Below are 56,687 nucleotides of genomic sequence, written 5' to 3'. Positions count from 1 at the left end.
CAGCGCGAAATGGATATTGCACTTGCCGCCACCACCTGGGTTAGCGATCCGCCGATATGCGAGAACACTTTCCCCGAGGTTGAGCTCTTTGAGCCTAGCTTCAAAGGGAACTGCAAGCAGGTGACGATAGTAGCTGAAGATATAGGCGTCGGCGCGAGCCGCGAAGCGAATGGGCCGCTCCTTAACTTTACCCTTCGTGCCCTTTGCGGTGAACTTGGTCCATCGCTGGTGATACAAGATGAACGGATAAAAGGTATGAGCAGCAACTCTCGCAGGGTCCGAAGCAAGCGCACGAGCCTCTGCCTCAGTTAGAAAAGAGTCGAAATGGGGATACATTTTCGGCTTGAAAGCCCAATCGTCCAACGTAGACGAGCGAGAGGGAGCAAGGTGACCATGTGCCCTTATAGTCATAACCTTGCTCCGCACCGTTTAGTATGTAAGGCACTTCTTCGATGTAATCGTCTATATTGTCGGTATGCTATCAAGCATATGGTATCGTCGTCATCACAAGGAAATCCTAATGGATCTCATTATAAATATTCTCGGAAACCTTGACAGTTTCAACTAAAACTCGGACGCCTCCAGTCCGAAGACTATCGCGCCAGATGCGACCCATTTGCGGAGCGCGAGTATATGTAGGGGCTGCAACCTTTTGATTTCAAGGCCCAAGGTTGCAAAAAAAGTGTTTTCCTCAACCTTGCGCTACGAGCGTGAGGCTGGCCTGCCTTCTGGTCTTGCATTGGGTCCCACCTAAGGGCACCGGGGGGAAAGCCCGCTGCAGCTGCTGTGAGATCACCTCTGAAATTCGTGCCCCCGTGTACCTCGGGCATTTCATCGCGCTAGACGACGCTCCCGGGTTAGGAGATATTTGCTGCGTGTGGAGACCAATCAATGAATCTCTTTAAGCTAACACCACTATCCCGCCTCACGATGGCGTTCGAAGCCGAACTGAACCTGGCCGATGATATCGAGTTGGAGAAGTCTTTAGAGGGTAAGTATCTTGCTCGTCTTGATGAGGCGGCCAAGCGCAGAGATAGCACGCTGAAAGGCTTAGTCATTCTTAATGGACTACTCGCAGTCGCTGCCTCAGGTAGAAACATCACAATACCCGGCCTCAATCTCAGCATGGCCGATGTGCCCGCCCTGTTGGAAGTCCTGACAGGTCTTGCCTCCGCTGCCGTCTATATGTGCTCCTTCTCGTTTGCCACATGGCTTTGTTACTCGCAGATACACTCAGTCTTCAGCAACCGAACCGCCCGGAAATTCCAGATCGACCCTGATCTTCTAAGCTTTGCTGAGACGACTTCTGAGCCTACCCTGAAGATTTTCCGCAGCAAGCTGAACATTTGGGGTGCTGATTGGCATCAGCCTGGCAGGGCGTTCAATTGCGTCGCTGTCTGCTACGCGGTGTCGAACAATTTGTTCTTCTTTATGGCCCCATTGCTCCACTGCCTTCTAATTTACTATGCGCTGCGGCAGACTGTGGAACGTTCGGGTTTTGATGCAATCCATAGCGTTTTCTACGCGTGGGTGGCCCTGGCTCATGTGATGGCAGTGTTCACCTGGGTCGCACCATCTATACCGTTTGCTTTCAAGGTCGAGGTGTCAGGCGCTAAGGAAGAGATGATCGTAGTACCCGCCACTACAAATTAGAAAGAGTGCCAAGATTCGCAGATGTCAGATCCCCTCCGCAACCAACATCAAGACCGCAGCCATCGGGCTCTTCGATGTAGTCTCCGATTCCGATAGGTGCTCCTTGACAGCCTGGAAGGAAGATGGAGGACGACCCCTGCTTAGCTAGGCATTCTGCGCGGCCTGAATCCCTCTTTCGACACGTGCAGTGAGAACGAACAGAAAATTACCAAGAGCCTCGGCAAACTCCACGGCCTGTGATGCCTCTTCTGGCGTTGCGTGGGGCTTGGCCGGATCAGCGTGTCTTACGCCATTAGCCTCAAGGCTAACCGAATGTGCCCAGGTGGCCATGCCTTGGGTAAGCACATTGTCAGTAAGCGCTTGATCTATCCGCTGGTACAGCGAGCCACTTGTATATCCCTTCACCTTCAGCATCGCATCGACGGCACTTGCGGCCATTACGGTTGAGCCGTCAGGTGCATGAAGGGTCTCATATGCCTGCTGCAGGAACCTGCGGCAACATCGGGCAGGTCTTCGTGTGCGGACTTCTCTGCGGGGTAGAGAGCGCAAAGCTGGGGGTTTGTCCCTTCACCGCCGGGGCCCGACCAGTCGTTGCGCCTCCACAGACGGAGCAGATAAACACGCCCCAACATTCCGGCTCTCGGCCGTCAGTCCTAGGGGTCGTACCTTCGCTGGCCCAGGCTCAAATCAGGCGGGGAGCTGCTATAGAACAATGCGGGCACCTACTCACCCCCAAGAGCTGCGTGTTCATCTGCCAACCGTGGCTTCCAGCTGTGAATTCGACCTCGGCCAAGCCTTCCTCCTTCTAATCAGTTCGACCCTATGCTTGCGCTTAAGAGCCAAGCGGCAAGAACCGAGAGCGGACGGCGTGACCAGCAGTAACGGGGGTCTGTAACAACCCTTGCCTTCCACTAAAAATAATGCAATAAAATCAATGTGAAGAAGGCCGAAATGCGCAGTCCTCTTCTGGGCACCATTCCCTTACGATCCTATTGAGATCGTTGAATTAGCTGTTATCGCCGATATTTTTTCGCCCGATGTGGAAGCAACGAAACTTGCAGCGGCGGGCTTGTGCTGCCGCTTAGCCACTTGCTCAGCAATTGCCTCGGACCGGCTTAGGCGTGAGCTTGGGGGTGGTTGACGTCCCAGACTGCCCACAGCGATACGGCGCCGATGAGCACGCCCATAACCACGCTGGTCCACATCGCGTTCGCATTGGCCGCAAAACCGAGCAGCCAGGGAGACACAATCAACCAGAGGCCGAGCACCAGGTTTGCCCATTCCTCCCATTCGGCAAAAACCGACAGCGCGGCGATCGTCAACGCACCGAGAGCGATAGCGACGATCCAGGCGTTCCAAGTGGGTACGGTATCAGCTGCAAAGCCGATGACCCATGGTGAGATGAACAAGCATACCGCCAGGACCAGATTAGCCCAATCCTGCTTTCTTTTTCCTTCCATCAGAGTGTTTGGCATGACAATCTCCCAGGTGACTAACCAAACCATCATCTCGCGTGCACCGCACGCAGATGAATATAAGTAATTTCTTAAAAGAAATCGTTCAAGAGCCTTGCCGAACAGTATCTTAGCCTGGTTGGCCGGACATATCAGTCTAACCTTCACCGGGTGGGCTTCTCGGAGCCACCCAGCGACGGCGGGAGGTTCTCCGGTCGAGCCCGAGAGACTGCGGCGCCTCGCGTGACAAGGTCCCCGGCGTCACGAGGCTTGTCCTACATAATGTTAGAATTTTCTCACGATAGTCGAATGTGTTCAAATCAAAGATTTGGCATGAAAGTCACCGCACCGGCTGAAAATGGCCTCTCGCGGGCACGCGCGTACCCTGGCTCACATAACCGTTGCGATCGCACACATAAACAGTCGTGGGCATGCCGCCGGACCGGAAAATCCAATCTCCGTTACGGCGGATGCCGCGCGTTTCCGTGTGGCAGACATATTGCTCCTCATCCTTCTTGTCGGGCTGAGCCTTGACGCCGGGGAGATCGGGATAGGGATAGAGCGCCTGAACGTCGGCCTTGCCTGCACTCTTCCAATCGGTTGCAAGGGAAGGCCCAGCGACCAGACTGCCGGCGATGGAAAGCGCCGCGAATAGAATCTGCAGGGATCGCATATCGGTCGCCTTTCGCTCGCCGGACGGCACCAGTGGCATTCGCGTTGAAATTTAGGAAGCGGCGTGGCAGCCATCAAGCAGCTGACAGGGCGAGCCACGGCAAAGTGATTGTTCAAGCCTCTTTCGGCTGGGGCTCTCTGCGAAAGTACCCCCGGATAACCGGATGAGCAAAGAGGCTTGCGAGGATTGCAAAGGCTGCGCCTGCCGCAAAGCCCGCAAAGAGCCCGCCGATCACGCCCGCCACCAGCAGAACCTTCTTGCCCGGACCATCAGGTTTTGCCGGCGGTTCTGCTTCTGAAATGATGCGGATGTTGTTCTGAGGAAGGTTCTGTTCCTCCGTGGTCTGGCTGGAGCGCTTCAGAACGGTCTCGTAGATCTCGCGCGCAGCCGTTGCCTTGCGCTGCAGCTCGTTGAGTTCGACTTGTTTGTCGGATGTGGTTGCCTGCAGTGCCTTTTGTATATTCAGCTCCTTGGCGATCGCATCTTCGGCTTTCTTCGCCTGGTCGTAGTCGGCACGCGCCGAAGTCACCATGCGTTGCAACTCACCCTTTATCTCGTCGGAGATGCTCTGCAGCGATGAGCGGGCTGCCTGCAATCGCGGATGGCGCGCACCCATCTGGCTCTCGAGGCTACCGACGATCGCGGCCTGGGTAGCATACTGCTGGCGAAGGCTGGCGAGCGAAGAACTCACCGTGCTACCATCCGTCTGGCTGTTGGCGACAACATCCTCGAAGCTCATGTTCGCGGCCGCATCCGCGCGGGCCTTGGCCTGGATCGACTTCTCCTGCGCTGTCAGCAAAAGCGTATTCAATGAGGCGAGGCGCTGGTCGGAGATCAGATTGCCTTCTGTCGCGGCCATATCATTATCGGCACGGAAGGTTTCGACGGCCTGTTCGGCCTCCTGCACCTTCTGGCGCAGATCATTCAGACGTCCATCGAGCGTCGCAGTGGTATTTTCGTACAGCCCCGTCGAGGCGCTGCTTTCCTCCTGGATGAACGAGGAAACGACCTGGTTGGCAAGCTTGGCGGATTTCTCCGGATCGTTTGTCACGGCCGTCAGCGACACGACATAGGTGCTGCTCTGGCGGGTAATCGTGAGCGCCTTTTGCAGGGCGGCGACGACGGCTGCGTCGTCGCTCCGACCGCCGTTGAATGCGGGATCCTGCGCGAGTTTCATGGTGTCGGCGACCCGGCGCAGCACATTGCCTGACATCAGGATCTGCACCTGACTGTCGATCAACGATGAAATCATCTCGGGCGAGATCGTCGATGATTGCGTCGTGGGATCCGCAAGGCCGATCTGGCGCGGATCGAAATAGAGGCTGGTGGTCGCCGTGAATTTCTGCGGCAGCAGCGGCAAGACTGCTCCGCCGGCCAGAGCGCCCAGCGCGGCCAGCCCGAGAACGATCAGCCGCCTGTTCCAGATCGCAAAGATGATCGAGCGGACGTCGAGTAGCGGCGATGACGGGTCGAATACCGGGGCGGCGACAGGGCGTTCCGGCTGCCGCGGTGGAGGCGGCGTCAATTCTCGGATGCGTGTCTCGGCAGCCGGCACCGCTTCCGGCTCTGGTACAGGCTTTGCAAAGTCGCTGGGCCTCAGGACAGGCGTGCGCGCGCCCGAGCTTCCCGGCGCCGCTGGCGCAGGCTCGTAGCTTCGCCAGCTCGGCAGCCGACTGACCCTGTTCCTGTCGAATTGACTCATAGACACACTCGTGACCCGCCGACGCAGACCTTGGCGGAGGTATGCCCGACTTTAGAAATCCTTAGCTAACGGAGCGTTAAGATGCGCCGACTGATATTCGCCCGAACACGTCAGATACGCCCGAAAGCGAGAACGATGAAAGCCGCCTTTTCCCCTTGGCGCCAGATGCTGACGCTCGCCGCGGCAATGCTGCCGTTGTACGCCGGCTTTGCGGAAGCAGCAGCCCCCTGCTTTCGCGGCATCAACCTTTCCGGTGCCGAATTCGGCAAGCCGGATGGCGAGATCTTCAAAGACTACGCCTATCCATCCGAAGAAACCGTCACCTACTTCGCAAGCAAGGGCATGAATATCGTTCGCCTACCATTCCTATGGGAGCGGCTTCAGCCCGAACTCGGGCAGGCGCTGAACGACGAAGAACTCCAGCGCATCAAGGATACGGTGGCGCTTCTGCGCAAACATAAGGTGACCGTCATCCTCGACCCGCATAACTATGCCGAATACAGGCAAACCCAGATCGGCACGCCGCCGGTGACGACGCTTGCATTCGCAGATTTCTGGGCGCGGCTTGCCGTCGAATTCGCCAATCAGGACGATGTCATTCTCGGGCTTATGAACGAGCCACACGATATCGCCAGCGACAAATGGCTGAGCGCTGCCAACGCTGCGATCAGGAGCATTCGGGCGGTCGGCGCCGGCAATCTCATCCTGGTGCCTGGCACCAAATGGACGGGAGCGCACTCCTGGGAATCTGATGGTCCGGGTGGGCCGAACGGCACCGTCATGCTCGGCGTCAAGGATCCGCGCAAGAACTATGCCTATGAGGTTCACCAGTATTTCGACAGCGATTCGTCAGGTACGCATGATGAATGTTCCGGCAACGACAACGCCAGAAACGCCATTGTCCGCGTGTCCGACTGGGCGCGAAAGAACGGCGCGAAGGTGTTGCTTGGCGAATTCGGCGTCTCGCAGGCGCCGGAATGCGTCGCCGGATTGAAGACGGTGCTCGATGCGATGCAGGAAAACGGCGATGTCTGGCTTGGCTGGACCTATTGGGTCGCAGGCGATTGGTGGCCGGAAAGCGAACCGCTCAATGTGCAGCCGCATGAGGGCCGGCAGCGAAAGCAGGTCGAAGCGCTGGAAGCTGCCGCAACAGCGCCTTCTCCTCCAGCGGCCGCGTGCCGGACAATCGGCAGGGAGCGCTAATGGCACGGCGCGACACAGTGACCAAGGAACCAATCGACTATGGCATCCTGGCCGTCGGTGTGCTGTCGGTTACCTATAATTGCATCCTTGCCTTCATCAACCACAACATCACGCCGCTTGCACCGTCACATGTCGCCCTTTGTGAGATTCTGCTGCTGATCTACAGCTTCGGCTACCTGTTGAAGCGGGGACTTTTCCAAGAGGACCTCGCCCCGCTCGCCTACTTGTTGGCGACAATTTTCCTCACCGTTTACGTGATGGCGGTCAACCGGGCGGGCTACATCGACCACCTTCGCAACGTGCTGATCATCTTCGCCTTCGTCATCATGGGTCGATGGACGAACGAACGAACGCTGAAGCTGGTCTTCAAGATCTGCTGCGCCGTCGTGCTGGCGGTCCTGGTCTGCGAGATCGTCTCGGTGCAGGCTTACGTGGCACTGTTTCATCCGGCAGAGTATTTCGAAAACACCCGCGGCGTGCCGCGCGCCACCTATAGCGATCTCGGGCTTTTCCGTGGTGCGCTCGGCTTTCCGTCCCGCTTCTCCTTCGGCATCATCGATCACCGGTCGTCGTCGATCTTTCTGGAACAGGTGTCGCTGGCCAACTTCTGCGGCGTGATCGTCATCTATCTCGTCAGCTTCTCCAATCGCCTGAAACCGTTCGACCGGCTGCTTTTTATCTTCACCGTCGTTTTGATCCTCGTCACCAACGATACGCGGACCATGCTTATCTTCACCGTGGTCTGCCTTGGCGGCTATTTTATCTACCCGTGGGTTCCGAAGATCTGCGATTTCCTGATGATGCCTGGGATCGTCGTCATGGGCTTCATCATTCATTCGTTCCGTCCCGATGCCCATGACGACGATTTCGTCGGCCGCATCAGCGGCACCGTCAGAAACATCATCGCCATGGACATTCCGGCGACGCTGGGCCTTGAACTCGAGAAGGCCACGACATTCGTCGACAGCGGCTATGTTTACATAACCTATGGCGCGACCATCTTCGGCCTCATTCTCTTCTGGCTCTTCGTCTCCTTTTTTCCGGCAGGAGAGACGCCGAACCAGAAGCGCCTTGCCCATTCACTGTCGCTCTTCATGTTCCTCAACCTCATGATCGGCTCGACCGCAATTTTCTCGATGAAGACGGCGGGGCTCGTCTGGCTGCTTGTCGGCTTCCTGAAGGTCGACGAGGGCGCCCGTGGAAAACGTGCCGCCACTCAGACTGCGGCAACGGTCTCGGCCTGAAACGCTGCGCGGCGGGGATATGCGACGGCGCAGGCGGGACGAAATTTTGCGCCAGTTTCCGTAAGCTCGTCCTATGCGGCGTGACCGCTTTGATCTAAGCAGGCCTGCGGCCATTGCCGCGAGAGGGAAGAGGGACATGACGAACTACGTATTGACGGTATCGTGCAAATCGACGCGCGGGATCGTGGCTGCGATTGCGAGTTATCTCGCCGGTCAGGGCTGCAACATTGTTGACAGCTCGCAATTCGACGACCTCGACACCGGCAAGTTCTTTACCCGCGTCAGCTTCATTTCCGAAGAAGGCGTCTTGCTTCCCGCGCTGAAGGAAGGTTTCCAGCCTATCGCCGAGACGTTCGGCATGGATGCGGAAATCCACGACGGAGCCAGCCGCATGAAAGTGCTGCTGATGGTCTCCCGCTTCGGCCATTGTTTGAACGACCTCCTTTACCGCTGGAAGATCGGAGCACTTCCGATCGAGATCGTTGGTGTCGTCTCAAATCACTTCGACTATCAGAAGGTCGTGGTGAACCACGACATCCCTTTCCATCACATCAGGGTCACCAAGGAGAACAAACCGCAGGCGGAAGCGCAGCTGCTCGAACTCGTCGAGCAAACCGGCACGGAACTCATCGTGCTGGCCCGCTACATGCAGGTTCTCTCCGATGCCCTGTGCCGCAAGATGTCCGGCCGGATCATCAATATTCATCACTCCTTCCTGCCGAGCTTCAAGGGCGCGAATCCCTATAAGCAGGCCTATGAGCGCGGCGTGAAACTGATCGGCGCCACCGCCCACTACGTGACGGCTGACCTCGACGAAGGTCCGATCATCGAGCAGGACACCGCGCGTATCACCCATGCGCAGAGCGCCGACGATTACGTCTCGATCGGCCGCGACGTCGAAAGCCAGGTGCTTGCCCGCGCGATCCATGCGCATATCCATCGCCGCGTCTTCCTGAACGGCAATCGGACGATCGTCTTCCCGGCCAGCCCCGGCAGCTACGCCTCCGAACGTATGGGGTGAACCTCATCCCAATGGGCAGCACCGTCGCGCTTGCCCATGACAGGCATGCGATTATCTGCTTAATGTGGAAGATCGAAGCATGCGGGGGATTCCATGACCGATGATGTGCGTGCCGATCGTATGGACCTGCCGCGCCCGGACGTGACGCCGGCGGAAGCGGAAAACATCCTGCAATCCCGCTACGGCCTCCAAGGCACAGTCTCCGAACTCGGCAGCCAGCAGGATCGCAATTTCCGGATCGATACGGGCATCGGCAGCTATGTGCTGAAGATCTGCCACATGGCCTACGACACGCTTGAGCTCGAGGCGCAGAATGCGGCAATCCGGTATCTGACCAGCAAGGAAGGAGCACCGCGCGTCCCCAGGGTCATGAGTTCTACGGATGGCCAGGAGATCATCGCCGTCACGCTTCGCGACCAGACCTACAAAGTGCGCCTGCTCGAATATCTTGAAGGCGAAGGGCTGACGAACCGCAAACACCTGCCGAAAGCCACCGTCGCGGCCCTTGGCGCGCTCAGTGCCCGGCTGGCACAGGCACTCGCCGACTTCGACCATTCGGGTCTCGACCGCAATTTGCAATGGGATCTGCGCCGGGCTGGCCCCGTCGCGGTACAGCTTCTCTCGGCAATCACCGATAGCGCTGCACGCGACCGGATTGCCAAGACCATGGTGCTTGCCGTGCGGCGCATCCAGCCGCTCGCGCCATCGCTGCGTGTCCAGCCCGTGCATCATGACGTAACCGGCGACAATGTCGTTTGCGAGAGCGATGCGAACAGGCATCCGATACCCACCGGCGTCATCGATTTCGGCGACATCATTCGTGGCTGGCTCGTCGGCGATCTTGCCGTCACCTGCGCCTCGCTGCTGCACCAAGCCGACAGCGATCCCTTTTACATCCTGCCCGCCGTGAAGGCCTATCATGAGATCTACCCCCTTTCGGACGAGGAGTTGAAGGCGCTCTGGCCGCTGATTGTGGCCCGCGCCGTCATTCTGGTCGCGAGCAGCGAGCAGCAGATTTCGATAGATCCCGAAAACGACTACGTCCGCAATAATCTCGAGCTTGAACGGCGGATCTTCGACACGGCCATGTCCGTTCCCTTCGAACTGATGGAGGCGGCCATTCTCGGGGCCGCGGGTGTCGGAACGACCTCCATCGATATGTCCGGCTGGCATGCGCTTATGCCGGAGGTCGATTCTGCGAACATCGCCGATGTCGACCTGGGGGTGCAAAGCCCGCATTTTGCGGCTGGAAACTGGCTGAACGCGGAAATGGACTGGCGGCTTCTGGCACGCTCGGCCAATGAAGCCGGCACAGCGGCGACCCGCTATGGCGAATACCGGCTTTCACGCGCCAATCTGCGGAGCGCCAAACAGCCGTCGACCTTCGCGCTGCATAACGATATCTGCCTGCCCGCAGGAAGCACCGTGGCTGCCCCCTTTGAAGGACGCATCGACTCCAAGAACCATCATCTCGTCCTGATCGGCGAGGGCATCAGTCTGCATCTCGATGGCGTGGACCTGTCGGTCGAGGACGGCGTGGAGGTGACGCAGGGACAGATCATGGGAACGGTCTCGGGCGAGCCGTCTTCGCTTGGTGGTTTGCGCGTCCAGCTGTGCACGGTGCCCGGCCTCGAACCGCCGCTCTTTGCCTCGCCATCGCAGGCAGCAGCTTGGTCCGTGCTTTGCCCCTCGCCTGCGCGCCTGCTCGGGCCAGGCGCGAATGCGCCCAAGCCCGAGACGGACGAACTCCTCGCCAGGCGCCAAGCGCATCTCGCAAAGCCTCAGAAGAATTACTACGAGAAGCCCCCCCAGATGGAGCGCGGCTGGAAGGAGCACATGTTCGATGTCGAGGCCCGCGCCTATCTCGACATGGTCAACAACGTCACCATTCTCGGCCACGGGCATCCGCGCTTTTCGGAAGCGATTGGCGAACAATGGTTGAAACTGAACACCAATTCGCGCTTCCACTACGCGGCAATCAGCGAGTTTTCAGAGCGATTGGCTGCGCTGGCGCCCGAAGGGCTGGATCGTGTCTTCCTCGTCAATAGCGGCTCTGAGGCGAACGATCTGGCGATCCGGCTTGCCTGGGCGCATACCGGCGCGCGTAACATGCTCTGCCTACTGGAGGCCTATCACGGCTGGTCGGTGGCGAGTGACGCCGTCTCCACCTCCATTGCGGACAACCCTCAAGCGCTGACCACGCGGCCCGACTGGGTGCATCCGGTCGTTTCACCGAATATCTATCGCGGCGAGTTCCGCGGACCGGACTCCGCCGGCGCCTATATCGAGGCCGTGGCGCCCGTGCTCCAAAAGATCGAAGACCGCGGCGAGGGGCTCGCAGGCTTCATCGCCGAATCGGTCTACGGGAACGCCGGCGGCATCTCCTTGCCGGACGGCTATCTGGCGGAAATCTATGCGCAGGTTCGCGCGCGCGGCGGGGTTTGCATTGCCGATGAGGTGCAGGTTGGCTACGGCAGGCTCGGCCACCACTTCTGGGGCTTCGGACAGCAAGACGTGGTGCCGGATATCATCACTATCGCCAAAGGCATGGGCAATGGCTACCCGCTCGGCGCCGTCATCACCACGCAGGCGATCGCTGACTCGCTTGAGAAGGAAGGCTATTTCTTCTCCTCTTCCGGCGGTAGTCCGGTCAGTTGCGTGGCCGGCATGACGGTGCTTGATATCGTGGCGGACGAAAAGCTGCTGGATAATGCCCGCGAAGTGGGCGACCACCTGAAGGGCCGGCTTGCGGCGCTGATCGACAAGCATCCGCTCGCAGGTGCCGTTCATGGCATGGGGCTTTATCTCGGGCTCGAATTCGTGCGCGACAGAACGACGCTGGAGCCCGCGACGCAGGAGACCGCCGCAATCTGCGAGCGTCTTCTGGAGCTCGGGGTCATCATGCAGCCGACCGGCGATCACCTGAATGTGTTGAAGATCAAGCCGCCGCTTTGCCTGACCATCGAAAGCGCCGATTTCTTCGCGGACATGCTGGATAAGGTGCTTTCCGAGGGCTGGTGAGTGCCTGCTCCAGCATTAATCAATTTGGGCCATTTTCGGGCTTTCGGTTTTTTAATCAAAAGCCCCATTGCCGGAATCAAAACCGGTTCCTATGTCTGTCCCGATGATCGGAAACGGCCCCCGCCGTCATGCAATTTGCACAAAGACTTGGTAAGGTTCTTCCGGCAGATATGATGATGGTGGAATTATTTTTTTCGGATCGTCGATATTTTAACACGTTTCGGAATATGTTTCTGACAGGCTCTCCTCTATTCTCTACCAATAAAGTAGATTATAAAGGCAGTCGTCGCTGGGTTCCGAATGGTTCGAGACCCCTCAAAAGTGCAACGCCAACACAAGGAACGAGACATGATTGATATCAATATTCTCGCCACCCTCCTTGGGCGAATTGCGCTTGGCAATGACCGTCCGGGCGCCCTCTCCCGCCCGAACTGTCGAATGTGACCTTCGTCCTCCCTTTCAACGGTACCAGACAAGTCAATTCGTCATCGCCTCGCAATCCGCGCGGCAGGAGTTCTACGCATGAAAAAGCAAGTAATCGAATATGCAGGCGTTCCCGTCGGGATCGTCATCCCGGATGAAGACCGGCTGAAGTTCATCGCCGTGAAATTTCACGTGCACGACCTCGACGAGCAGCGTTTCAGCTCGCCGGACGAGGTGAAGCTCGCGATCCACGACCTGATGACCCGGCGCCATCCGAAACCAATCCATGCCTGACGACAGGCGGAGATTTCCGCGCTGCGTCACTTTCGAGGATTTATGACCGGTCCCGCCAAGCGGGGCCGGTCTTGTTTTTTGATCCGGCTTGCGATCCTATTCGGCATCCACGAGGGACGACGCGTTTGCTCAATCTCATTACCGATATCGATGGCGTTTCGATCGGCCACGCCACGGATCTCCAACTCGGTTCCGGCGTCACCGTAATCGTCTTCGACGAACCGGCGACGGCTTCGGCGACCGTTCTCGGCGGGGCACCCGGTGGCCGGGACACTGCGTTGCTCGATCCCGCGATGACGGTCGAGAAGGTCGACGCCTTCGTTCTTTCCGGCGGCTCGGCCTTTGGATTGGATGCGGCAGGCGGCGTCCAGGCTGGCCTGAGGGAAGCAGGACGCGGTTTTCAGGTCGGTGCGGTGCGTGTGCCGATCGCACCGCAAGCGATTCTGTTCGATCTGTTGAATGGCGGCGGCAAGGATTGGGGCCTGCATTCGCCCTACCGGGACATGGGCCATGCGGCATTCGAGGCGGCGGCGAAGGGCAGATTTCCGCTCGGAACCGTGGGTGCCGGAACCGGAGCGACCACGGCAACGTTCAAGGGCGGCCTCGGCTCGGCAAGCGCAATCAGCAGCGCGGGGCATCGGATTGCGGCAATCGTCGCGGTCAATGCGCTCGGCTCGGCAACGATCGGCGACGGTCCGCACTTCTGGGCAGCGCCCTTCGAGCGCGATGACGAATTCGGCGGCCTCGGAATGCCGCCTGAGATCGACGATCGCCTGCGGCTGAAGGGCATGATGGCCCCTGCGACCACGATCGGTGCCGTCGTCACCGATGCGGTACTGTCGAAGGCAGAGGCGCATCGTCTATCGATCGGTGCACATGACGGTCTTGCCAGAGCGCTGCTTCCCGCGCACCTGCCGCTCGACGGCGATACCGTGTTTGCTGCCTCGACCGGCGCACGGCCGCTGACGGACATGCGCGCACTGATGGAGCTTTGCCATCTCGCCGGGATAGTCATGGCGCGTGCCATCGCGCGCGGCGTCTATGAAGCGACCGCGCTCCCGCACGAGGGAGCTCAAAGCGCCTGGCGGGACCGCTATCTGGACCGGCGCTGATCGCCTAAATAAAGTCCGCAATCCAAGCCGCGGAGAGAGACGATGCAGATTCGGGCCCTGATGTATTTCGACGAGCTGGTCAGGACCAATTCCATGCGCCAGGCAGCCGAGAACCTGGGCGTTGCGCCAACTGCTGTCAGCCGGCAGATCGAGAATCTCGAAGAGCATTTCGGCACAACGCTGGTCGAGCGCAGCGCCCGGGGCGTGACGCTGACGGCGGCAGGCGAGCTGCTTGCCGCACGGGCGGGGCGGACGCTCCGGGAACTCGAACATGTGCAGCAGCTGATCGAGGATCTGAAGGGACTCGAGTGCGGACGGGTGACCATCTACGCCAACGGTGCGATCGTCACCAGCCTGCTTGCGCCCGCACTCTCGGAGTTCAGCCGCAGCTATCCCAACATCCATTTCGACGTGATGATCACCAGCGCCCGCCAGGCTGTCGAGGCGGTCAATTCCGCGCGGGCGGACATGGCGCTCACCCTCTTTGCACCGCAGATGCCGGATGCAAAGGTCATCGCGCGATCGGAGATCGCTTATGACGTCATTGTCTCAACGCGGCATCCGCTCGCCGGACGCAAGGAAGTGACGCTTCGCGAACTCGCCCGTCACACGCTGGCACTGCCGGAAAAATCCTTCGGCTTCCGGCAGAACTTTGATGCCGCGGCCGAGCGTCAGGGGCTGACGATCGAGCCTGCCTTTACGGTCAGCGCGCTGGAGATGCTGAAGGAACTGGTGCTGAACGACATGGCGGCAACGCTGCTGCCGCGACTTTCCGTTCGCCGCGAGATCGAGGCCGCTTGGCTCGCCGCCATTCCGCTTGCCAGCGAAAGTTCGATCCGTACCCATGCCGAGCTTTCGATCGCCCCCGACCGGCAACTTTCCTTTGCCGCATCAAAGCTCAGCGGTTTCATCGAGGAGTTCATGCGCACAAGCCTCAGGCGCCGCTAACCCCCTTGCGTTTGGAGCCGTTTTAGTGTGTATCGATTTTCGATACACAGCGAACACAAATCGTGTTCATAACGACTGACGGAAAACCATGAGCCGCATTCTCGATTCCGCCCGCCGCATTTCCTTTCTCGCTATATCCTGTGCCACGCTGACAGCCGTGGCCGTGCCTGCACATGCAGCAAAGACCTCGCTCAATCTCGGCATGAGCGTGGAGCCGACAGGGCTCGATCCAACGATCGCTGCACCGGTGGCGATCGGCCAGGTGACCTGGCAGAATGTCTTTGAAGGGCTGGTTTCGATCGATGAGAGCGGCAAAGTTGAGCCGCAGCTAGCCAAGAGTTGGGACATTTCGCCGGACGGCCTAACCTATACATTCAAGCTTCAGACGGGCGTCAAGTTCCACGACGGCGAGGCCTTCGATTCGGCCGCAGCCAAATTCACGCTCGACCGGGCACGCGGCAAGGATTCCGTCAATCCGCAGAAGCGCTTCTTCGCCTCGATCGCCTCGATCGATACGCCGGATCCCGAGACGCTGGTGCTGCATCTCTCCCAGCTGGCGGGAAGCCTGATTTACTGGCTCGGCTGGCCAGCCTCGGTCATGGTCAGCCCGAAGTCGGCGGCGGACGACAAGACGAAGCCGGTCGGCACCGGCCCGTTCAAATTCGTCAACTGGGCAAAAGGCGACAAGGTCGAGCTTGCGAAGAACGAAGCCTATTGGAACAGCCAAGCGTCCGTGAAGCTCGACAAGGTGACCTTCCGCTTCATCGCCGACCCGCAGGCACAGGCGGCCGCGCTGAAGGCCGGCGACGTGGACGCCTTCCCGGAATTCGCGGCACCCGAGCTGATGAGCTCGTTCGAGGGCGATCCGCGGCTGGTGACGAAGATCGGCGACACCGAACTCAAGGTCGTTGCGGGCATGAACAATGCCAAGAAGCCTTTCGATGACAAGCGGGTGCGCCAGGCCCTGATGATGGCGATCGACCGTCAGACGGTGATCGATGGCGCCTGGTCCGGTCTCGGCACGGCAATCGGCAGCCACTACACGCCGAACGATCCAGGCTATGAGGACATGACCGGCGTGCTGCCCTACAATCCCGAAAAAGCCAAAGCGCTGCTTGCAGAAGCCGGCTATCCGAACGGCTTCACCTTCACGATCAAATCGCCTCAGATGGCCTATGCGCCACGCAGCGCCCAGGTGATGCAGGCAATGTTGGCCGAGATCGGCGTCACCATGAACATCGAGCCCACGGAATTTCCGGCAAAATGGGTCCAGGATGTGATGAAGGATCGCGCCTACGAGATGACGATCGTCGCGCATGCCGAGCCGATGGACATCGACATCTATTCGCGCGATCCCTACTATTTCAACTACAAGAACCCGGCTTTCGACGCGCTCATGAGGAAGGTGCAGGAGACAACCGATCCGGCCGTGCAGAACAGGGTCTACGGCGAGGCGCAGAAAGTCCTCGCCGAGGACGTGCCGGCACTCTATCTTTTCGTCATGCCGAAGCTCGGCGTGTGGGACAAAAAGCTGAAGGGCCTGTGGGAAAGCGAGCCGATCCCGTCGAACGTTCTGACGAATGTTTCCTGGGAGGAGTGAGGCTGGGGCGGGATATGCAGAAGGCGTGAATAGGTGACATGATCGCGATTCTTGGCCGTCGCCTCGCCGGGCTTTTCCTGACGCTTGCAGCCGTCTCCCTCCTGATATTCGCGATCATGGATCTTCTGCCCGGCGATCCCGCGTCGATTATGCTCGGCACCTCGGCAACGCCGGAGACGCTGGCCGCCCTTCGCCATACGCTCGGGCTCGATCAGCCCCTGCTGTTTCGCTACGGGCAATGGGTAGCCGGGGTGTTTTCCGGTGATCTCGGGCAGTCCTACACCTATGGCGTTCCAGTTACCGGGCTGATCCTCGAGCGGCTCGCGGTGACACTGCCGCTGGCTGTGCTCGCGATCCTTCTTTCCATCGTCGTCGCCGTGCCACTCGGCACTCTGGCGGCTGCACGGCGAAACGGCATTGCCGACATCGTCGCGACACTCTTTTCGCAGATCAGCATTGCCGTGCCGGCCTTCTGGGTGGCGCTACTGCTCATCATCCTGTTTTCCACCACGCTTCGCCTCATGCCGGCCGGCGGGTTTCCCGGCTGGAGTGCCGGCTTCTGGCCGGCGCTGCACGCACTGCTGATGCCTGCCGTGGCCTTGGCGCTGCCGCAGGCTGGCGTGCTGACGCTCGTCACCCGCTCAGCGGTCCTGGAAACCTTGCATGAGGATTTCACGCGGACGGCGCGCGCGAAGGGGCTTTCGGCGCGCGCGGTCTTGTGGCGGCACGCGGTACCGAACGCGCTGGTACCGATCCTGACTATCCTGGGATTGCAGTTTACATTCCTCGTGGCGGGCGCGGTGCTGGTCGAGAATGTCTTCAACCTGCCGGGCCTCGGGCGACTTGCCTTTCAAGCGCTGTCGCAGCGCGACATCATGGTCATGCAGGACGTCGTGCTGTTCTTTGCCGCGCTTGTCATGCTCATGAATTTCCTGGTCGATATGTCCTATCTCGCCATCGACCCGCGGCTGCGAAAGGACGCATGACGATGGCGCAGATCGCATCCGATGCTTCGAGCAGGCCACGTTCATTTTCCATTAGCCGGCAAATGAAGCTCGTCTCTGGCGCAGCCATCGTGGGACTACTCGTGGCAATCGCCCTGCTGTCGCTCGTCTGGACACCACTACCGCCTGCGAAGATGCAGATCATTCATAAATTGCAGCCGCCCTTCGCTTTTGGCGTGCTCGGCACCGATCAATTCGGCCGCGATATTCTTTCGATGCTGATGACCGGATGCTGGAATTCGCTGTCGATCGCCATCACCGCGGTTGTCATCGGCGGTACGATTGGGTCGATTGCCGGAATTTCGGCCGCGGCGATCCGCGGCGCCTTCGAGACACTGCTGATGCGGGTCTGTGATGTCGTCTTTGCCTTGCCGCCGATCCTCTCGGCGATGATCCTCGGCGCATTTCTTGGGCCTGGCAGGTTTACGGCGATCATCGCAATTGCCGTCTTCATGATCCCGGTCTTCGCACGCGTGACGCTTGCCTCGGCCCTGCAGGCCTGGAGTCGCGATTACGTGTTGGCGGCTCGCGCGCTCGGCAACAGCCGCCTCACCATTTCGGTACGCCATGTTGCGCCAAACATCGTGAACCACGTGATTGTCCAGGCAACGATCCAGCTCGGCCTGGCGACCCTCACCGAAGCAGGATTAAGTTTCCTCGGCCTGGGGCTCGCCCCGCCGGCGCCGACCTGGGGCCGCATGCTTGCCGACTCCCAAACCTATCTCGAACTGGCGCCATGGCTGGCGATCCTGCCCGGCCTTGCCATTGCGCTTGCCGTTCTCGGCTTCAACATGTTGGGCGATGGATTGCGCGACTTCTTCGATCCGCGGCGGATCTGAATCAGACGGGGCGACGGTAGCCGGTCGGCTGGTCGTAAAGCCAGCCGATGCGTTTGATGGCGGCCTCGAAATTCTCGCGCGCAACGGTCATTGTGTGGCCGTTGGCGTGGATGATCGTTTCCGGATCTTCCATGATCGCCACATGACCCTTCCAGAAAACGAGGTCACCGCGGCGAAGCTCGGAGCGATCGATGACCTTACCTAGACCTGCTGCCTGCATGTCGGTGTCGCGCGGCGCGCTTCTGCCGGTCATCTGCAAGGCAAGCTGCACGAGGCCGGAGCAATCAATGCCGAGGCCCGAACGGCCGCCCCACAAATAGGGTGTGTTCATGAAGCGCGATGCGATCTCGACATAGTCGTCGTCCCTGCCCGCGCCGATCGGCTGAACGTGCTTGGCGAAGATCGCGGTGCCGTCTTCCAGCACGACATAGTGATTGCCTCGGGCTTCCGCTTCGCCGGCGACGCGCACGCGGCTGCCCATGGAGAGCACGGATTGATGAGGCTTGCGCAATTCCGGCTCGGGATAGAGGAAAGTGCGCTGCACGGTGACGACATGCGTGGGCTCCGCTTGTCCCTCGGACAGCGTTGCCTCCGGAAGATAGCCGACATAACCGTCGGAACCGGCCTTCACCCAGCACCAGCCGTCCGCGCGATCAAAGACCACCACATCCTCACCGAAGAGCAGCTCCGTATCGATTCCCTTTGAAAGATCAGGCTGCGGGCGAAGCGGTGCAACGGGAACGGCGATCCGCGCTGGCGTGCCGGAAACAAAGCGCAAGGCCTCGACCTTGCCTTCAAGGCTCGCTTCGGCGAGATCCGGCCGATAGGCATGCAGGCGGCGGTCGAGCATCGTCATATTCACTCCGTTTACACCGGCAGGCGGCGTCCCTGGTCACGCACGAGATCGCCGAGCTTCTCCAGATAGAGTGCGCCGCCGACAGTGCGCTTGATGATCACGTTCCGCCGGTCGCTTTCGTCGCGCGCCCGGTCGACCAACCCCATTTCGCCCATCGTATCGAGGGCGCGAGTGATAACCGGCTTCGTAACGTTCAGCGTTGCGGCAAGCCCCCGCACCGTATGAGGCGGCGGCACCAGATAGATATGCAGCAGGATTGCCATCTGGCGCAACGTCAAATCGCGTTCGTCGTGGCGCACCTGATTGAGCGTAACGCCGTGCCAAAGGCCCAGCGCCTGCGAGGCGGTCAGTTCGATCGGCAAAGCCCCTCCGGAAAACCGTTACGCTGTGGTGTATTTTCCGGGAGCAGATGCCTGCATGCAAGAGGCGGCAGAATCTGCCGCCTCGCAAGGTGAATAAAATTTTAACGATCGGCCCTTAGAGCGCGGTCCGGATGTGATGGTAAAGTGCACGGATTGCCTGCGCCTCGCCGCCGCCCGGCGAGTGCGCGCGCTCTGCCGGCGCCCAGCCGTAGATATCGAAATGCGCCCAGCTTTTCGCCTTGCTGACGAAGCGCTTCAGGAACAAGGCCGCCGTGATCGCCCCTGCCATGCCGCCTGCCGGAGCATTGGTGATGTCGGCCATCTTGGCGCGAATATCCTTGTCGTAGCCCATGTAAAGCGGGAGCCGCCACAGCGGGTCATCGGTCTCGAGGCTTGCCTCGGAGAGATCGCGGGCAAGATCCTCGTCATCCGTGAAGAAGGGCGGGAGATCCGGCCCGAGCGCTACGCGGGCCGCGCCCGTCAGCGTCGCCATGTCGATCAAGAGATCCGGCGCTTCTTCATCGGCATAGGCCAGCGCATCGGCGAGGATCAAGCGGCCTTCCGCATCGGTGTTATCGATCTGGACAGTGAGGCCCTTGCGGCTCCTGTAGATGTCTCCCGGCCGGAACGCATTTGCCGAGATCGAATTCTCCACGACCGGGATGATGACGCGGAGGTCGACCTTCAGCTTCGCATCCATGATCATCAGCGCCAGACCCATGACGTTCGCTGCGCCGCCCATGTCTTTCTTCATCAGCAGCATGGAAGAGGCCGGCTTGATATCGAGACCGCCGGTGTCGAAGCAGACGCCCTTGCCGACGAGCGTGACCTTGCGATGGCCTTTCTTGCCCCAACGCAGCTCCAGAAGACGCGGCGCGTCGGCGCTGGCGCGGCCGACAGTGTGGACCAGCGGAAAGTTTTCCTTCAGGAGATCGTCGCCGATGATGACCGACATCTCCGCCTTGTAGTGCTCGGCGAGGGCACGGAAGGCGGCTTCGAGCTGCTCGGGTCCCATGTCGTTGGTCGGCGTGTTGATGAGATCGCGGGCGAGGAAGACACCGGCAAGTTGACGCTTGATGTCCGCGCCGTCAGCATCGCGCGGGATCATCAGCGTGGCGGCTGTCGTCTTTTCCGAGCGGTATCGATCGAAGCGATAGCTGCCGAGGCCGAAACCGAGCGACAGGCGGTTTGCCGTGAGTGGTGCCGTTTCGATGTGCCAGTCGCCGGCAGGTAGCGAGCGGGCCAGCTTGCCGGTGATATAGGGCTGCTCCGACGGATTTGTCCCGAGGCCGAAAAGCGCGCCACCGAGAAGGCCGTCCGCCGTTGGAATGAGCAGCAGCGACCCGCTTTCGGCCTTGTAGCCCGCCTTCCTTGCCCAATCGAGCGCGATGGGATCGATTGTTCCGGTCTCGATATGAGCCGGAGTGACAGCGAAAATCGGCAGTGTCGAGCCGCCCTTCGTGTTGAACGGCGTCGGTCTCTCAATAAACTGATAGGGGGCCATGTTTTTCCTTCGGCGGTGTCCAGGAATCGCTTCTTAACGGTATGTTAGGGTTAACAGACTATTGCTGGAGCGAAGATTGCGTCAAACCTTTCCCTGTTCCGCTTAGAGGTCAGGCGCCAGTTTCTGAATTCAGGAAAGCGCAATGCACCTCACCGCGGCCACCCCGTTCAAGAACCGTATTCTGCAGTGCGCCACGGCGGCGCTCGTGGCCGCCGCGCTCGCGGGTTGCACGACCACCAAGGACAAGATGACGACGGGTTCGGTGCCGCAGCTGTCAAAGCCGATCGAATCCATGGATGCGAACGAGCTTCGCACGGCTACCGAGCGACTCGGCCAGGCTTACGAACGAAATCCCCGCGATCCGGTGAACGGCGTCAACTACGCCAATCTGCTGCGCATGCAGGGACGCGATGCACAGGCACTTGCCGTCATGCAGCAGGTCGCGATTTCCAATCCCAATGACCGCAATGTTCTTGCCGCCTACGGCAAGGCCCAGGCAGCCACCGGTCAGCTTCAACAGGCGCTCGATACAATCGGCCGTGCGCAAACCCCGGATCGGCCCGACTGGAAGCTGATTTCCGCCCAGGGCGCGATCCTCGACCAGCTGGGCAAGCCCGCCGATGCCCGGGCGCGGTATCGCGATGCGCTGGACATCCTGCCGAACGAGCCGTCAGTGCTTTCGAACCTCGGCATGTCCTATCTTCTGACCAGCGATCTCAGGACCGCCGAAACTTATCTCAAGGAGGCAGCGAGCCAGCCTGGTGCCGATAGCCGGGTCCGACAGAACCTCGCTCTTGCCGTCGGCCTACAGGGACGGTTCGCCGAAGCCGAGCAGATCGCCCGGCGCGAGCTTTCGCCGCAACAGGCAGATGCGAATGCTGCCTATCTGCGTTCGATGCTTTCGCAGCAAAATTCATGGCAGAAGCTTGCTGCCAAGGATGGCCAGCCCGCGAGCAGCACGAACTGATCCCGGAGCTACCGAAGAGCCGCGCCGGAGAAGATCAGGCGCAGGCCGAGCCCGCCCATGACGAGACCGGCAGAGCGATCGATCCAGCGCTTGGCCGAGAGATAGACCTGCCGCGGGCGGCGGGCTGAAAACGCCATGGCCACGATCGCGTACCAACCGAACTCGATCGCGAAGATACCGATCGGCAGGCCCACGATGACTGCGAGCGGAATGCTCTTGGGGAGAAACGCCGCAAAGATGCTGGCGTAGACGATGATGGTCTTCGGGTTGCTGAGCTGCGTCAAAAGCGCCGTCGAGAAGCTTCGCCGGATCGACGAACGGCCCTCAACAGTACCCGACACCTCCAAAGGCTCCTTTGCGCCTCGCCAGATGCGGCAGGCGATATAGACGAGATAGGCGCCGCCTGCGAGTTTCAGCACCAGATAGAGCCAGGCGAACTGCGTCAGCAAGGCGGTCAATCCGGCCAGCGCAAGCACGCTGAAGACAATGCCGCCGACACCCATGCCGGCGGCGGCCGCCAGCCCATCCAGGCGCGAACGGGAGATGGCGATCCGGGACACGACGACGAAGCTTGGACCGGGGCTCATTGCGCCGACCAACATGGCTGCAAAGATACTGGCAAGAATAGCGGCTGAAGACATGGGAGCTCCTTGTTGACTGAAGGTGCCCAGGCGAGCGGCGGCTCAACCGCGCTTCCCGATGGTTTTCCATCTCATTCGCCAGTCACGCGGAAGCTATGGCTAGCTGCTTTTCGCCTCGCCCGCAAGCAGGCATCAGAAGCGATCTGCAACCTGTATGCCTGCGGGGCCAAGGATGACGGCAACCAGAACGGGAAGGAAAAACAGGATCATCGGCACGGTCAGCTTGGGCGGCAGGGCGGCCGCCTTCTTCTCTGCCTCGTTCATGCGCTCGTCACGGCCTTCCTGTGCGAGAACGCGCAACGCCTGCGAGATCGGCGTGCCGTAACGATCGGCCTGGATGAGCGCCTGGGTGACCGAACGCACGAGATCGATCTGCGTGCGCGTGCCGAGGTTTTCGAGCGCCTGCCGGCGGTCGGGCAGGAAGGAAAGCTCGGCTGTCGTCAGTACCATTTCTTCGGCAAGCGGCGGTGACTGCTCGCCGAGTTCTTCCGACACGCGGCGCATCGCCGCTTCGATCGAAATGCCGGATTCGACGCAGATCAGCATCAGGTCGAGCGCATCCGGCCAGGCGCGCTTGATCGAGTGCTGCCGCTTCGACATGCGGTTGGAGATAAAGATATTCGGTGCATAGAACCCGAGATAACCCGTTCCGATCGTCGCAAGCAGGCGGATGGGAAGCGGCTTTTCAGCAAGATGTCCGAGACCGAAAATCCAGAAGGCAGCAACGGCCAGGAAGACGAACGGCAGGAGGAAGCGGGCCACGAGGAAGGTGTTCAGCGCGTTTTCCGAGCGATAGCCCGCTGCACGCAGCTTGTTCATCGTGTTTTCATCGACCAGCGCTCTGCGAAGATTGAAGCGCTCGACGATCTGGCGAACGGAGCGATTGTTCTGCGTGCGCAGCGAGGCCTTGTTTGCAACGGCCTCGGAGTTCATGCGGGCGCGCTCGCGCGCCCGGATCTGATCGCGCTCCGTCGAAACGGCCCGCATTCGCTTGTTCAGGTCGCCGCGTTCGAAGAAGGGAATCGCGATGGTGTAGAAGGTCGCAAAGACCGCAATAGCGATCAGGACCGCGAGCAGCATGGCCGGGTCGGTCAATTTCGCTGCAAGATCCGATGACATGGCGCGCGTCTCTCTCCGGTTAGATGTCGAAATTGACCATGTTGCGCATGACGAAGATGCCGATGGACATCCATACGGCGGAAGCACCCATGATCAGGTGTCCGCGCGGATCGGTGAACAGGATGATCATGTATTGCGGCGACGTCAGATAGACGAGGGTCGCCACGATGAAAGGAAGGGCGCCGATAATCACGGCAGAAGCCTTGGCTTCCATCGAAAGTGCTTTGACCTTTGCCTTCATCTTTTTGCGGTCACGGAGAACCTTCGACAGGTTGCCGATCGCTTCGGAAAGGTTGCCGCCCGCCTGCGACTGGATGGCGATAACGATCGCGAAGAAGCTCACTTCCTGCAACGGCATGTAATTGGTCATGCGCGCGCAGGCGTCAGGAACGCTGAGACCGACCTGCTGCGATTCGACGATGCGGCGAAATTCGGTTTTCACCGGGTCACGACCCTCGTTTGCAATCAACCTGATAGCGTCGTTCAGCGGCAAGCCGGATTTGATCGAACGCACGATGACGTCCAGCGCGTTTGGAAATTCATCGAGAAACTTGTTCTGGCGGCGCTTGATCAGGAAACCCAGGACCCAGCGCGGCAGGCCGAGACCGGCGACGACCGGAACTGCAAGAACGACCAGCAAGGGCGCCCCGGCGAGCAAGGCGATGAGCATCAGAAACAGGCCAAACGCAGCGCTGAACATGTAGAATTTGGCAGGCGAGATCATAAAGCCCGCCTGAATCAGCCGGGACTTCAGGGAAAGCTTCCGCTTTGTATTTTCCTGCTGGCGCTTCTCGAGATCCTTGAGGTTGTCCTGCACCGATTTGCGGCGTTTTGACATTTCCTGGACGCGATCGTGCGCGGCCTTGACCTTCACTCGGTCCGTTTCTGCCGAAGTCACGCGGTTCAGGCGGTTGGCAGCCTTCTTCTCAGTCTCCATCCGGCTGAAGAGCAGACCATAGCAAACCGCGCCCGCAGCGACTGCTGCAAGCGTGATGATGGCGAGCACGATCGGATCGAAACCGAACATCAGATTTCCTTTGAATTTGCTTCCATCGCGTCCAGCGCAGACGCGAGGCGCTTCTCCTCGTTGTAGTAGCGCGCGCGATCCCAGAAATGCGGCTTGCCGATGCCCGTCGACATATGACGGCCGATCAGACGGCCGGCTGCGTCTTCGCCTTCGATCTCGTAGCGCATCAGATCCTGCGTGATGATGACGTCGCCTTCCATGCCGATCACCTCCGTGATGGCCGTGATGCGCCGCGACCCGTCGCGGAGGCGCGCGGCTTGGATGATGACGTCGATCGAACCGGCGATGATCTCGCGAACCGTTTTTGCCGGGAGACTGTAGCCGCCCATGGCGATCATCGATTCGATACGGCTCAAGCACTCGCGCGGCGAGTTGGAGTGAATGGTTCCCATCGAGCCATCGTGGCCGGTGTTCATCGCCTGCAGTAGGTCGAAGACCTCCGGTCCGCGCACTTCGCCGACGATGATGCGTTCGGGACGCATGCGAAGGCAGTTCTTGACGAGGTCACGCATGGTGATTTCGCCTTCGCCTTCGATATTCGGCGGCCGCGTTTCCAGGCGCACGACATGCGGCTGTTGCAGCTGTAGTTCCGCGGTGTCCTCGCAGGTGATGACGCGCTCGTCCCTGTCGATGTAGTTCGTCAGGCAGTTCAGGAGCGTCGTCTTGCCCGAGCCGGTGCCGCCGGAGATAACGACGTTGCAACGAACACGGCCGATGATCTGCAGCAACGTCGCGCCTTCCGGGGTGATCGCGCCGAAGCGGACGAGCTGATCGAGCGTCAGCTTGTCCTTCTTGAATTTACGGATGGTAAGCGCCGGACCGTCGATTGCGAGCGGCGGGGCGATGACGTTGACACGCGAGCCGTCGGGAAGGCGGGCGTCGCATATCGGGCTCGATTCATCGACACGGCGGCCGACTTGGCTGACGATGCGCTGGCAGATGGAAAGGAGCTGGCCGTTATCGCGGAAGCGGATTTCCGATTCGATCGTCTTGCCGCCGACTTCGATGAAGGTCTGGCCGGCGCCGTTGACCATGATGTCGGCGATGTCGTCACGCGCGAGCAGCGGCTCCAGCGGGCCGTAGCCGAGAACGTCGTTGCAAATGTCTTCGAGCAGCTCCTCCTGCTCGGAAATCGGCATCGCGAAGTTCTTGATCGTGATGATATCGTTGACGATATCGCGAATTTCCTCGCGTGCGCTTTCGGCATCGAGCTTGGCGAGCTGCGACAGGTCGATCGTGTCGATAAGCGCCGAGAAGACCTGCGCCTTAGTGTCATAATATTCGTCAGTGCGGGTTAGGCGCCTGCGCTGCGGTGTCTGCATCGGCGGTGGCGTCACCTGGTAGCGGCCCGGCTCCTTTGCCGGCTCGACCAGCACGGCGGGTACAGAAGCGGGAGCCGCCGGGGCGGCCGGCAATGGCGGCGCGCTTGTGGCGCCACCCTTTCCGAAGCCTTCGTTTCCACGTTTTCCGAACATGCCACAAAATCCAATCTACTCGTTTTCGTCTCTTACTTGGCGCGCTTCAGCAGCCCCATCAGACCACCGCGCTTCGGCTTCTTCATGGTCACCCGGCCGGTAACGATGTGTGCCAGCTGCGAGAAGGTCTCAGCCGTCGGCGACTTCGGGTCGATTTCCGAGATCATGCGGCCACTATTGGCGGCATTGCCGAAGAGGCCGATATCGAAGGGAATGATCGCGATCGGCTCGATCTCGAGCGGTTCGCAGAAATCGGACGGCGCAATTTCCGGACGCTTCGGCATGCCGACCTGGTTGAGGACGAGATGCGGCGACTTGTCGTTCGGGCGCAGCTTGCGGAGCGCATCGAGCATGTTCTTTGCGTTGCGCAAGTTTGCAAGATCGGGAACGGCGCAGATGACCACCTCGTCCACTGACGCCAGAACCGAACGCGTCCATTCCGACCAGGCATGCGGAACATCGAGCACCGCAACTGGCGCGCTGCGCTGCAGAACCTCAAGAACCGGTTGAAACGCCTGGCCATCAAAGTCATAGGCGCGATCAAGAAGCGACGGCGCGGCGAGCAGTGACAGGTGTTCCGAACATTTCGTCAGAAGGCGGTCGAGAAAGACCTCGTCCAGCCGATCAGGAGCAAAGACGGCTTCGGCGATCCCTTGGGTCGGGTCCTGGTCGAAATCGATGTTTGCGGTACCGTAAGGCAGATCGAGATCGGCAAGGATCGTCTCGGTCGAGAAGAGATTGGAAATGCCGAATGCGCAATTGTGGGCGATCGTCGAGGCACCGGCGCCTCCCTTGGAACCGATGAAGGCAATGCTGCGGCCAAGTGGTTCGGCATCTGGATCGACGAAGATCGCAGCCATCGCCATCATGATGTCAGGCATCGCCACCGGCTGAACCATGTATTCGGAAATGCCGTTGCGGATCAGCTCGCGATAGAGCGCGATGTCATTGTAATAGCCGATGACAATGACCTTGGTGCTCGGATCGCAAACGGCGGCAAGCGGCGCGAGCTCCGAAAGGAGGCTTGCCGCATTCGCCTTCGTCTCAAGAATGAGCAGATTGGGCGTCGGGGCGCTAGAGAACATATTCGCGGCCGCCGCAACGCCGCCACTGGTAATCCGCAGGCTGACCTTCGACATGCGCCGGTCGTTGCCACAGCGCTCCATGGCCCGCTGAAGTGCCTCGCTCTCGCAGAACGCGTGCACGGAAATACGCGGCAGCGGCCGCATGTTCTCAAGCTCGCCCATGCGCACGGCGTCTTCGACGTGCTGCAGCTCTGCAGTGTTCTTGATCTCGTATTCGATGGGGCTCATAGGTTCGTCTTCCGTCAGAACGAGGAACTTCCGCCGACGTCCTCGATGGTAGTTGAGGTGGTTCGGTACTCTTCGATCGCATTGTTGCGGCGGGCGGCGTCGATTGGCGTCATGCCCCGCGGCGCAATAAGGTCTTCAGGATTGGCGATCTGTGCGGCTAGGTTGTTTTGGGTGGCGCAGCCGAAGTTGTAATAATTCTGATTGTCGAAATCGAAGCCGCCACCGATGTCCTTTGGCCATTCGCCGCACTTCGAGGTAATGGCCGTCATACCGACGAAACTGAGCCGGATAGGCGCTGCATCGCCGGGAACAGTTGCAGCATAGCTCGCGTTGACGATCTTCGAGCTCGGTACCCCTCTGTGGGAGAGCTCAGCGCGAACCTGGCTTCGCAACTGACTTGCGGCCGCCGAATTCGCGGAGCCTTGTGGTGTCATGACATAAACTGGGCCGGACGCCCGGGACAGGTAATTGGCCGCAAAGCCGCGGATCACGTCGCGCTGCGCAATCGTCAGACGCCGATCGGTCGAGGCAACCGGGATATCAACTGTCTGTTCGGCCTCAGCCACCACGATTGGGTGGCGTTGACGGTAGTCGTCGGGAATGCCTCCCGTAGTCAGATTATCGCGCGGCGCCGCGCAGCCGGAGAGCATTGCCCCTGCAAATGCGGCGGCACCAAGCATGGCCCATCGTAACGCGGCCTTTTTGCGTTGAGCCATGGGCTGTTCATCATATCGTTGCATCGTTTTCGACCCCGCCCCGTTCACTTGTAGATAAATCCGATGGAACCGTGGAATTGCGCATCGACGATCGGTGCCTCGGGCCGTCCGTAGATCTTGTTCACCCGGTTCATTAAGAAGGCCTGAGCGTCGTTCTCGGGACTGAAATTGTCATCCGGCCGATTGAGTTCATTGCGAGCGACAGGGCGGACGAGATAGGGGGTCGCGATGATGACGAGTTCGGTCTCGTCGCGCTCCACCGTCCGCTGGCGGAACAACGTACCTAGAATCGGGATCTTGTTGACGCCCGGCGTGCCGTTCGATGTCTGCGAAACGTTGTCCCTGATCAGGCCGGCGAGCGCGATCGAGCCGCCGGACGGAAGCTCCACGGAGGTCTCGGCCGAGCGGCGCTGGTAGGTCGGCTGCGACCCCGACACGGATGGTGCCGGCTCGGACACATTGGTCTTGATTTCAAGGCTGATGCGGCCCGAGGACAGAACCACCGGCTTGAAGGCCAGATTGATGCCGTAGTTGTAGGGAACGATGGTGACGTTGCCGTCATTGTCGGTGGTCGAGTAGAGAACCTGGCCGCCGGAATTGAAGGTGGCGGCCTGGCCGGAAATAGCGGTCAAAGTAGGTTCGGCCAAGGTCTTGACGACCTTCGCCTGCTCAAGAGCGCTGAGATAGGTCGATATGTCGTACTTACCGATTGCGGTCTTGAACAGCGCTGCAAGTCCTCCGCCGAGTGTCGCAGTGGAGCCATTCGCTATAGGCGAGCCGAGCTGCGCTACGGTCATGCCCGAGGAATTCGATACGAGATTGTCGAAGCCGAGCTGCTTGAGGATTTCGCGGCGGACTTCGGCAATCGTCACCTTCAGCGTGACCTGATCTTCGCCCTGAATCTGCAGCAGATTGACGACCTGGGATTGCTGGCGGGCTTCGGCAAAGATCGCGACATCGCCCTGCTGCGCGGAGCTGGCGGCCGTCTCCGTTCGCGTGGTTGCCTCACCGCCCGTCAGAAACGCCTGTGCAAGGTCTGCGGCCTGCTTGGCATCCTGCGGGGTGCGAACCGTGCCGGTCAACACGATGTTGTCAGATACGATTTCGACATTGATGTTGGAATCGACAATGAAGCGCCTGAGATTCGCTTCGAGGCCCGAGACATCGCGCTCGATTTCGATATCGAGGCTCACGACCTCCTGGCCGTCGCTTCCGAAGATGAAGATGTTCGTTTGGCCGACCTTCTTGCCGAAGAGATAGATGCGGCGCGATGTGCGCGTCACCGCGTCGGCCATCGACGGATCGGAGACGAGAATGTCATGCGCGTCCTCTGGCAGATCGACGACGAGCGCCTTGTTGAGGCCGAGCTTGAGGCGGCGGTGGGCACCGGGGCCGGTCTGAGAGATACGAATGACGCCTTCCGATTCCGCATGGGCAATTCCCGCGCCGAGGAGTGGCGCGAAGGCGGGTGGCGTCAGCCCCGAAATAACCATCGTCAGCGTGATGGCGCCGGAGAGGAAATGTCTAGCGCGCCGCATTGTATTCACCATAGATTTCCCCTCACTCGGCCTTTGGCGCACTGGTGTCTGTCACGATCGAACCAGACTTGATGACCTGCACCAGGGCGCTTCCATTGTCTCCGCTCAGGAGATAATCGGCGGCACTCGTGTCCTGCTCCTGTGCATCGGCCACGGAACGCAGCGCGAGCGACAGCTTGTCTGCCATCTGCTGGGCAACTGCCAGGACCTTGGTTTGATCGGGCGTCAGTTCGAGGGTTGCCGTGGTGCCCACGACAGCCTTGGAACCATCGTCCTTTTCTTGAATCTGCTGATCGATGGCGAGAACGCGGACATTGCTCAGCACGGTCTCGGTCAGGAACTTGTCGCTTCCCTGCGCTTTGCGGACCATGATGACATCGACACGATCGTTCGGAAGGATGAAGCCGCCGGCGCCGGTCGCGACCGAGATTTCCGTGGCGACAGCGCGTTTGCCAGCGGGCAAAAGGGCCGAAAGGATGCGGCTGTTTGAATCGGCGAGTTTTTCCGGCCGGATCGGCTCGCCTTCGAAGATCGGTAGGCGTACCACCGCACCCTTCATGTCCTTGATCGCGTCGGGCTTGTCGGCTTCGGTGATAAAGCCCTGAACAACGCCGTCGCGCGGCCAGGGCATCCAATGCACGGCCTTGTCGTCAATGCGGGCGCCTACGGGCAGATTAGCACTCGAGACAAGCACATTGGCCGTGGGCTCTTTTTCGACGACCGACTTCACCTGCGTGACGACGCCACCCCGCCCGGCAAGCTTCATCGCCAGAAAACCGGCGAGGCCAGCGGCAACGACGGCCACTGAAAGTATCATCAAACGGGCGGGTTTCATTCTTCAGTCCTCGGCAAGCAGCACGCTCACCCCGAAGAATGCTCCGGAATTGGTGTAATTATGGTTAACGTAACACTTACATTTTAAGTTAATGCACGTTTAAGTCGCCGTTATTTCAGCGTTTCAAGCGCATGAATCAGCATCGGCGAATAGGGGAACGCCGTAAAGCCGCCGATGGCGATGGCGATGCCGTAAGGAATTTTCTTCGCCAGTAGGAGCGAGTTGGGCAGCGGCAGGCCGATAGCAAGGATTACATTGGTTTGCGAGCGGATCATCAGAATAGCAAATGTCAGCAAGCCGCCGATCACGCCGACGCAGCAAAGGAATAGTATCAGGCTTTGATTGAAGCCAAACCAGAGCGCAGCGGCCGAGAGAAGTTTGGCGTCCCCTCCACCCATCACATTCAAGGCAAAGAGCGCAAAGCAGCCGCAGAAGACAGCGAGTCCCGCGGCTAGATGCATGCCGATCACGGGAATTGCCATGCCGGTAAGCGGCGCGATGATGAGAAATGAAATGACGAGAATCAGGGATACGCGGTTCGGTATCGTCATCGTGACCAGATCCGACAACGCAGCGACAGCGAGGCAAAGTGGAAAAACCACGAAGATGGATGCTGCGATCATTTCAAATCCTGCTCCTCAAAAAGCAAGAAAGGCCTACCATCAAAGGTAAGCCTAGCCGGCCGAGGCGCATCTCTGCGCCTCTTCCACTAAGTATCGAAGACGATCTTATTGGAGATCTTGGACCGAACTGCCGTCTGTAGCAGTATTCATCGTCGTCGACAGGTTCTGGAACGTGGCGTTCAGGGTGTTGCCGAGAGCACTGGCACCCGCGATGAGCGCCACAGAAATGAGCGCTGCAATCAGGCCGTATTCAATTGCAGTCGCGCCGGATTCGTCCTTCAGAAAACGGCTAAAAAGCTTGGTCATGGTTACTCCACTCCAGTTGAGGTTCAGCACGTCCGCCAACTGTTACCGTTGATCGGATTGCCACAACCTAACGGGGCGCCGTTTCAATCGGCTTAAGGAAAAGGGTTAGCAGTTCGTAAATGCTAAAGTAAAAAAACGAATGGTAAGCATGGCATTACTCCTTTATATTCAATTTTACCGGATGCGAGAGAACTTATAAATCGCTGCGCCTCCAAGGTGCGCTGAAATGCTACATCAATTGTGCCACTTGAAAACATCGCGACCGAGAGGACGTCCTCATCCGATCCATTTTGGATAAAAGCGTAATGCTATCGATCACTTTGAATAATTCTTAAAGCTTCATTTACCATTTTTTTCCATCCTGTTTCAAAATTCTGCCGGATTCTAATCAAGAGAGCGATATGCCATCGGGCGGCAAGACTATTGCATTTTTTTCAGCCGCGATGTTCGGGCTTTGCGGGCTTCAGGCTCCATTGCGCGCCGAAGAAGACGTGCTGCGCGTGTACATGGATCATGCGCGTGTACTGAAGCTCGACCGGCCAGCCAGCAAAGTGATTATCGGCAACGCCAAGGTTGCCGACGCGACGGTTGCCGACGCGAAGACGATCGTGCTTACCGGCCGCAGTTTCGGGACAACCAATATCGTCCTGCTTGACGCCGACGGCAACGCGATACTCGACGAGACGGTTCTTGTCTCGATCGACGAAGGCAACACGGTGCGCGTCTACCGCCAGACCGATCGCTCCGTCCTCTCCTGCACGCCGAACTGCGAACAGCACACCCAGCAGAATAATACGGCAGATGCCGCTGCCGGCGGCTGATCCGCGCACGAGCTGGGCCCGTCATCATCCGTTAAATTGTAGCCCCAGCCTGAAACGGAAAATCAACAAACGCGCTCTACAATTGCTGCATGAACCCTTCTTCCGGATGGCGCGATGGCGGCTAATGATCACCAGGCAGACGGAGCCTGCACGCAGCCGGCCAAGCAGAGCCGATGGAAGTCATTTGCGCGCTCGCGCGACGGGTCGACAGCGATCGAATTCGCGCTGCTCGCAATTCCTTATTTCATGGTGATCTTCGCAATCCTGGAAACTTTTGTGGCGTTCGCCGCAGAGCAACTTGTATCCAATGCCGTCGATACCATGAGCCGAAAGATGCGGACCGGACAGATTACCAATGTCGCCGGACAGCCGACCTACATGGATCAGACGGCCTTCCGGCGGGAGTTTTGCGGCGAGGTCTCGATCCTCATCCAGTGTTCCGAAGACGAGATCACGACGCCGAACAAGCTCTGGCTCGATGTCCGCACGTTCAGCAAGTTTTCCGATATTCCGGATACGATTCCGATGAATGCGACTGGCCTCGATACATCGGCGCTGCAGTATTCACCGGGCGGCTCCGGCTCGATCAATATGGTGCGCGCCTATTATCACTGGCAGATCATCACCGACCTTATCAGGCCGTATATTACCCCATACAAGACGACGACCGGCGCAAGGCTGAATGACTACCTTATCGTCGCGACCGCAGCCTTCGAGAACGAGAAATATTGATGGCCGCGACCGGAATCCTGATGCGGCTGAAAGCGAAGCTCGTCCACCTCGGGCATGACCGCAGCGGCGTTGGCGCAATCGAATTCGCCATCCTCTTTCCCGTCCTGGTGATGCTCTATATCGGTGCCTTCGAGACCACGCTTGGGCTGAGTGTCAGCAAACGCGCCAGCCGCGCCGCCGGCTCGATTGCGGATCTCGTCACGCAACAGGAGAATGTCACCAAAAGCTCGCTGACGGACATAGCCTCGGTTGCCGACGGGATCTTCGTTCCTTTCGATACAACCGACATTCAGATCGAATTGACCGGCATCGATATCGACACCGGTGCCAACGCCAAGGTTCTTTGGTCCTGGGCAAACGACGCGGCGGCCGCGCCCTATGCTGCAAATTCCCCTGTTAGCGGAATCCCCGCCGAGCTGCAAAAAGCGGATAGCTTTCTCGTGCGGGCCGACCTCAGCATTCCCTACAAGCTGCTCGCGTTTGGACCGAGCTTCCTTCCCAGCAATATGCAGCAGATCACCATACGCCGAACCTATTATTACCGGGAGCGGCAAGGCAAGGACGTCACCTGCGGCGATTGCTGATCGCGGCATTCCCTTCCCCGAAATTTGCCAAGAATGCGATCGCGCTGTATGCCTCGCCGAGACTGCGGCTCTTCAGCCGCTCAGCGTGATGGTTGAAGATGGCGCGTGCATTTCTTTTTGTCCTTGATTCCTTCGGCGTCGGTGGGGGCCTGGATGCGGTTGCCTATGGCGACGACGGCTCAAATACGCTTGGCCATATTGCGGAGTTTTGTGCAGCCGGGGCCGCCGATAGGGCAGGCTTGCGCTCCGGTCCGCTTTCTCTTCCCAACATGTCGGCGCTCGGGCTGATGCAGATCGCGAAGACCGCGACCGGGCGCTTTCCGGATGGCATGCCGATTCCGGAGAAGGTTTACGGCATCCACGGCTGCGCCAATGAAGTCTCCCGCGGCAAGGACACGCCGTCGGGGCATTGGGAAATCGCCGGAACGCCGGTGACATTCGATTGGGGATATTTCCCCGCAGAGGGAGACGCCTTTCCCCCACAGTTTATCGAGGCGCTCTGCAGCGCGGCGGAGCTTCCGGGAATTCTCGGCAACTGCCATGCCTCGGGCACGGAAATCATCGCCCGTTTCGGCGAGGAGCACATCCGCACCGGCAAGCCGATCTGCTATACATCGGCGGACTCTGTCTTCCAGGTTGCAGCACACGAGACGCATTTCGGCCTGGACCGTCTGCTGAGTTTCTGCCGCATCGCCCGCGCGCTTCTCGACCATTACAATATCGGCCGGGTCATTGCCCGCCCCTTCGTCGGCGAAACCTCCTCGACCTTTGAGCGCACTGGCAATCGCCGGGATTTTTCCGTGCCGCCACCAGAGCCAACGCTGCTTGACCGGCTCGTCAAGGAGGGCCGCAAGGTTCACGCCGTCGGCAAGATCGGTGATATTTTCGCGCATCAAGGCGTCTCAAGAGTAATCAAGGCCAACGGCAACGACGCATTGATGGACGCTTCTCTTGCCGCGATGGAAGAGGCCCAAGACGGCGACCTCGTTTTCACGAACTTTGTTGACTTCGACATGGTCTATGGCCATCGCCGTGACGTTCCAGGTTATGCCGCCGCGCTCGAAGCCTTCGATGCGCGGCTGCCGGACGTCCACCGCAAGCTTACACCCGGCGATCTTGTCATCCTCACGGCCGACCATGGCTGCGACCCGACCTGGCGCGGCACGGATCATACGCGCGAGCGCGTGCCGATCATCGCTTATGGCCCGGGGTTGAAGTCACGCAATATCGGCATTCGCAGCACCTATGCCGACATCGGCGAGACAGTCGCTCGGCATCTCGGCATCGCCGCCGGACCGCATGGGAGAAGCTTTCTATGACATTGCATCTGAAGAAGGCCGAGCTGCACTGTCATCTCGAGGGTGCCGCGCCGCCGGCGCTGACGGAAGCGCAGGCCCGCAAGTACAATATCGACATCAGCGCCTATCTCCGCGGCGGTGCCTATGTCTGGCATGATTTTGCAAGCTTTCTCGAATGCTACGACAAAGTCTCCGAGGTCTATAAGACTGACGAGGACTACGCGCTGTTGACCGAAACCTATCTGCAGGAGCTTGCCGAGATCGGCACGATTTATAGCGAGCTCATCGTTTCGCCGGACCATGGAAAGCGCATCGGGCTCGGCGCGGACGCCTATATTGCCGGCGTGTGCGAAGGTATTCGCCGGGCGAAGGAGAAGAGCGGCATCGAAGCGCGGCTGATCGTGACCGGTGAACGGCATTTCGGGCCTGAGAGCGTGATCGGTGCGGCGGAATATGCCGTCAAAGCCGGCAATCCGCTGATCACCGGCTTCAACCTGGCTGGCGAGGAGCGCATGGGCCGTGTGGCCGACTATGCCCGTGCCTTTGATATCGCTCGCGACGCCGGGCTCGGTCTGACGATCCACGCCGGTGAGGTCTGCGGCGCCTTCAGCGTTTCCGACGCGCTGGACGTCGTGCGGCCGTCGCGCATCGGCCACGGCGTTCGCGCCATCGAAGATGCCGAGCTTGTGAGGCGGCTTGCCGATCTCGGGACTGTTCTCGAGGTCTGCCCGGGCTCCAATATTGCCCTGAACGTCTTCCCCGATTTCGCTGCGCATCCGCTCCGCAAGCTCAAGGAAACCGGCGTCCGGGTGACGATCAGTTCCGACGATCCGCCCTTTTTCCATACCTCGCTGAAGCGGGAATATGAGCTTGCTTCTGATGCCTTCGGCTTCAACGACAGCGAAATCAACGCGCTGACGCGGACTGCCATCGAGGCGGCTTTCGTCGACGAAGCAACCCGTATAGCGCTGCTCGCCCGGCTTTGAGCCGCCCGAGCCTGGGGATCGTGACGTGAAAATCGCCTCCACTCTTGCAGTTGAGGCGATTTCCATGAAAGAAACGTCTTATAAGAACAATTAAAGAGAGGCTCGGCCATGGAAGGCGTCACCGTCATCGACCACCCGCTTGTGCAGCACAAACTCACCATCATGCGGCGCAAGGAGACATCGACGGGCAGCTTCCGCCGGCTGCTCCGGGAAATCTCGACCCTGCTATGCTACGAGGTGACGCGTGATCTCGAGCTGACGATGGAAACCATCGAGACGCCGCTTCAGACCATGGAATCGCCGATCCTGGAAGGCAAGAAGCTGGTCTTCGCGTCGATCCTACGTGCCGGCAACGGGCTGCTCGAAGGCATGCTCGATCTCGTCCCTTCAGCTCGCGTCTCCCACATCGGCGTCTATCGCGACCACGAAACGCTGCAGCCCGTGGAATATTACTTCAAGGCACCGGACGACGTTGCACAACGCCTGATCATCGTCGTCGACCCGATGCTGGCGACGGGCAATTCCTCGATTGCCGCAATCGACAAGCTGAAGGAGCGCGGCGCGCACAATATCCGCTTCCTCTGCCTGCTGGCCGCCCCGGAAGGCATCAAGAATTTCCGCTCGGCACATCCCGATGTTCAGGTCTTCACCGCCGCGATCGACAGCCATCTCAACGAGAAAGGCTATATCATGCCGGGTCTCGGGGATGCAGGCGACCGCATGTACGGCACGAAATAGCTTCAGCTTTTCTTTACTAAATCCGACGACTTGCAGAGCCCGGACAGAGATCCGGGCCTTTTTGCTATGGCCGTTAGCAACTTGTCAGCGATTGAGGGCGTAGCAGCTTGAAGCGTGCACCCGGATGATGCCTGGTTTACGCGGGAAGGATTTCTGTTTCATGCTCATGCGTACAGTCATTTTCGCGAGCATAGCCGTCGCACTCGCCACGCAGGTGCCGTCCCTTCTTCACGGAATCGGCGAGCAGCCGATCGCCGATAACGCTTCCGACACCGATGCTTTGACCCAGACCGAAGCTCGCTCGCCCGTGCCTGCTTCCGGCAGCGGAAGGATGCTGCTTCGGGCCGATGCCCAGGGGCACTACAGGGGCGACTTCAAGATCAACGGCAAGCCGGTGCAGGGCTTGATCGATACCGGCGCGACCTATGTCGCCTTGAACGAAAGCCTCGCCCGCCGTCTTGGCTACGGCGCCGGCCAGCTCGATTTCCGCTATGCCGTCAATACGGCAAACGGCCAGACCAAGGCCGCACATGTCACGCTCGATCGCGTCGAAATCGGCGGCGTCCGTGTGCGAAGCGTGGAAGCTTTCGTGCTCAAGGACGAGGCGCTTTCGATGACGCTGGTCGGCATGAGCTTCCTGAAGAAACTGCAATCCTACTCGGTCGCGGACGGGGCGCTCAATCTGAAGCAATAATCAGATACGACCCGAAATCACCGGGGGCAGATACGGCTCGTTGCCGGAGATGCGGTAGTTTGCGCCGAGTGAGGCGGCCGCCTTTTCCGCAGCCGCTTCGCTTGCGGCATGAACGATGGCAATCGTATCACCCTTCTCCACACGGGTGCCGAGCGGCAGCAGAGCGGAGAAGCCCACCCGATGGTCAATCTTGTCCGCCGGATGACGTCGCCCGCCGCCGAGATCGATAACAGCCATGCCGAGTTCGCGAGCATTGCAGGCTGAAAGCCAGCCGCTCTCTTTCGCCACGACCGGCTTTTCGATCGGCGCTTTCGCCAGATAGTTTGCGGGCTTCTCGACAAAATCCGCCGGGCCACCGAGCATGTGCACCATGCGGCCAAAGACCTCCGCCGCCTTGCCCGACGTCAGTGCCGCGCGGGCTTTCACTTCGCCATCTTCCAGGGACGGACAAATACCGGAGCTCGCCAGCATCTCGGCTGCGAAGCCCAGAACGACGGCTTCGAGCCGCGTTCCGGCCTTGCTCCCCGTCAGGAAGCCGAGGCAGTTCCATATTTCCACGGCATTGCCCGCCGCGTCCGCCAGCGGCTGGTTCATGTCGGTGATCAAGGCGGAGGTCCTAACCCCTGCTCCGTTCGCCACTTCCACCAGGGACTGTGCCAAGAGCTTTGCCTGCTCGTGGTCGGCCATGAAGGCGCCGTTGCCGGTTTTCACGTCGAGCACCAGGGTCTCAAGACCGGCAGCGAGCTTCTTGGACAGAATGGACGCCGTGATCAGCGGGATGGAATCAACGGTGGCGGTTACATCGCGCACGGCGTAGAGCTTGCCGTCAGCAGGTGCCAGCGAGCCTGTCTGGCCGATGATGGCACAGCCTGCTTCCTCGACGACCTTGCGGAACAGCGCCGCATCCGGCGTAATTCCATAGCCGGGAATGGAATCCAGTTTGTCGAGCGTGCCGCCGGTATGGCCGAGGCCGCGGCCGGAAATCATCGGCACGGCAAGGCCGCAGGCAGCGGCAATCGGCGCCAGCATCAGCGAGACGTTGTCGCCGACGCCGCCGGTAGAATGCTTGTCTGCAATCCGGCGATCGATTCCGGACCATGTGAGCATGGCGCCCGAGCGCGCCATGGCGAGCGTCAGCGCAACGGTTTCCTCACGCGACATCCCCTTGAACCAGACGGCCATGGCGAAAGCCCCGATCTGTCCCTCGGACAGCCGGCCGGCGGCAAGAGCCTCAATGAAGGACTGGATTTCGTCCGCGGAAAGGACACCGCCATTCCGCTTCTTCCGGATGATCTCCTGCGGGATCATGCTCAGTAGCTCGACGCCTTGGCGGGAGCCGATTGGGCGCCGCCAAGGACCGCGAGGATATCATCCAGCAGGCCTGATGCACCGAAACGGAAGGTAGACGGCATCGGCCAATCCGGCGTCATGATCGTCTGCGCAAGGCTGAGATAAAGGGCAGCGTCCACGACAGAGCCGATGCCGCCGGCGGGCTTGAAGCCCACCTTGCGGCCGCTCTGGCGGATCGCGCGGATCATGATGTCCGCAGCCTCGAGCGTTGCATTGACGGCAACCTTGCCGGTGGACGTTTTGATAAAATCCGCACCTGCGTCGATTGCAAGTTCGGATGCGCGGCGGATGAGGCTCGGGTCCTTGATCTCACCCGTCTCCAGGATGACCTTCAGCAGCACGCCCCCGGTGCATTCCGCGCGAACCGCAGTTACCATGTCGGTTACTGCCTTTTCGTTGCCGTCCAGGAACTTGCGGTAGGGAATGACGACGTCGATGTCATCCGCGCCGTCTGCGATCGCCTCGCGCGTCTCGGCGGCAACGTCGGCCACTTCCATGTCGCCGGACGGAAAATTGACAACCGTTGCAATGCGAACCGGATGACCTTTGCCGAGAACCGTGCGTGCGTGCGCGACAAAGCGCGGCCAGATGCAGATCGCGGCACTATTGCCGTAGGGTGTTTGTGCACGGGCGCAGAGCGCATCGATCTGCACTTCGGTGCAATCATCCTTTAGATTGGTAAGGTCAAGAAGCGACAGCGCGACCGCCGCCATCTCCTTCTGGGAGTAAGTGCTCATCAATGCTTCCCTTCACCCGCAATGATTTCCTTCAAAATTGCGGCGAGACTCACGCCACCAACGGGCGCCATGTCCTTGGTTTCTTCGTGGCTGAGTTCGGAACCGGTCATGCCTGCCCCATAATTGGTGATTACGGAAGCTGCCGCAACCCTCAAACCCAGCATTCGTGCGATGATGACCTCCGGCACGGTCGACATGCCGACGGCATCGGCACCGAGAATCCGAGCCATGCGGATTTCCGCGGGCGTTTCGAAGCTCGGACCGGAAAACCACATATAGACGCCGTGAAAGAGCTTGATGTCCAGCTTCTCGGCCGCCTTGCGCATCGAAGCGGCAAGCTCAGCGTCATAGGCATTCGTCATGCCGACGAAGCGACGGTCGCTTTCCTCGCCGATTAGTGGATTCATGCCGGAATAATTGATGTGGTCAGTGATCTGCATCACTGAGCCCGGCGGCATTTCCTCGCGGAGCGAGCCTGCCGAGTTGGTCAGAAAGAGCGATTGCACACCGAGGCCCTTGAGCACCTCGATCGGCAGCCGCATCGCATTCGCATCGCCTCGTTCGTAGAAATGCACGCGGCCCGACAGCATGATGACGGGCACGCCGTCCAGAAGGCCAGATACGACTTCGCCTGCATGTCCAGAGACCGCGCTGACAGGAAAGCCAGGCAGATCCTCATAGGGCGTTCGCACAGCATTCGTCAGCTCGCCCACGAGGGAGCCGAGACCCGAGCCGAGAATGATGCCGTGACGCGGAACGAGCCCGCCGAGCCTACCTACGAGCAGATCGATGGCGGCGTTCATCCGAGTTCCGTCTCGAAGCTGAAGGGAAGAAGCTCTTCCATCGTCATGGTTTTCTTCACGCCGGCTTCATCGCAGAGATAGATCTTCGTGTCCTTGGACGCGAATTCGGAGATCTTCTGCCGGCAGCCGCCGCAGGGCGGGCAAAGTGGCAGCTTCTCGGCAATCACGGCCATTTCGACAATCTTCTTCGCCCCGCCCATGATCATGGCGCCGATAGCCGTCGGCTCGGCGCACCAACCCTGGGGGAAAGAGAGGTTTTCGATATTGGCACCGGTGTAGACCTTGCCGTCTTCAGCGCGGATCGCGGCGCCGACCGGGAATTTCGAATAAGGCGCATGGGCAAAGGCCATGGCACCGCGGGCGGCTTCGAAAAGGTCGTGTGACATCTATCAGCGCTCCTTGGTATAGGGGACTCCGCCGGCCTTCGGCGGCGTGGCGACGCCTATGAAGCCCGCAAGCAGGATGCATGTGAGAATATAGGGCAAGGCCTGGAAGATCTGCACCGGCACTTCCCCGATCAGCGGCACCTCCTTGCCCTGCATGAAGTTCGCCAATGCATCAAGGAAGCCGAAAAGCAGGCAGGCGAACATGACCGGCACCGGCTTCCACTTTGCAAAAACCAGCGCGGCAAGAGCGATATAGCCTTTGCCCGCCGACATATCCTTGATGAAGGCCGCCGATTGCGCAATCGCAAGATATGTGCCCGAGAAGCCGCAGAGGATGCCGGCGCACATCACGGAACGATAGCGCAGCCAACTGACCGAGATGCCGGCCGTATCGACGGCGCCTGGATTTTCGCCGACGGCGCGAAGCCGCAGGCCGAAGCGCGTGCGGTAGAGGATCCACCAGGAAAGCGGCACCGCCAGAAATGCGAGGTAGGTCAGAATGTTGTTGCCCGAGATCACGTTCGAATAGAGCGGACCGATGATCGGAACCTCCCGCATCGCCTCCGCACCCGGAAGCGTGATCGGCGCGAAGCGGCTCTCCGGAGAAAGCTGTGGCGTACGCCCGCCTTGGCCGAACCACGCCTGCCCGAGGACAATCGTAATGCCGGCGACGAAGAAGTTGATGGCCACGCCGGAGATGATCTGGTTGCCGCGATTGGTGATCGACGCAAAACCATGCACCAAGCTTAGTGCAACCGAGCAGAGGATGCCTGCAAGGAGGCCAAGCCAAGCCGAGTCCGTGATGTATGCGACGCAGGCAGCGGCGAAGGCGGCGCCCAGCATCTTGCCCTCGAGGCCGATGTCGAAAATGCCGGACCGCTCCGAGAAGAGCCCGGCAAGCGCGGTGAAGATCAGCGGAATCGACAGGCGGATCGTCGAGGAGAGAACGCTAATGAAAATATCGTAGTAATCCATCGCCGTCCCCTCACACCGTCTTGAACTGCTGATAGATGCGAACCATCGCCGGTCTGAACATATATTCGAGGGCGCCTGCGAAGAGAATGACGAGACCCTGGATCACCAGGATCATTTCGCGGGTGATGTTCGGCATCTCGAAGGAGATCCAGTCGCCGCCCTGATAAAGGATGCCGAACAGGATCGCCGAGAAGATAATGCCGACCGGATGATTTCGGCCCATGAGCGAGACGGCAATGCCGACAAAGCCGGCGCCACCGACGAACTCGACCTGCAGGCGGGCCGAAGACCCCATGACTGGATTAAGCGCCATCATGCCGGCCAGCGCGCCGGAGAGCAGCATGGCGATCATCACCGTGCGGGCATAGGGGATGCCTGCGTAGGAGGCCGCGGTCGGGCTGACGCCGAGCGTGCGCATCTCGAACCCCAGCTTGGTGCGCCAAATGAGCAGCCACACGAAGTAGGCCGCGACAAGGGCAATGAGGAAGGAGACGTTGAACGGCGCCGCACCCAGCTTTGCACCGAAGAGATTCATCAGCCATCCGAGCTTCGGCAGTTGGCCGCCTTCGAGGAAGGTGCGTGTTTCCGGCGCCATCTTGCCCGGCACGATCAGCACATGCACCAGCAGGTAAACCATCAGCGCCGCGCCGATGTAGTTGAACATGATGGTGGTAATGACGATGTGGCTGCCGCGTTTCGCCTGGAGAACGGCCGGAATGAACGCCCAGGCGGCGCCAAACAGGCCAGCACCGACAACCGCCACCGGCATTGTCACATACCATGGGACATAGTGGTCGAGCGCGAGCGCCACCAATGCGCAACCGAGGCCGCCGAGATAAGCCTGGCCTTCCGAGCCGATGTTGAAGAGGCCGGCGTGAATGGCGACCGCTACCGACAGGCCGGTGAAGATGAAGCTCGTGGCATAATACAGCGTAAAACCAATGCCTTCGCCGCTGCCGAGCGCGCCTTCGATCAAGAGCGACAAGGCCGCAATCGGACTTTCGCCGATCAGCCAGACGACGAAGCCCGAAATCAAAAAGGCAACGATCAGGTTCAGAAGCGGGATAAGGCCGTAGGCGATCCAATTTGGAAGAGGAACGGAAGCTGTGCTCATTAAGGCCTCACGCGGCAATGCCGGCCATCATCAGGCCGAGGGTCTGTTCACCGGCATCGGGCGTCTTCTCGCCGACGACGTGGCCGGCAAACATGACAAGGATACGGTCTGAAAGGGCGCGGATTTCATCGAGCTCGACGGAAACGAGCAGGATCGCCTTGCCCGCATCGCGCATCTCGATGATACGGCGGTGAATGAATTCGATGGCGCCGATATCGACGCCACGCGTCGGCTGGCCGATGATGAGTGCCGTCGGGTCGCGCTCGATTTCGCGGGCAACGACAATCTTCTGCTGGTTACCGCCGGAGAAATTGGCTGTCTTCAGACGGGGGTTCGGCGGGCGGATGTCATATTTCTCAATCTTCTCCATCGCGTCCTTGCGGATCGCCTCGAGATCGAGCAGCGGACCTTTGCTGTAGGCGGGCTTGCGGTGATAGCCGAGGACGGAATTCTCGTATTCCTCGAACTTGAGCACGAGACCCATATGGTGGCGGTCTTCGGGGATATGGGCAAGGCCGAGTTCGCGCAACCGCGCCGCATCGGCCTTGTCGATCGGCTGGCCATCGACGAAAATCTCGCCGGAATGCGGTTTGCGGATGCCGGCGATCGCTTCCAGAAGCTCGGACTGACCGTTGCCGGCCACTCCGGCAATACCGACGATCTCACCGCCACGCACATCGAAGGAGACGTTGTCGACCATGGTGACGCCGCGATTGTCCTTGACGGTAAGGTTGCGCACCGAAAGCACGACGCCACCTGGCGTCGCCTGGCCCTTTTGAACGCGCAGCAGCACGCGGCGGCCCACCATCAATTCGGCGAGCTCTTCAACCGTGGTTTCCGCGGTCTTGCGGGTTGCTACCATTTCGCCCCGGCGCATGACCGAGACGGTGTCGGTAATGGCCATGATCTCGCGCAGCTTGTGCGTGATCAGAATGATCGTCTTGCCCTGGTCGCGCAGCACCTTGAGGATACGAAACAAATGGTCGGCCTCAGCCGGCGTCAAGACGCCGGTCGGCTCATCCAGGATCAGGATCTCGGCGCCACGATACATGGCTTTCAAGATTTCGACGCGCTGCTGCAAGCCGACCGGGAGCTGCTCGATCAGCGCATCAGGGTTCACTTCCAGGCCATACTCCGTCTCCAGCCGCTTCAACTCAGCCCGCGCCGAGGCAACGCCCCTTGCCAGCAGCGCGCCGCCTTCGGCGCCGAGCATGATGTTTTCTAGCACTGTAAAATTATCGACCAGCATGAAATGCTGGTGAACCATGCCGATACCGGCTGCGATCGCGGCCTGGCTATCGCGGATAGTCACCGGCGTGCCGTTGACACGGATTTCGCCAGCGTCAGCGTGGTAAAAACCATAAATGATCGACATCAACGTCGATTTACCGGCGCCGTTTTCCCCGATGATGCCGTGGATCGTGCCCTTGGCGACGGTGAGATTGATGTCCTTGTTTGCGTGAACGGCACCGAACTTCTTGTCGATGCCCACAAGTTCGATAGCGGGCGTGTCTGTCACTGCAGGCTCCAATACGAAAAGGGCGTATGGCGGAAAAACCGGCCGCCATACGCCCCATCTCAGTGGCGGATCACTTCGGGCAAGAATTGTCCGTCGTATAATCGTGGACCTTGATGGTCCCTGCGATGATATCAGCCTTCGCCTTGTCGACGGCAGCCTGCATTTCCGCCGTGATCAGCGGCTTGTTGTGCTCGTCGATCGCAGCAGCGACGCCATCTTCCTTGACGCCGAGAGCCTGCATGCCGCCGGCGAACTTGTCGTTCTTGGCGTCACTGTAAGCATTGTAGACAGCCAGATCGACACGCTTGACCATCGACGTCAACACGGAGCCGGGATGCAGATAGTTCTGGTTGGAATCAACGCCGATCGAGAGCTTCTTGTTGTCGGCCGCCGTCTGGAGCACGCCGAGACCGGTTGCACCTGCCGCCGCGTAAACGACATCGGCGCCCTGATCGATCTGGTTCTTGGTCAGTTCACCGCCGCGAACGGGGTCGTTCCAGGCTGCACCGGTCGTGCCGGTCATGTTCTGGAAAACTTCGACGTCAGCCTTGACGGAACGCGCGCCCTGCTCGTAGCCGCATTCGAACTTGCGGATGAGCGGAATGTCCATGCCGCCGACGAAGCCGACCTTGCCGGACTTCGAGGCCATTCCGGCGAGAACGCCAACGAGGAAGGAACCTTCTTCTTCCTTGTAAACGACCGAGCGGACGTTCGGCTTGTCAACGACGGCATCAACGATGACGAACTTGGTATCCGGGAATTCGGCGGCGACCTTTTCGATCGCCGAGGTCCACGCGAAGGACACAGCTACAACCGGATTGAAGCCGCGGCTTGCGAAGTTGCGGATGGCCTGCTCGCCCTGCGTGTCGCCGGTCGGCTCGAAGTCGCGATAGGCAATGCCGGTTTCCGCCTTGAACTTCTCGGCACCGTTATAGGCAGCTTCATTGAAGGACTTATCGAACTTTCCGCCGGTGCCGTAAACGAGTGCCGGCTTGATGTCGGCGGCAAGCGCCGTCGTGGACATCGCAGCCACAGACAGGAGCGAAAGAAGGGTTTTTTTCATAATGCAGCCCTATTGTTGCTATTTGTTTGGGTCCTCCCGCAAGCCTGTTGCAGGCATGTCTGCGGAACCACCGGCCTCCCCCGAGACCTGGCTGGGCGCATCCTTGCATGTGCTACGAAAAAATTCACGAGAAATTTTTCGGCTGGTAAAAATTCCCCGTCGATGCTGAAAATCAGCCCAAGAGGGCTGATTTTCGTGCAAAACCGCCGCTAAAAGTGCGACTTTACCGAGCAATCGGGCAACTGACGCCGGTTCCGCGGAGCCCGCGATAGCCGTCCGGATTCTTGGCCAAATACTGCTGGTGGTAGTCCTCGGCATGGTAGAACTCGCCGGCCGAAGCGATCTCCGTGGTGATCTTCAAGCTGCGCCCGGCGGCTTTAAGCGCTGACTGGAAGGTATCGCGCACCGGCTCTGCGGTCGCCAGCTGTTCAGCTGTCGTCGTGTAGACGGCGGAACGGTAGGTCGTTCCGATGTCGTTGCCCTGGCGCATCCCTTGTGTCGGATCGTGCTCTTCGAAGAAGGCCCGAAGCGGCCTCAAAGCGAATACGTCAGAGCCGCCCGTCTTGTTAGGCGGTGAAGCGGCCCGCCACCGGCGGCTTCTTGTAGCCAATCATCCACAGCAAGAGAGCGATCACCAGAAAGATGGCAAAGGCCGGCTGCAACATCAGCCACCCGAACACGAAAGCATAGAAGCGCGGGTGCACATAGTAGGAAATCGACGCCTGCAGGGCAGACAGCGACGAAGGGCTCAAATCCTGCCAGGCATCGCCCATGGGTGTCATGACAACGGCGGATGCAGCAACGGACTGGATTGAATCGATCGTTCCCGCAATGACGGCCGCAGCGAGCGCAACAAGGCTGGTCAAACGCAACAAGAAACGCATCGATCCCTCCGACGCCCCACCGCCGGATTTTCCGGTCAGCCGCGCCATTCCCTAACCGAGCCAATAGATAATTATCGCGATGCATAAGCGCAATGGACAGCTTTGCCGGAGTTTTGTCGGAAGAGGTCAAAAAACTGTTAGATTTAGGTTGATCCCCGAGAATTCATCGGTATATATCGCGCCGTTCCGACGATTTGCTCCTCTCCGGGTGCGAAACGCAAATGGACAGGTGGCCGAGTGGTTGAAGGCGCACGCCTGGAACGCGTGTGTACGTGAAAGCGTACCGAGGGTTCGAATCCCTCTCTGTCCGCCATTTTTTGGATTTATGCCTTTTACAGGGAACTTAACATCGCGGTTGCCGATCGAGTGTCGCGTATTCAGCGTCGTCTCGATACGCCTGCCCTTTCGCAACTTGCCCGACTGCCTGCGCGACCTGAATATCATCGCAACGGTACATTCATCTGGCGGGGCGCTTGGCTCAATGCCAGCCCAACGGGACACATAATCGCAGCATTGCACTTGGTTCAGGTCATCGCCGCATGACGACAGCGACCTTATACCCGCGAGTTGGAAGCGAGTTTGACTTGCAAGGGACGGCTACCGCGGTTAAGCGAACCTTTCAACGGTGGACAGAGTATGGCAAGCAGCAGTAAGGCACGTAACATCATCAAGCGCGTTTTGTCGGAAAACGCCCGCGAGTATGCATTTCAATATGCGCTTGCGATCGCATGCCTTGTCATCATCTCGCTTTCGACGGCGTTTATCGCTTGGATCATGAAGTCTGTCATCAACGCGGCATTTGTCGAGCGTCGCGCGGATCTCGTTTGGGGCGTTTGTCTGGCAATCTTCATCGCCTTCGTACTGCGGGGATTTGCCAGCTATGGCCAAGCCGTAATTCTCTCAAAAATTGGAAACAACATAGCAGCACGATATCAGGTTCGAGCCTACTCCCATCTTCTCAAGCTATCGCTTGGATTCTTCAATCAGACGCGATCTGCGCGGATTGTTGCTCGATTGAACCAGAATATAAGCGGCGTACGGGATGTTATGAACCTCACGATCACATCGACAGTGAGGGACTTGCTCACATTCGTGTCGCTCGTGAGCGTCATGTTCATGCAGGAACCCTGGCTCAGCTTTTTTGTCTTTCTTGCGGCGCCTCCGCTCAGCTATGGACTGCGCAAACTGTCCAAACGCCTTCGCGCCGTGACAAGCGAAAACATTCATGCCGGCAGCTATGTATTCAGCGCCATGCAGGAAACGGTGCAGGGCATTGCCGTCGTCAAGGCGTTCACCCTCGAGAAGCCGCTTCAACAAAAGTTCGACGGGTTGCTTAGCGTGTCGGAGCGGCGCGCGAACAAGATCACTCGCGTTTCTGAACGATCCGGACCGCTGATCGAGACCGTCGCAGGCTTTGCTGTCTCGGGTGTTATCGCCTACGCCGCCTATCGGTCGGTCTACTACAATGTTCCGCCAGGCGGCTTCCTGTCGTTCCTCACAGCGCTTCTGCTCGCCTATGACCCGGCTCGACGGCTGGCGAGGGTGCCGGTTCAGCTAGCCACCGCTGTTACCAACGCTGAAATGATCTATGAACTCCTCGATACGGAGCTGCACCAGCGCGATCTGCCCGATGCGAAGCCGCTGGTCGTCACCGACACCCGGATCGAGTTCCGCAATGTATCCTTCGGCTATGGTCACGATGAGGTCCTCAAAGAGGTCAGCTTCGTTGCCGAAGGCGGCAAGACGACCGCGCTTGTTGGCCCTTCCGGAGCCGGAAAGTCGACGATCATCACCCTCATTCCGCGGTTCTACGACCCGAGGGCGGGAGAGATTTTGATCGATGGCCAGGATATCGCCCACGTGACGAAGCAGTCGCTGCGCGAGCAGCTGGCCTATGTCTCCCAGCAGCCATATCTCTTCGAGGGCACGATCCGCGACAACATCCGCTACGGCCGTCCCGAGGCGAGCGATGAGGAGGTGGAGCGCGCCGCGAGACTTGCCTACGCCCACGACTTCATTCTCGCCCAACCCCAGGGCTACGATACGCCTGTCGGCGAAAATGGCGTCACGCTTTCGGGCGGTCAGCGCCAGCGCCTTTCGATCGCGCGCGCCCTGGTCCGCAACGCGCCCATCCTCCTTCTCGATGAAGCGACGTCAGCACTCGATACGGAATCGGAAGCCGCTGTTCAGAAGGCGCTCGATGAGGCGATGGTGGGCCGTACAGTCGTCGTCATTGCCCATCGGCTGTCGACTGTTGTTGGCGCCGACAAGATCGTTGTCATGCAGGATGGCCGGGTTGTGGAGGAAGGCAATCATGACGGCCTTTCCGAAAAGGACAGCCTCTATGCGCGTCTTACGCGTCTTAGTCATGCTAACAGATGATCGTTTCCGGATTTTGGACATTCCAAATTCGGACCTGCGGTACTCCTATCCACGCGCTTTCGCAGGGCTAGCGATCCTTGCCTTCCCAGCCGAAGACGCTTCTGCCGCCCCAGTCGGGTGAATTGCGGAACTCGCCGGCGACGATTTCCTTGAGATCGGGACCGGTGACATATCGCTCCAGCTCGCGGGACTGATCGTCGAGGCGCTTCAACGCCTGCAATTCCTCCTCGCGGCCGAGCCGGCCTTTTTGAACCGCCGATTTCATCACCTTGATCGTCTCGTCATAGACCTTCAGCGGAACAGGAAAAGGATGCCGATCCTTGCCGCCATGGGCGAGCGAGAAGCGCGCGGGATCGGAGAAGCGGCAGGGCGCGCCGTGAACCACCTCGGCAACCATTGCCAGCGCCTGCACCGTTCGGGCTCCGACGCCGGGCACGAGCAGAAGCTCTTCGAAATCTTCCGGTCCGCGATCGGCAGCGGCGGCGAGATTGCCGTGAAGGCGTCTCATGTTGACGTCCTTTTCGCGAACGTCGTGATGGGCCGGCATGACGAGATGCGGCAGAAGCGGCTGGTCCGGCTGCGGCGAAGGCTTGGAGCTGTCGAGCGCCAGAGCCGCTGCCTCCCGCACGATGCGATCCGGGCCGAGCGTTGCGAGGAGCTCGAGCTGTCCGCTGCGCGAGCGCTCGGCACGCCTGTCGGCGAGATTGATGATATTGCCCCGGCTGCGGCCTTCGATTGCGGCATGCGGTGAATCGACGAAACTTTCGAGACCTTCCGACAGCCAGTGATAGCGCCGCGCCTGGCGCTTGTCGCCGTTCATGCCCTGCTGGACGACAACCCATTTGCCGTCGTCGGTGACAATGAAGCCATGGAGATAGAGATCGAAGCCATCCTGAACGGCGGCGCTGTCGACTTTGGCGACAAGCCTGCTCGCCGTCGCAAGCGAACCACCGTCGAAACCGACGCGATTGCCGATGGCGACGAGCTCGTCCGGGGTCTTGCGGGAATGCGAACCACGGCCGCCGCAGACATGCAGGCCAAGCTCGCCGGAAAGCGGCGTCAGCCCGCGTTTGAGAGCGCCGAGTACACTGGTGGTTATGCCCGACGAATGCCAATCCATCCCCATGACAGCGCCGAAGGACTGGAACCAGAAGGGGTGGGCGAGACGCCGCAGCAGTTCGTCGCGGCCGTAATGATGGACGACCGCTTCGGTGATCACTGCGCCGAGCTTCGTCATCCGCGCGCCGAGCCATCTCGGAACTCTCCCGCCATGCAAAGGAAGGTCAGCGCTGCCTGCTCGTTGTGCCATGCCCACACCATAGCCGGTTTCGACCGTTGAAGGAATCTTTTCCTCCGTGCTCGTGCTAGTCCGTGAGCTCGATCGAGACCGGCGCATGATCGCTTGCATGCTCCCAGCCGCGGACCTGCTTGTCGACCTCGCCGCTTTGCAATCGTTCCGCAAGAGCTGGGCCGAGGAGAAAATGATCAAGCCGAAGCCCGGCATTCCTGCCCCAGGCATTCCTGAAGTAATCCCAGAATGTGAATATCTGCTCGTCCGGATGCAGCTTGCGGATCGCATCCGTCCAGCCTTGCTGTACGAGCGCGTGAAAGGCCTCGCGCACCTCGGGACGGAAAAGCGCGTCGTCCAGCCAGCGCTCCGGTTTGTAGACGTCGAGCTCGGTAGGCATGACGTTGTAATCGCCGATAAGCGCCACGGGCACATCGAGCGCGAGCAATTCGGCTGCATATTCATGCAAGCGCGCGAACCAGCGAAGCTTGTAATCCCATTTCGGCCCCGGCGCGGGGTTGCCGTTCGGCAGATACAGGCAACCGATCAGGATGCCGTTTACCGCAGCCTCGATATAGCGGCTGTGGCTGTCGTCAGGGTCATAGGGCAATCCCCGCCTCGTCAGCACCGGTGTCGCGCCGCGCGCCAATATCGCCACGCCGTTCCAGCTCTTCTGGCCATGCCAGACCGCGCCATAGCCAGCGGCTTGCAGCTCCTTACGCGGGAACCTGTCGTCCGGCGCCTTGAGTTCCTGCAGGCAGACGATGTCAGGCTTTGCGATCTTCAGCCAACGGAGCAGCACGGAAAGGCGGCCATTGATGCCGTTGACGTTATAAGTGGCGATCTTCATGCCGCGAAGACCCGCGGCTCAGATCGCAGAAGAATTCGGGTCTGGCTCATCGGGCGTCCTCCAGCATGGAAACGCATGGTGAAGCAGGAAGATGCGCCGAACCAGAGGCTTGTTAAAACAAAGGCGCCGGCTGCGAGGCACCCGCCGCCTTTGGGGAGGAAAGCCCGAGGCTTACACTTAGGCTGCAGCCGCAGCGAAGCCGGAGGTCGGAACTTCCGAGATCGTCTTCAGGACCTGAGACGCGATCTGGTAAGGGCAGCCCTGCGAGTTCGGGCGGCGGTCTTCCAGATAGCCGCGGTAGTCGTTCTTGACGAAGGAATGCGGAACGCGGATCGAGGCGCCGCGGTCAGCAACGCCATAGGAGAACTTGTTCCACGGAGCCGTCTCGTGCTTGCCGGTCAGACGCAGGTGGTTGTCCGGACCATAGACGTCGATATGGGCCATCAGGTTCTTGTCGAACTGAGCCATCAGAGCTTCGAAGTAGGCCTTGCCGCCGACTTCGCGCATGAACTTGGTCGAGAAGTTGCAGTGCATGCCCGAGCCGTTCCAGTCGGTGTCACCAAGCGGCTTGCAGTGATACTCGATGTCGATGCCGTACTTTTCAGTGAGGCGCTGCAGCAGGTAGCGCGCCATCCAGATCTGGTCGGCGGCCTTCTTGGACCCCTTGCCGAAAATCTGGAATTCCCACTGGCCCTTGGCCACTTCGGCGTTGATGCCTTCATGATTGATGCCGGCAGCGAGGCAGAGGTCGAGATGCTCTTCGACAATTTCGCGAGCAACCGGGCCGACATTGGCAGAGCCGACGCCGCAGTAATACGGACCCTGCGGAGCCGGATAGCCCTGCTCCGGGAAGCCGAGCGGGCGGCCGTTTTCGTAGAAGAAGTATTCCTGCTCGAAGCCGAACCATGCATCCTCGTCGTCGAGGATGGTCGCGCGGCTGTTGGACGGATGCGGCGTGACGCCATCGGGCATCATGACTTCGCACATCACGAGAACGCCGTTCGTGCGCGCCGGATCCGGATAAACCGCGACGGGCTTCAGCACGCAGTCAGAGCTGCGGCCCTCGGCCTGCATCGTGGAGGAACCATCGAAGCCCCACAGCGGAAGCTGATCGAGTGTCGGAAACGCGTCAAATTCCTTGATCTGCGTTTTGCCGCGCAGGTTCGGCGCCGGTGTGTACCCATCGAGCCAGATGTACTCGAGCTTATACTTTGTCATTGGCCAGTCTCTCAAACGTAGGTGTGAGCAAATCCCGAAAGCGACCGCTAAGCGCGTGCTTGATCACCACCGGTTGGCTCATAACAAGCATGCGCCGTGCCAGTTCGAAGAGGCGGCCCCGACTGCGACAAAACGCGCACCCGCCATCGCCGTCCCGTCAACCACCAACGTTCAAGAAAAGCGAGGGATTATGGCGTGGAACCCGCCGGGTCGCCGAACGTTTTCCGTTCGAATGCCAAACGCTCCAAAAAGATGCAACACTGGCCGATATTTGCGCGCTTTATCAAGTGCTTATGAATCTGACAATTATTGCCGTATTTTTAGGCTGTTTGCGTAAATGATGAGCAATTGCTATCATCATTCCCCGACAACCGGCATGCGCAGATGATGGAAGGCGATTCGATGCCAGCAAGTCTTCACCGCGAATCCGCGAAGATCTATCAGTTCCCTGTAAAATTCCGCGGGCGGGACGAACGCCTTGGCACCCGCCAGCCGCTCGATATCGATCCGGATATCTGCGATGCTGCGTTCGATTGCTGGTATCACGAAGACGCGATCCGCGAAGCGGAAGAAAAGCTGAAACCGCAAGCCTAGAGCCTTTCAAGGCTGAATGCCTTGACGATACGCGCAGCGGGGAACAAGCGTCCGCGCGGTCAGTTTGTCTTCCATGACAAGGAAAGGCATCGTCCGTATTGGCATATCCGGCTGGACCTACGCACCGTGGCGCGGGGTATTTTACCCGAAAGGCCTGACGCAGAAGCACGAGTTGCACTATGCCTCGCGGCATTTTCCCTCAATTGAAATCAACGGCACGTTCTACGGATTGCAAAAGCCACATGCCTTTGCAAGCTGGCGGGAGGCAACGCCGGACGGCTTCGTCTTCGCCGTCAAAGGCTCACGCTATATCACGCATTTGAAGCGCCTTCGCGATATCAAGACGCCGCTTGCAAACTTCATGGCATCCGGCCTTCTGCGGCTCGGGCCAAAGCTCGGGCCCATTCTCTGGCAGTTTCCGCCGCGCATGAAATTCGATGCCGAGCTCTTCACTCGGTTTCTCGCATTGCTGCCAAAGGACACGGACGAGGCGACAAAACTTGCGAAACAGCATGACGATCGGCTGAACGGCCGCGACTGGCTGGAGAGTGATGTGAAGCAACCGCTTCGCCACGCCTTGGAAATCCGCCACGACAGTTTCTGCACCAAGGAATTCGTCGAATTGCTGCGCGAGCACAGGGTCGGGCTCGTCTGCGCCGATACCGTCCAGTGGCCGCTCCTGATGGATGTAACCGCAGACTTTGTCTACTGCCGTCTTCACGGGTCAGAACAGCTTTATGTCAGCGGCTACGACGATGCAGCGCTCGATGTCTGGGCCAAGCGGATCGCGGCATGGGCTGGCGGGCGTGAGCCAGCGGATGCCAATCGCATATTGCCGCCCGGCAAAACCTCGGCCAAGGGTCGCGACGTCTACGTCTATTTCGACAACGATGTAAAGGTGCGTGCGCCGAAGGATGCGCGCTCGCTTGCCGAGCGACTAGGGGTCGCCACGTTGCTCGAGGACGTAACCATACCAGCGCCACGGAGGAAAAGCCGACGGGTCGAGGAGCAGGCTAGGCCGCACTGGCCGGCGCCATGATCCCCGTCAGACAAGAACCGCCTGCTCCGTGCGGTCTTCCGCGCCGAAGAATTTGAGGTAGCGCTCGACCTCCGCCGGGTCGCCAGTTGCCTTTTGGGGATTGTCGGAGAGCTTGACCGCCGGGTGGCCGTTCGCCTCGCTGACCTTGCAAACGATCGAGATCGGGTTGAGGCCGGAAATTTCGGTCGGCGCGCAGCCCGAAAAATCGTTGGTCAGATTGGTGCCCCAGCCGAAGCTCATGCGCACGCGGCCTTCGAAATGCTTGTAGGTGTCGATGATCGCATCGACATCAAGGCCGTCCGAAAAGATCAGCAGCTTCTGGCGCGGATCACGCCCCATCTTCTTCCACCACTCAATGATCTTCTCGCCACCTTCGATCGGCGGCGCGCTGTCAGGACGGAAGCCTGTCCAGTCCGCCACCCATTCCGGCGCGTCGCGAAGGAAGGCGGCAGTGCCGAAGGAATCCGGCAGAACGATCAAAAGGTTGCCGCCATAGAGCTTGTTCCAGTCGCGCAGCACCTTGTAGGGCGCATGGCTGAGCTCCTCGTCGGTCTTCGTAAGTGCCGCCGTGACCATCGGCAGCTCGTGCGCATTCGTGCCGACCGCTTCAAGATCGGAGTCCATTGCGAGCAAGACATTGCTGGTGCCGGTGAAGGCAGGACCGATCCCTTCCTTGAGCGCTTCGACACACCAGCGCTGCCAAAGAAAGCTGTGGCGGCGGCGGGTGCCGAAGTCGGAGATACGCAAGCCGGGCAATTCGCGCAGCCGCTCCACCTTCGACCACATCTTGGCTTTGGCGCGTGCATAAAGCACATCAAGCGTAAAGGGACCGAGCGCCCTCATCGCCGAGCGCGAGCGCAGCTCGTTGATGATCGCCAGCGCCGGGATTTCCCACATCGTCGTTTCCTTCCACGAGCCATGGAAGTCGAGGACATACTGACCGTCCTTTTTCGACAGCTCGTACTCCGGCAGCTGGAAATGAGAGAGCCAGGCGAGGAACTCCGGCTCGAAGATCTGGGCCCGACCGTAGAAGCTGTTACCGGCAAGCCAGATCATCTCCTTCTTGGAAAGGCGCAGGGTGCGCGCGTGATCCAGCTGCTCGCGCAATTCCCCCTCGTCTATCTCTTCGGCAAGACGGACGCGCTTTGTGCGGTTGATCAAAGTGAACGTGGCGTTGACATCCGGATAGAGCTTCCAGATCATCTGCAGCATCAAAAGCTTGTAGAAGTCCGTATCGATAAGGCTACGGATGATGGGATCAAGCTTCCACGCGTGATTGTAAACGCGCCTTGCGATATCGGTCTTGGCCATGCTTCACCACTGCCGATCCGGTCGGGTGCCATAACAGACCGGCACACACGACGACCGGCTCGTGCGCTTCCTTATCGAAAAATCAGCGGGTAAAGTCCAGCGTAAATGACCCGCCGCCGAAGCGGCGGGCTCTTCCGATGATCGGCTTGAGATCAAAGCCTTATTGCGCAGGCTGAGACGGCGCGGGTGTGGCGGGCGTCGCAGGCTGGACGTTCGGAGCCGCTGGCGCATTCGGCGTTTCAGTTGGAGCGGAACTGCCGTTCTGCGCGGACGGCGATGCTGGCGGCGCCGGCTGCTGAGACTGCATTTCCTGTCCGGGTTGCTGTGACGCGACCTGATCGGCTTCACGCTCGCCCCAGATTTCGACCGGAATCCAAACCAGGAAAGCAAGAACCAGCGCAGCGAGCAGAACCATCAGGATGCGGGAACCGGTGCGCCCCTGCTTTGCTGCCGTTGGGGTGATTTCCTCTTCCACATGGAGCTTGCCGTCGGATTCTTCCCAGCGTTTTTCCATCTGATGAGCCATCCTTGCCTCCTTCCGATGTCTCGCGAAACGGATCGGCCGCTTCGGCAATCAGTAAGGACAACGAACTTATGGCCCCATGGTTCCGGCTGGTTCAGTACCCCGCAGTCCGGTCCACGACGAATTCCAGCGGCTCGCCACGCTCAAAACGGGCGATCTGTGTCTCGACATGCCGGAACAGCGCGGTCTCTTCAGAGATTGCGGCATCGTGCGGGGTGATAAAGACGTTTTCCAAGCCCCAGAGCGGATCGTCCGCGGGAAGCGGCTCGACCTCGAACACATCGAGCGAGGAGCCCCCAAGCACACCGCTTTCGATTGCAGCAACGATATCGCGCTGCACCTGGCTCTTGCCACGACCGGCATTGATGAAGACCGGCTTTCCAAGTGCGCCACCCTGACGGAGCTTGGTAAACAGCTTGGCGTTGTAGAAGCCCGTGGTTTCAGGCGTCAGCGGCAGCAGGCCGACGAGAAAATCGGTCTTCGACAAGAAGTCATCGAGTTCGCTTGCATCGAAAGTTTCGATGCCGTCGAGTTGCTTGCGGCTTCGCGACCAGCCGATGACATTGAAACCCATGACCTTCAGCTTGCGAACGGCATCCTGCCCCAGCACGCCCAGCCCCATGACGCCGACTGTGATTTCCGCCGCTTCCGGCGGTGCCGCCTTGCCCCAGATACGATCGCGCTGGTGCCGGTCGTGCTCGCGTTGCTGGCGCAGATGCATCAAACACTGCATGACCACCCATTCACTCATGCGAACCGTCAGGCTGCGATCAACGAAACGGACGATCGGAGCATCCGGCAGCCCCGGAAGCGGCAGGATGCTGTCGACACCGGCGCCGCCCGAGAAGACGATCTTGAGGTTCGGCGCACGATCGAAGAGATCGGCGTCGGGTTTCCAGAGGAGCGCATATTCGGACGCGCTCAGATCGCGGCCCTTATTCGAGGGATCGGCGAGATTGATACTGCCGCGATCCGAGAATGCGGTTTTAAGAATACGGGCGATCCCGTCGGGATTGAATTTCAGATCGACGATAACGGGAGGTCTTGCGGCCATGATCTTCTTTTACTGCTGGACGACAGGCGTCGGCACTGCCTCGATGTTGAAAGCGGCGGCCATCAGGGCCTTGGTATAATCATCTTTCGGTGCTCGGAAAATTTGCGCCGACGGCCCCTGCTCCACGACCTTGCCGAAGCGCATGACGATGACTTCGTTGGCGAGCGCTTTGACGACCTTCAGGTCATGGCTGATGAAGAGATAGGCCAGATCGTGCTTTTTCTGCAGGTCGCGCAGGAGATCGACGACCTGTGCCTGCACGCTCATGTCG

General features: G+C 59.8%; 55 protein-coding genes, 1 tRNA gene, 2 pseudogenes and 1 riboswitch (1 of these 59 running past the window's edge). Of the genes and pseudogenes, 23 read left to right on the top strand and 35 right to left on the bottom strand.

Annotated features, from left to right (window positions below; genetic code table 11):
- Window positions 1–411, bottom strand: the 5' end (the start) of a protein-coding gene (locus ACPYOI_RS11755; RefSeq protein WP_481422891.1) for a reverse transcriptase domain-containing protein. It extends 1,056 nt beyond the left edge of the window; only the first 411 of its 1,467 coding nucleotides appear in the window; the start codon lies at window positions 409–411; its stop codon lies beyond the left edge, outside the window.
- Between the two features lie 480 nt (window positions 412–891).
- On the opposite strand from ACPYOI_RS11755, the gene ACPYOI_RS11750 reads away from it, so the two are divergent.
- Window positions 892–1,653, top strand: a complete 762-nt coding sequence (locus ACPYOI_RS11750; RefSeq protein WP_481422890.1) for a hypothetical protein — start codon at window positions 892–894, stop codon at window positions 1,651–1,653.
- A 144-nt stretch (window positions 1,654–1,797) separates the two neighbouring features.
- Here the strand turns inward: ACPYOI_RS11750 and ACPYOI_RS11745 are convergent, their stop codons facing one another.
- The 4 genes from ACPYOI_RS11745 to ACPYOI_RS11730 all read right to left on the bottom strand — a co-directional run bounded on the left by ACPYOI_RS11745 (window position 1,798) and on the right by ACPYOI_RS11730 (window position 5,482).
- Window positions 1,798–2,202: a DUF4145 domain-containing protein gene (locus ACPYOI_RS11745; protein WP_481422889.1), complete on the bottom strand. Its 405-nt coding sequence runs from the start codon at window positions 2,200–2,202 to the stop codon at window positions 1,798–1,800.
- A 566-nt stretch (window positions 2,203–2,768) separates the two neighbouring features.
- Window positions 2,769–3,128: an SPW repeat protein gene (locus ACPYOI_RS11740; protein WP_168827958.1), complete on the bottom strand. Its 360-nt coding sequence runs from the start codon at window positions 3,126–3,128 to the stop codon at window positions 2,769–2,771.
- 319 nt (window positions 3,129–3,447) lie between these two features.
- A complete protein-coding gene (locus ACPYOI_RS11735) occupies window positions 3,448–3,780 on the bottom strand; it encodes a hypothetical protein (protein ID WP_481418115.1) in 333 nt (110 codons plus the stop codon).
- A 112-nt stretch (window positions 3,781–3,892) separates the two neighbouring features.
- On the bottom strand, window positions 3,893–5,482 hold the full coding sequence (locus ACPYOI_RS11730; RefSeq protein WP_481418116.1) for a GumC family protein: 1,590 nt from the start codon (window positions 5,480–5,482) through the stop codon (window positions 3,893–3,895).
- Window positions 5,483–5,617: 135 nt separating this feature from the next.
- Between ACPYOI_RS11730 and ACPYOI_RS11725 the strand changes: the two genes are divergently transcribed.
- From ACPYOI_RS11725 to ACPYOI_RS11680, 10 genes are all read left to right on the top strand, one after another.
- Window positions 5,618–6,685 carry a glycoside hydrolase family 5 protein gene (locus ACPYOI_RS11725; protein WP_481418117.1) on the top strand — a complete coding sequence of 356 codons (1,068 nt, stop codon included), beginning with the start codon at window positions 5,618–5,620 and terminating at the stop codon, window positions 6,683–6,685.
- A complete protein-coding gene (locus tag ACPYOI_RS11720) occupies window positions 6,685–7,929 on the top strand; it encodes a hypothetical protein (protein ID WP_481418118.1) in 1,245 nt (414 codons plus the stop codon). Before ACPYOI_RS11725 ends, ACPYOI_RS11720 begins: the two co-directional genes overlap by 1 nt.
- Before the next feature lie 136 nt (window positions 7,930–8,065).
- Entirely contained in the window at window positions 8,066–8,950 is an 885-nt protein-coding gene (gene purU / locus ACPYOI_RS11715) for a formyltetrahydrofolate deformylase (RefSeq protein ID WP_481418119.1), read from the top strand.
- A gap of 93 nt (window positions 8,951–9,043) precedes the next feature.
- Window positions 9,044–11,971, top strand: a complete 2,928-nt coding sequence (locus ACPYOI_RS11710; RefSeq protein WP_481418120.1) for an aminotransferase — start codon at window positions 9,044–9,046, stop codon at window positions 11,969–11,971.
- Between the two features lie 522 nt (window positions 11,972–12,493).
- Window positions 12,494–12,688, top strand: a complete 195-nt coding sequence (locus ACPYOI_RS11705; protein ID WP_027510551.1) for a hypothetical protein — start codon at window positions 12,494–12,496, stop codon at window positions 12,686–12,688.
- A gap of 125 nt (window positions 12,689–12,813) precedes the next feature.
- Window positions 12,814–13,800 (top strand): P1 family peptidase, encoded by a 987-nt coding sequence (locus ACPYOI_RS11700; protein WP_481418121.1) that lies wholly within the window; start codon window positions 12,814–12,816, stop codon window positions 13,798–13,800.
- A gap of 42 nt (window positions 13,801–13,842) precedes the next feature.
- A complete protein-coding gene (locus ACPYOI_RS11695; RefSeq protein ID WP_481418122.1) occupies window positions 13,843–14,748 on the top strand; it encodes a LysR substrate-binding domain-containing protein in 906 nt (301 codons plus the stop codon).
- Window positions 14,749–14,836: 88 nt separating this feature from the next.
- On the top strand, window positions 14,837–16,348 hold the full coding sequence (locus ACPYOI_RS11690) for an ABC transporter substrate-binding protein (RefSeq protein WP_481418123.1): 1,512 nt from the start codon (window positions 14,837–14,839) through the stop codon (window positions 16,346–16,348).
- A 38-nt stretch (window positions 16,349–16,386) separates the two neighbouring features.
- Window positions 16,387–17,334: an ABC transporter permease gene (locus tag ACPYOI_RS11685; protein ID WP_481422888.1), complete on the top strand. Its 948-nt coding sequence runs from the start codon at window positions 16,387–16,389 to the stop codon at window positions 17,332–17,334.
- Between the two features lie 2 nt (window positions 17,335–17,336).
- Window positions 17,337–18,191, top strand: a complete 855-nt coding sequence (locus ACPYOI_RS11680; protein ID WP_481422887.1) for an ABC transporter permease — start codon at window positions 17,337–17,339, stop codon at window positions 18,189–18,191.
- A gap of 1 nt (window position 18,192) precedes the next feature.
- Here the strand turns inward: ACPYOI_RS11680 and ACPYOI_RS11675 are convergent, their stop codons facing one another.
- The 3 genes from ACPYOI_RS11675 to ACPYOI_RS11665 form a co-directional block, all read right to left on the bottom strand.
- Window positions 18,193–19,047 carry a C40 family peptidase gene (locus ACPYOI_RS11675; RefSeq protein ID WP_481422886.1) on the bottom strand — a complete coding sequence of 285 codons (855 nt, stop codon included), beginning with the start codon at window positions 19,045–19,047 and terminating at the stop codon, window positions 18,193–18,195.
- 11 nt (window positions 19,048–19,058) lie between these two features.
- Window positions 19,059–19,409 (bottom strand): MarR family transcriptional regulator, encoded by a 351-nt coding sequence (locus ACPYOI_RS11670; protein ID WP_481419270.1) that lies wholly within the window; start codon window positions 19,407–19,409, stop codon window positions 19,059–19,061.
- A gap of 115 nt (window positions 19,410–19,524) precedes the next feature.
- Entirely contained in the window at window positions 19,525–20,913 is a 1,389-nt protein-coding gene (locus ACPYOI_RS11665) for a leucyl aminopeptidase family protein (RefSeq protein WP_481419271.1), read from the bottom strand.
- A gap of 142 nt (window positions 20,914–21,055) precedes the next feature.
- Here ACPYOI_RS11665 and ACPYOI_RS11660 point away from each other — a divergent pair, with 142 nt between their 5' ends.
- Window positions 21,056–21,880, top strand: coding sequence for a tetratricopeptide repeat protein (locus ACPYOI_RS11660; protein ID WP_481422885.1), 825 nt, complete (start codon window positions 21,056–21,058; stop codon window positions 21,878–21,880).
- An 8-nt stretch (window positions 21,881–21,888) separates the two neighbouring features.
- Here the strand turns inward: ACPYOI_RS11660 and ACPYOI_RS11655 are convergent, their stop codons facing one another.
- From ACPYOI_RS11655 to ACPYOI_RS11610, 10 genes are all read right to left on the bottom strand, one after another.
- Window positions 21,889–22,521, bottom strand: coding sequence for a LysE family translocator (locus ACPYOI_RS11655; RefSeq protein WP_481419273.1), 633 nt, complete (start codon window positions 22,519–22,521; stop codon window positions 21,889–21,891).
- A gap of 17 nt (window positions 22,522–22,538) precedes the next feature.
- Window positions 22,539–22,617, bottom strand: a riboswitch (ZMP/ZTP riboswitch).
- A gap of 36 nt (window positions 22,618–22,653) precedes the next feature.
- The gene (locus ACPYOI_RS11650; protein ID WP_481419274.1) at window positions 22,654–23,640 is read right to left on the bottom strand and encodes a type II secretion system F family protein; all 987 of its coding nucleotides are present in this window, start codon (window positions 23,638–23,640) and stop codon (window positions 22,654–22,656) included.
- Between the two features lie 19 nt (window positions 23,641–23,659).
- On the bottom strand, window positions 23,660–24,667 hold the full coding sequence (locus tag ACPYOI_RS11645; protein WP_481419275.1) for a type II secretion system F family protein: 1,008 nt from the start codon (window positions 24,665–24,667) through the stop codon (window positions 23,660–23,662).
- Entirely contained in the window at window positions 24,667–26,142 is a 1,476-nt protein-coding gene (locus tag ACPYOI_RS11640; RefSeq protein ID WP_168827941.1) for a TadA family conjugal transfer-associated ATPase, read from the bottom strand. The genes ACPYOI_RS11645 and ACPYOI_RS11640 overlap by 1 nt, the downstream gene beginning before the upstream one ends.
- 32 nt (window positions 26,143–26,174) lie before the next feature.
- Window positions 26,175–27,455 carry a CpaE/TadZ family protein gene (locus tag ACPYOI_RS11635; protein ID WP_481422884.1) on the bottom strand — a complete coding sequence of 427 codons (1,281 nt, stop codon included), beginning with the start codon at window positions 27,453–27,455 and terminating at the stop codon, window positions 26,175–26,177.
- 14 nt (window positions 27,456–27,469) lie between these two features.
- Window positions 27,470–28,171, bottom strand: coding sequence for a CpaD family pilus assembly protein (locus ACPYOI_RS11630; RefSeq protein WP_481419277.1), 702 nt, complete (start codon window positions 28,169–28,171; stop codon window positions 27,470–27,472).
- A 44-nt stretch (window positions 28,172–28,215) separates the two neighbouring features.
- Window positions 28,216–29,721, bottom strand: coding sequence for a type II and III secretion system protein family protein (locus ACPYOI_RS11625; protein WP_481419278.1), 1,506 nt, complete (start codon window positions 29,719–29,721; stop codon window positions 28,216–28,218).
- A gap of 10 nt (window positions 29,722–29,731) precedes the next feature.
- The gene (gene cpaB / locus ACPYOI_RS11620; protein ID WP_481419279.1) at window positions 29,732–30,544 is read right to left on the bottom strand and encodes a Flp pilus assembly protein CpaB; all 813 of its coding nucleotides are present in this window, start codon (window positions 30,542–30,544) and stop codon (window positions 29,732–29,734) included.
- Window positions 30,545–30,654: 110 nt separating this feature from the next.
- Window positions 30,655–31,167: an A24 family peptidase gene (locus ACPYOI_RS11615; RefSeq protein WP_481419280.1), complete on the bottom strand. Its 513-nt coding sequence runs from the start codon at window positions 31,165–31,167 to the stop codon at window positions 30,655–30,657.
- 105 nt (window positions 31,168–31,272) lie between these two features.
- A complete protein-coding gene (locus tag ACPYOI_RS11610; RefSeq protein ID WP_481419281.1) occupies window positions 31,273–31,473 on the bottom strand; it encodes a Flp family type IVb pilin in 201 nt (66 codons plus the stop codon).
- Between the two features lie 401 nt (window positions 31,474–31,874).
- On the opposite strand from ACPYOI_RS11610, the gene ACPYOI_RS11605 reads away from it, so the two are divergent.
- The 7 genes from ACPYOI_RS11605 (at window position 31,875) to ACPYOI_RS11575 (ending at window position 37,326) form a co-directional block, all read left to right on the top strand.
- Window positions 31,875–32,294, top strand: a complete 420-nt coding sequence (locus ACPYOI_RS11605; RefSeq protein WP_481419282.1) for a pilus assembly protein N-terminal domain-containing protein — start codon at window positions 31,875–31,877, stop codon at window positions 32,292–32,294.
- Window positions 32,295–32,408: 114 nt separating this feature from the next.
- Entirely contained in the window at window positions 32,409–33,026 is a 618-nt protein-coding gene (locus ACPYOI_RS11600) for a TadE/TadG family type IV pilus assembly protein (protein WP_481419283.1), read from the top strand.
- Complete coding sequence (locus ACPYOI_RS11595) at window positions 33,026–33,610, top strand: TadE/TadG family type IV pilus assembly protein (protein ID WP_481422883.1); 585 nt, start codon at window positions 33,026–33,028, stop codon at window positions 33,608–33,610. Before ACPYOI_RS11600 ends, ACPYOI_RS11595 begins: the two co-directional genes overlap by 1 nt.
- A 98-nt stretch (window positions 33,611–33,708) precedes the next feature.
- Entirely contained in the window at window positions 33,709–34,929 is a 1,221-nt protein-coding gene (locus tag ACPYOI_RS11590) for a phosphopentomutase (protein WP_481419285.1), read from the top strand.
- Window positions 34,926–35,894, top strand: coding sequence for an adenosine deaminase (locus ACPYOI_RS11585; protein WP_481419286.1), 969 nt, complete (start codon window positions 34,926–34,928; stop codon window positions 35,892–35,894). The genes ACPYOI_RS11590 and ACPYOI_RS11585 overlap by 4 nt, the downstream gene beginning before the upstream one ends.
- 108 nt (window positions 35,895–36,002) lie before the next feature.
- Window positions 36,003–36,632, top strand: a complete 630-nt coding sequence (gene upp, locus ACPYOI_RS11580) for a uracil phosphoribosyltransferase (protein ID WP_481419287.1) — start codon at window positions 36,003–36,005, stop codon at window positions 36,630–36,632.
- A gap of 124 nt (window positions 36,633–36,756) precedes the next feature.
- A complete protein-coding gene (locus ACPYOI_RS11575) occupies window positions 36,757–37,326 on the top strand; it encodes a retropepsin-like aspartic protease family protein (RefSeq protein WP_481422882.1) in 570 nt (189 codons plus the stop codon).
- Here the strand turns inward: ACPYOI_RS11575 and deoA are convergent, their stop codons facing one another.
- The 10 genes and pseudogenes from deoA to ACPYOI_RS11525 form a co-directional block, all read right to left on the bottom strand.
- Window positions 37,327–38,634, bottom strand: a complete 1,308-nt coding sequence (gene deoA / locus ACPYOI_RS11570; RefSeq protein ID WP_481420193.1) for a thymidine phosphorylase — start codon at window positions 38,632–38,634, stop codon at window positions 37,327–37,329.
- 2 nt (window positions 38,635–38,636) lie between these two features.
- Window positions 38,637–39,413 carry a deoxyribose-phosphate aldolase gene (deoC, locus tag ACPYOI_RS11565; protein WP_481420194.1) on the bottom strand — a complete coding sequence of 259 codons (777 nt, stop codon included), beginning with the start codon at window positions 39,411–39,413 and terminating at the stop codon, window positions 38,637–38,639.
- Entirely contained in the window at window positions 39,413–40,216 is an 804-nt protein-coding gene (locus ACPYOI_RS11560; RefSeq protein ID WP_481422881.1) for a purine-nucleoside phosphorylase, read from the bottom strand. The genes deoC and ACPYOI_RS11560 overlap by 1 nt, the downstream gene beginning before the upstream one ends.
- A complete protein-coding gene (locus ACPYOI_RS11555) occupies window positions 40,213–40,602 on the bottom strand; it encodes a cytidine deaminase (protein ID WP_007827313.1) in 390 nt (129 codons plus the stop codon). The genes ACPYOI_RS11560 and ACPYOI_RS11555 overlap by 4 nt, the downstream gene beginning before the upstream one ends.
- Window positions 40,603–40,605: 3 nt before the next feature.
- Window positions 40,606–41,577, bottom strand: a complete 972-nt coding sequence (locus tag ACPYOI_RS11550) for an ABC transporter permease (RefSeq protein ID WP_481419917.1) — start codon at window positions 41,575–41,577, stop codon at window positions 40,606–40,608.
- 10 nt (window positions 41,578–41,587) lie between these two features.
- Window positions 41,588–42,691 carry an ABC transporter permease gene (locus tag ACPYOI_RS11545; RefSeq protein WP_481419918.1) on the bottom strand — a complete coding sequence of 368 codons (1,104 nt, stop codon included), beginning with the start codon at window positions 42,689–42,691 and terminating at the stop codon, window positions 41,588–41,590.
- 7 nt (window positions 42,692–42,698) lie between these two features.
- The gene (locus ACPYOI_RS11540) at window positions 42,699–44,210 is read right to left on the bottom strand and encodes an ABC transporter ATP-binding protein (RefSeq protein ID WP_481419919.1); all 1,512 of its coding nucleotides are present in this window, start codon (window positions 44,208–44,210) and stop codon (window positions 42,699–42,701) included.
- A 70-nt stretch (window positions 44,211–44,280) separates the two neighbouring features.
- A complete protein-coding gene (locus ACPYOI_RS11535) occupies window positions 44,281–45,273 on the bottom strand; it encodes a BMP family lipoprotein (RefSeq protein ID WP_481419920.1) in 993 nt (330 codons plus the stop codon).
- 223 nt (window positions 45,274–45,496) lie between these two features.
- Window positions 45,497–45,802: pseudogene (locus tag ACPYOI_RS11530) on the bottom strand (peptide-methionine (S)-S-oxide reductase); the annotation flags it as partial.
- Window positions 45,803–45,839: 37 nt separating this feature from the next.
- Complete coding sequence (locus ACPYOI_RS11525) at window positions 45,840–46,157, bottom strand: hypothetical protein (protein ID WP_481419921.1); 318 nt, start codon at window positions 46,155–46,157, stop codon at window positions 45,840–45,842.
- 223 nt (window positions 46,158–46,380) lie between these two features.
- On the opposite strand from ACPYOI_RS11525, the gene ACPYOI_RS11520 reads away from it, so the two are divergent.
- Window positions 46,381–46,470: transfer RNA gene (locus ACPYOI_RS11520), tRNA-Ser, on the top strand.
- Between the two features lie 323 nt (window positions 46,471–46,793).
- A complete protein-coding gene (locus ACPYOI_RS11515) occupies window positions 46,794–48,539 on the top strand; it encodes an ABC transporter ATP-binding protein (protein ID WP_481419922.1) in 1,746 nt (581 codons plus the stop codon).
- A gap of 67 nt (window positions 48,540–48,606) precedes the next feature.
- Here ACPYOI_RS11515 and ACPYOI_RS11510 read toward each other — a convergent pair whose 3' ends face one another.
- The 3 genes from ACPYOI_RS11510 to ACPYOI_RS11500 all read right to left on the bottom strand — a co-directional run bounded on the left by ACPYOI_RS11510 (window position 48,607) and on the right by ACPYOI_RS11500 (window position 51,895).
- A complete protein-coding gene (locus tag ACPYOI_RS11510; RefSeq protein ID WP_481419923.1) occupies window positions 48,607–49,848 on the bottom strand; it encodes a DUF763 domain-containing protein in 1,242 nt (413 codons plus the stop codon).
- 55 nt (window positions 49,849–49,903) lie between these two features.
- A complete protein-coding gene (xth, locus tag ACPYOI_RS11505; protein ID WP_481422880.1) occupies window positions 49,904–50,677 on the bottom strand; it encodes an exodeoxyribonuclease III in 774 nt (257 codons plus the stop codon).
- Between the two features lie 177 nt (window positions 50,678–50,854).
- Entirely contained in the window at window positions 50,855–51,895 is a 1,041-nt protein-coding gene (locus ACPYOI_RS11500) for a glutamine synthetase beta-grasp domain-containing protein (protein ID WP_481419650.1), read from the bottom strand.
- Between the two features lie 402 nt (window positions 51,896–52,297).
- Here ACPYOI_RS11500 and ACPYOI_RS11495 point away from each other — a divergent pair, with 402 nt between their 5' ends.
- Both ACPYOI_RS11495 and ACPYOI_RS11490 read left to right on the top strand, forming a co-directional pair.
- Window positions 52,298–52,489 (top strand): DUF2735 domain-containing protein, encoded by a 192-nt coding sequence (locus tag ACPYOI_RS11495; protein WP_481419651.1) that lies wholly within the window; start codon window positions 52,298–52,300, stop codon window positions 52,487–52,489.
- Window positions 52,490–52,562: 73 nt separating this feature from the next.
- The gene (locus ACPYOI_RS11490; protein ID WP_481419652.1) at window positions 52,563–53,528 is read left to right on the top strand and encodes a DUF72 domain-containing protein; all 966 of its coding nucleotides are present in this window, start codon (window positions 52,563–52,565) and stop codon (window positions 53,526–53,528) included.
- Between the two features lie 6 nt (window positions 53,529–53,534).
- On the opposite strand, the gene pncB is transcribed toward ACPYOI_RS11490, so the two are convergent.
- The 4 genes and pseudogenes from pncB to ACPYOI_RS11470 form a co-directional block, all read right to left on the bottom strand.
- Window positions 53,535–54,839 (bottom strand): nicotinate phosphoribosyltransferase, encoded by a 1,305-nt coding sequence (pncB, locus tag ACPYOI_RS11485; protein WP_481419653.1) that lies wholly within the window; start codon window positions 54,837–54,839, stop codon window positions 53,535–53,537.
- 160 nt (window positions 54,840–54,999) lie between these two features.
- Window positions 55,000–55,365: a hypothetical protein gene (locus ACPYOI_RS11480; protein ID WP_481419654.1), complete on the bottom strand. Its 366-nt coding sequence runs from the start codon at window positions 55,363–55,365 to the stop codon at window positions 55,000–55,002.
- 91 nt (window positions 55,366–55,456) lie between these two features.
- Entirely contained in the window at window positions 55,457–56,416 is a 960-nt protein-coding gene (locus ACPYOI_RS11475; RefSeq protein WP_481419655.1) for a 2-hydroxyacid dehydrogenase, read from the bottom strand.
- A gap of 9 nt (window positions 56,417–56,425) precedes the next feature.
- Window positions 56,426–56,687, bottom strand: a pseudogene (locus tag ACPYOI_RS11470) (microcin ABC transporter ATP-binding protein); the annotation flags it as partial.

Source organism: Rhizobium sp. SVR5-2C (assembly GCF_056755115.1).
This window is presented reverse-complemented; position numbering and strand designations above follow the sequence as displayed.

Coding starts and splice junctions, on each gene's coding strand:
- purU (WP_481418119.1), top strand. CDS start 8,066: ATGACGAACTACGTATTGACGGTATCGTGCAAATCGACGCGCGGGATC.
- ACPYOI_RS11495 (WP_481419651.1), top strand. CDS start 52,298: ATGCCAGCAAGTCTTCACCGCGAATCCGCGAAGATCTATCAGTTCCCT.
- ACPYOI_RS11735 (WP_481418115.1), bottom strand. CDS start 3,780: ATGCGATCCCTGCAGATTCTATTCGCGGCGCTTTCCATCGCCGGCAGT.
- ACPYOI_RS11665 (WP_481419271.1), bottom strand. CDS start 20,913: ATGGCCCCCTATCAGTTTATTGAGAGACCGACGCCGTTCAACACGAAG.
- ACPYOI_RS11535 (WP_481419920.1), bottom strand. CDS start 45,273: ATGAAAAAAACCCTTCTTTCGCTCCTGTCTGTGGCTGCGATGTCCACG.
- ACPYOI_RS11610 (WP_481419281.1), bottom strand. CDS start 31,473: ATGACCAAGCTTTTTAGCCGTTTTCTGAAGGACGAATCCGGCGCGACT.
- ACPYOI_RS11695 (WP_481418122.1), top strand. CDS start 13,843: ATGCAGATTCGGGCCCTGATGTATTTCGACGAGCTGGTCAGGACCAAT.
- ACPYOI_RS11680 (WP_481422887.1), top strand. CDS start 17,337: ATGGCGCAGATCGCATCCGATGCTTCGAGCAGGCCACGTTCATTTTCC.
- pncB (WP_481419653.1), bottom strand. CDS start 54,839: ATGGCCAAGACCGATATCGCAAGGCGCGTTTACAATCACGCGTGGAAG.
- ACPYOI_RS11645 (WP_481419275.1), bottom strand. CDS start 24,667: ATGTTCGGTTTCGATCCGATCGTGCTCGCCATCATCACGCTTGCAGCA.
- ACPYOI_RS11630 (WP_481419277.1), bottom strand. CDS start 28,171: ATGGCTCAACGCAAAAAGGCCGCGTTACGATGGGCCATGCTTGGTGCC.
- ACPYOI_RS11750 (WP_481422890.1), top strand. CDS start 892: ATGAATCTCTTTAAGCTAACACCACTATCCCGCCTCACGATGGCGTTC.
- ACPYOI_RS11725 (WP_481418117.1), top strand. CDS start 5,618: ATGAAAGCCGCCTTTTCCCCTTGGCGCCAGATGCTGACGCTCGCCGCG.
- ACPYOI_RS11560 (WP_481422881.1), bottom strand. CDS start 40,216: ATGAACGCCGCCATCGATCTGCTCGTAGGTAGGCTCGGCGGGCTCGTT.
- ACPYOI_RS11710 (WP_481418120.1), top strand. CDS start 9,044: ATGACCGATGATGTGCGTGCCGATCGTATGGACCTGCCGCGCCCGGAC.
- ACPYOI_RS11510 (WP_481419923.1), bottom strand. CDS start 49,848: ATGGCACAACGAGCAGGCAGCGCTGACCTTCCTTTGCATGGCGGGAGA.
- ACPYOI_RS11515 (WP_481419922.1), top strand. CDS start 46,794: ATGGCAAGCAGCAGTAAGGCACGTAACATCATCAAGCGCGTTTTGTCG.
- ACPYOI_RS11660 (WP_481422885.1), top strand. CDS start 21,056: ATGCACCTCACCGCGGCCACCCCGTTCAAGAACCGTATTCTGCAGTGC.
- ACPYOI_RS11730 (WP_481418116.1), bottom strand. CDS start 5,482: ATGAGTCAATTCGACAGGAACAGGGTCAGTCGGCTGCCGAGCTGGCGA.
- ACPYOI_RS11480 (WP_481419654.1), bottom strand. CDS start 55,365: ATGGCTCATCAGATGGAAAAACGCTGGGAAGAATCCGACGGCAAGCTC.
- ACPYOI_RS11690 (WP_481418123.1), top strand. CDS start 14,837: ATGAGCCGCATTCTCGATTCCGCCCGCCGCATTTCCTTTCTCGCTATA.
- ACPYOI_RS11740 (WP_168827958.1), bottom strand. CDS start 3,128: ATGCCAAACACTCTGATGGAAGGAAAAAGAAAGCAGGATTGGGCTAAT.
- upp (WP_481419287.1), top strand. CDS start 36,003: ATGGAAGGCGTCACCGTCATCGACCACCCGCTTGTGCAGCACAAACTC.
- ACPYOI_RS11590 (WP_481419285.1), top strand. CDS start 33,709: ATGGCGCGTGCATTTCTTTTTGTCCTTGATTCCTTCGGCGTCGGTGGG.
- ACPYOI_RS11685 (WP_481422888.1), top strand. CDS start 16,387: ATGATCGCGATTCTTGGCCGTCGCCTCGCCGGGCTTTTCCTGACGCTT.
- ACPYOI_RS11585 (WP_481419286.1), top strand. CDS start 34,926: ATGACATTGCATCTGAAGAAGGCCGAGCTGCACTGTCATCTCGAGGGT.
- ACPYOI_RS11525 (WP_481419921.1), bottom strand. CDS start 46,157: ATGCGTTTCTTGTTGCGTTTGACCAGCCTTGTTGCGCTCGCTGCGGCC.
- cpaB (WP_481419279.1), bottom strand. CDS start 30,544: ATGAAACCCGCCCGTTTGATGATACTTTCAGTGGCCGTCGTTGCCGCT.
- ACPYOI_RS11640 (WP_168827941.1), bottom strand. CDS start 26,142: ATGTTCGGAAAACGTGGAAACGAAGGCTTCGGAAAGGGTGGCGCCACA.
- xth (WP_481422880.1), bottom strand. CDS start 50,677: ATGAAGATCGCCACTTATAACGTCAACGGCATCAATGGCCGCCTTTCC.
- ACPYOI_RS11635 (WP_481422884.1), bottom strand. CDS start 27,455: ATGAGCCCCATCGAATACGAGATCAAGAACACTGCAGAGCTGCAGCAC.
- ACPYOI_RS11605 (WP_481419282.1), top strand. CDS start 31,875: ATGCCATCGGGCGGCAAGACTATTGCATTTTTTTCAGCCGCGATGTTC.
- deoC (WP_481420194.1), bottom strand. CDS start 39,413: ATGAGCACTTACTCCCAGAAGGAGATGGCGGCGGTCGCGCTGTCGCTT.
- ACPYOI_RS11650 (WP_481419274.1), bottom strand. CDS start 23,640: ATGTCATCGGATCTTGCAGCGAAATTGACCGACCCGGCCATGCTGCTC.
- ACPYOI_RS11720 (WP_481418118.1), top strand. CDS start 6,685: ATGGCACGGCGCGACACAGTGACCAAGGAACCAATCGACTATGGCATC.
- ACPYOI_RS11500 (WP_481419650.1), bottom strand. CDS start 51,895: ATGACAAAGTATAAGCTCGAGTACATCTGGCTCGATGGGTACACACCG.
- ACPYOI_RS11625 (WP_481419278.1), bottom strand. CDS start 29,721: ATGGTGAATACAATGCGGCGCGCTAGACATTTCCTCTCCGGCGCCATC.
- ACPYOI_RS11705 (WP_027510551.1), top strand. CDS start 12,494: ATGAAAAAGCAAGTAATCGAATATGCAGGCGTTCCCGTCGGGATCGTC.
- ACPYOI_RS11675 (WP_481422886.1), bottom strand. CDS start 19,047: ATGACGATGCTCGACCGCCGCCTGCATGCCTATCGGCCGGATCTCGCC.
- ACPYOI_RS11600 (WP_481419283.1), top strand. CDS start 32,409: ATGGCGGCTAATGATCACCAGGCAGACGGAGCCTGCACGCAGCCGGCC.
- ACPYOI_RS11655 (WP_481419273.1), bottom strand. CDS start 22,521: ATGTCTTCAGCCGCTATTCTTGCCAGTATCTTTGCAGCCATGTTGGTC.
- ACPYOI_RS11595 (WP_481422883.1), top strand. CDS start 33,026: ATGGCCGCGACCGGAATCCTGATGCGGCTGAAAGCGAAGCTCGTCCAC.
- deoA (WP_481420193.1), bottom strand. CDS start 38,634: ATGATCCCGCAGGAGATCATCCGGAAGAAGCGGAATGGCGGTGTCCTT.
- ACPYOI_RS11555 (WP_007827313.1), bottom strand. CDS start 40,602: ATGTCACACGACCTTTTCGAAGCCGCCCGCGGTGCCATGGCCTTTGCC.
- ACPYOI_RS11490 (WP_481419652.1), top strand. CDS start 52,563: ATGACAAGGAAAGGCATCGTCCGTATTGGCATATCCGGCTGGACCTAC.
- ACPYOI_RS11545 (WP_481419918.1), bottom strand. CDS start 42,691: ATGAGCACAGCTTCCGTTCCTCTTCCAAATTGGATCGCCTACGGCCTT.
- ACPYOI_RS11550 (WP_481419917.1), bottom strand. CDS start 41,577: ATGGATTACTACGATATTTTCATTAGCGTTCTCTCCTCGACGATCCGC.
- ACPYOI_RS11575 (WP_481422882.1), top strand. CDS start 36,757: ATGATGCCTGGTTTACGCGGGAAGGATTTCTGTTTCATGCTCATGCGT.
- ACPYOI_RS11615 (WP_481419280.1), bottom strand. CDS start 31,167: ATGATCGCAGCATCCATCTTCGTGGTTTTTCCACTTTGCCTCGCTGTC.
- ACPYOI_RS11475 (WP_481419655.1), bottom strand. CDS start 56,416: ATGGCCGCAAGACCTCCCGTTATCGTCGATCTGAAATTCAATCCCGAC.